General features: G+C 58.5%; 37 protein-coding genes and 4 pseudogenes. 15 read left to right on the top strand and 26 right to left on the bottom strand.

Features of this window, described 5'->3' with window-relative positions; all coding sequences use genetic code 11:
- Positions 1-231: calcium-binding protein (locus tag NO357_RS21270; RefSeq protein ID WP_306737771.1), on the bottom strand; the 231-nt coding region annotated here is incomplete at its 3' end.
- Between the two features lie 583 nt (positions 232-814).
- Between NO357_RS21270 and NO357_RS21265 the strand changes: the two genes are divergently transcribed.
- Positions 815-1,156: a hypothetical protein gene (locus tag NO357_RS21265; RefSeq protein ID WP_306737770.1), complete on the top strand. Its 342-nt coding sequence runs from the start codon at positions 815-817 to the stop codon at positions 1,154-1,156.
- A gap of 133 nt (positions 1,157-1,289) precedes the next feature.
- On the opposite strand, the pseudogene NO357_RS21260 reads toward NO357_RS21265, so the two are convergent.
- Positions 1,290-1,831, bottom strand: a pseudogene (locus NO357_RS21260) (IS5 family transposase); the annotation flags it as partial.
- Here NO357_RS21260 and NO357_RS21255 point away from each other — a divergent pair.
- The 3 genes from NO357_RS21255 to NO357_RS21245 all read left to right on the top strand — a co-directional run bounded on the left by NO357_RS21255 (position 1,773) and on the right by NO357_RS21245 (position 4,621).
- Positions 1,773-3,209 (top strand): DUF927 domain-containing protein, encoded by a 1,437-nt coding sequence (locus NO357_RS21255; protein WP_376744415.1) that lies wholly within the window; start codon positions 1,773-1,775, stop codon positions 3,207-3,209. The pseudogene NO357_RS21260 and the gene NO357_RS21255 sit on opposite strands and share 59 nt — an antisense overlap.
- Positions 3,210-3,661: 452 nt before the next feature.
- Positions 3,662-4,180, top strand: a complete 519-nt coding sequence (locus NO357_RS21250; RefSeq protein WP_306737769.1) for a hypothetical protein — start codon at positions 3,662-3,664, stop codon at positions 4,178-4,180.
- 93 nt (positions 4,181-4,273) lie between these two features.
- On the top strand, positions 4,274-4,621 hold the full coding sequence (locus NO357_RS21245; RefSeq protein ID WP_306737768.1) for a hypothetical protein: 348 nt from the start codon (positions 4,274-4,276) through the stop codon (positions 4,619-4,621).
- A 381-nt stretch (positions 4,622-5,002) separates the two neighbouring features.
- Here NO357_RS21245 and NO357_RS21240 read toward each other — a convergent pair whose 3' ends face one another.
- The 14 genes and pseudogenes from NO357_RS21240 to NO357_RS21175 form a co-directional block, all read right to left on the bottom strand.
- Complete coding sequence (locus NO357_RS21240; RefSeq protein ID WP_306737767.1) at positions 5,003-5,257, bottom strand: hypothetical protein; 255 nt, start codon at positions 5,255-5,257, stop codon at positions 5,003-5,005.
- A 113-nt stretch (positions 5,258-5,370) separates the two neighbouring features.
- A complete protein-coding gene (gene arsB / locus NO357_RS21235) occupies positions 5,371-6,390 on the bottom strand; it encodes an ACR3 family arsenite efflux transporter (RefSeq protein WP_306737766.1) in 1,020 nt (339 codons plus the stop codon).
- The gene (arsJ, locus tag NO357_RS21230) at positions 6,387-7,652 is read right to left on the bottom strand and encodes an organoarsenical effux MFS transporter ArsJ (RefSeq protein ID WP_306737765.1); all 1,266 of its coding nucleotides are present in this window, start codon (positions 7,650-7,652) and stop codon (positions 6,387-6,389) included. Before arsJ ends, arsB begins: the two co-directional genes overlap by 4 nt.
- The gene (locus NO357_RS21225; protein WP_306737764.1) at positions 7,649-8,647 is read right to left on the bottom strand and encodes an ArsJ-associated glyceraldehyde-3-phosphate dehydrogenase; all 999 of its coding nucleotides are present in this window, start codon (positions 8,645-8,647) and stop codon (positions 7,649-7,651) included. The genes arsJ and NO357_RS21225 overlap by 4 nt, the downstream gene beginning before the upstream one ends.
- Positions 8,644-9,495, bottom strand: a complete 852-nt coding sequence (locus tag NO357_RS21220) for an arsenate reductase/protein-tyrosine-phosphatase family protein (protein WP_306737763.1) — start codon at positions 9,493-9,495, stop codon at positions 8,644-8,646. The genes NO357_RS21225 and NO357_RS21220 overlap by 4 nt, the downstream gene beginning before the upstream one ends.
- 71 nt (positions 9,496-9,566) lie before the next feature.
- Positions 9,567-9,811 (bottom strand): annotated as a pseudogene (gene moaD / locus NO357_RS21215) (molybdopterin converting factor subunit 1).
- A gap of 47 nt (positions 9,812-9,858) precedes the next feature.
- On the bottom strand, positions 9,859-10,590 hold the full coding sequence (locus tag NO357_RS21210) for a sulfite exporter TauE/SafE family protein (protein ID WP_306737762.1): 732 nt from the start codon (positions 10,588-10,590) through the stop codon (positions 9,859-9,861).
- A 42-nt stretch (positions 10,591-10,632) separates the two neighbouring features.
- Positions 10,633-11,910 carry a molybdopterin molybdotransferase MoeA gene (locus NO357_RS21205; RefSeq protein ID WP_306737772.1) on the bottom strand — a complete coding sequence of 426 codons (1,278 nt, stop codon included), beginning with the start codon at positions 11,908-11,910 and terminating at the stop codon, positions 10,633-10,635.
- On the bottom strand, positions 11,910-12,497 hold the full coding sequence (locus NO357_RS21200; RefSeq protein WP_306737761.1) for a nitroreductase family protein: 588 nt from the start codon (positions 12,495-12,497) through the stop codon (positions 11,910-11,912). Before NO357_RS21200 ends, NO357_RS21205 begins: the two co-directional genes overlap by 1 nt.
- Positions 12,498-12,560: 63 nt before the next feature.
- On the bottom strand, positions 12,561-15,017 hold the full coding sequence (locus NO357_RS21195) for an arsenate reductase (azurin) large subunit (RefSeq protein WP_306737760.1): 2,457 nt from the start codon (positions 15,015-15,017) through the stop codon (positions 12,561-12,563).
- Positions 15,018-15,031: 14 nt separating this feature from the next.
- On the bottom strand, positions 15,032-15,556 hold the full coding sequence (locus NO357_RS21190; RefSeq protein WP_306737759.1) for an arsenate reductase (azurin) small subunit: 525 nt from the start codon (positions 15,554-15,556) through the stop codon (positions 15,032-15,034).
- 154 nt (positions 15,557-15,710) lie between these two features.
- Positions 15,711-16,952 carry a sigma-54-dependent transcriptional regulator gene (locus NO357_RS21185; RefSeq protein ID WP_306737758.1) on the bottom strand — a complete coding sequence of 414 codons (1,242 nt, stop codon included), beginning with the start codon at positions 16,950-16,952 and terminating at the stop codon, positions 15,711-15,713.
- Between the two features lies 1 nt (position 16,953).
- A complete protein-coding gene (locus NO357_RS21180) occupies positions 16,954-18,339 on the bottom strand; it encodes a sensor histidine kinase (RefSeq protein WP_306737757.1) in 1,386 nt (461 codons plus the stop codon).
- A 35-nt stretch (positions 18,340-18,374) separates the two neighbouring features.
- On the bottom strand, positions 18,375-19,253 hold the full coding sequence (locus NO357_RS21175; RefSeq protein WP_376744414.1) for a substrate-binding domain-containing protein: 879 nt from the start codon (positions 19,251-19,253) through the stop codon (positions 18,375-18,377).
- Between the two features lie 436 nt (positions 19,254-19,689).
- Between NO357_RS21175 and NO357_RS21170 the strand changes: the two genes are divergently transcribed.
- From NO357_RS21170 to NO357_RS21155, 4 genes are all read left to right on the top strand, one after another.
- Positions 19,690-20,712: a helix-turn-helix domain-containing protein gene (locus NO357_RS21170; RefSeq protein ID WP_306737755.1), complete on the top strand. Its 1,023-nt coding sequence runs from the start codon at positions 19,690-19,692 to the stop codon at positions 20,710-20,712.
- A 181-nt stretch (positions 20,713-20,893) separates the two neighbouring features.
- Complete coding sequence (locus NO357_RS21165) at positions 20,894-22,096, top strand: SH3 domain-containing protein (RefSeq protein WP_306737754.1); 1,203 nt, start codon at positions 20,894-20,896, stop codon at positions 22,094-22,096.
- An 86-nt stretch (positions 22,097-22,182) separates the two neighbouring features.
- Entirely contained in the window at positions 22,183-22,494 is a 312-nt protein-coding gene (locus tag NO357_RS21160; RefSeq protein ID WP_306737753.1) for a hypothetical protein, read from the top strand.
- A 214-nt stretch (positions 22,495-22,708) separates the two neighbouring features.
- Positions 22,709-25,048 carry a mechanosensitive ion channel family protein gene (locus tag NO357_RS21155; protein WP_306737752.1) on the top strand — a complete coding sequence of 780 codons (2,340 nt, stop codon included), beginning with the start codon at positions 22,709-22,711 and terminating at the stop codon, positions 25,046-25,048.
- A 484-nt stretch (positions 25,049-25,532) separates the two neighbouring features.
- On the opposite strand, the gene NO357_RS21150 is transcribed toward NO357_RS21155, so the two are convergent.
- Positions 25,533-26,246 (bottom strand): DUF5681 domain-containing protein, encoded by a 714-nt coding sequence (locus NO357_RS21150; protein WP_306737751.1) that lies wholly within the window; start codon positions 26,244-26,246, stop codon positions 25,533-25,535.
- Positions 26,246-27,544 carry a site-specific DNA-methyltransferase gene (locus NO357_RS21145; RefSeq protein WP_306737750.1) on the bottom strand — a complete coding sequence of 433 codons (1,299 nt, stop codon included), beginning with the start codon at positions 27,542-27,544 and terminating at the stop codon, positions 26,246-26,248. Before NO357_RS21145 ends, NO357_RS21150 begins: the two co-directional genes overlap by 1 nt.
- A gap of 915 nt (positions 27,545-28,459) precedes the next feature.
- Between NO357_RS21145 and NO357_RS21140 the strand changes: the two genes are divergently transcribed.
- The gene (locus NO357_RS21140) at positions 28,460-28,849 is read left to right on the top strand and encodes a hypothetical protein (protein ID WP_306737749.1); all 390 of its coding nucleotides are present in this window, start codon (positions 28,460-28,462) and stop codon (positions 28,847-28,849) included.
- A gap of 26 nt (positions 28,850-28,875) precedes the next feature.
- Here the strand turns inward: NO357_RS21140 and NO357_RS21135 are convergent, their stop codons facing one another.
- Genes NO357_RS21135 through NO357_RS21110 form a run of 6 tightly spaced genes read right to left on the bottom strand, consistent with a single transcriptional unit; the run spans position 28,876 to position 34,527 of the window.
- Positions 28,876-29,661, bottom strand: a complete 786-nt coding sequence (locus NO357_RS21135; protein WP_306737748.1) for an SDR family NAD(P)-dependent oxidoreductase — start codon at positions 29,659-29,661, stop codon at positions 28,876-28,878.
- A 38-nt stretch (positions 29,662-29,699) separates the two neighbouring features.
- The gene (locus NO357_RS21130; protein ID WP_306737747.1) at positions 29,700-30,497 is read right to left on the bottom strand and encodes an SDR family NAD(P)-dependent oxidoreductase; all 798 of its coding nucleotides are present in this window, start codon (positions 30,495-30,497) and stop codon (positions 29,700-29,702) included.
- Positions 30,494-31,312 carry an ABC transporter permease gene (locus tag NO357_RS21125; protein ID WP_306737746.1) on the bottom strand — a complete coding sequence of 273 codons (819 nt, stop codon included), beginning with the start codon at positions 31,310-31,312 and terminating at the stop codon, positions 30,494-30,496. The genes NO357_RS21130 and NO357_RS21125 overlap by 4 nt, the downstream gene beginning before the upstream one ends.
- Positions 31,313-31,319: 7 nt before the next feature.
- On the bottom strand, positions 31,320-32,171 hold the full coding sequence (locus NO357_RS21120; RefSeq protein WP_306737745.1) for an ABC transporter permease: 852 nt from the start codon (positions 32,169-32,171) through the stop codon (positions 31,320-31,322).
- Between the two features lie 25 nt (positions 32,172-32,196).
- Complete coding sequence (locus tag NO357_RS21115) at positions 32,197-33,357, bottom strand: ABC transporter substrate-binding protein (RefSeq protein WP_306737744.1); 1,161 nt, start codon at positions 33,355-33,357, stop codon at positions 32,197-32,199.
- Between the two features lie 39 nt (positions 33,358-33,396).
- Entirely contained in the window at positions 33,397-34,527 is a 1,131-nt protein-coding gene (locus NO357_RS21110; protein ID WP_306737743.1) for an ABC transporter ATP-binding protein, read from the bottom strand.
- A gap of 123 nt (positions 34,528-34,650) precedes the next feature.
- On the opposite strand from NO357_RS21110, the gene NO357_RS21105 reads away from it, so the two are divergent.
- The 4 genes and pseudogenes from NO357_RS21105 (at position 34,651) to NO357_RS21085 (ending at position 37,164) form a co-directional block, all read left to right on the top strand.
- The gene (locus NO357_RS21105) at positions 34,651-35,451 is read left to right on the top strand and encodes a helix-turn-helix transcriptional regulator (RefSeq protein ID WP_306737742.1); all 801 of its coding nucleotides are present in this window, start codon (positions 34,651-34,653) and stop codon (positions 35,449-35,451) included.
- Between the two features lie 12 nt (positions 35,452-35,463).
- The gene (locus NO357_RS21100; RefSeq protein WP_306737741.1) at positions 35,464-35,856 is read left to right on the top strand and encodes an ImmA/IrrE family metallo-endopeptidase; all 393 of its coding nucleotides are present in this window, start codon (positions 35,464-35,466) and stop codon (positions 35,854-35,856) included.
- A 150-nt stretch (positions 35,857-36,006) separates the two neighbouring features.
- Positions 36,007-36,269 (top strand): annotated as a pseudogene (locus NO357_RS21465) (transposase).
- A 70-nt stretch (positions 36,270-36,339) separates the two neighbouring features.
- Positions 36,340-37,164, top strand: a complete 825-nt coding sequence (locus tag NO357_RS21085; protein WP_306737738.1) for an IS3 family transposase — start codon at positions 36,340-36,342, stop codon at positions 37,162-37,164.
- A gap of 217 nt (positions 37,165-37,381) precedes the next feature.
- Here the strand turns inward: NO357_RS21085 and NO357_RS21080 are convergent.
- Both NO357_RS21080 and NO357_RS21075 read right to left on the bottom strand, forming a co-directional pair.
- Positions 37,382-37,573 (bottom strand): annotated as a pseudogene (locus NO357_RS21080) (integrase); the annotation flags it as partial.
- A 143-nt stretch (positions 37,574-37,716) separates the two neighbouring features.
- On the bottom strand, positions 37,717-38,625 hold the full coding sequence (locus NO357_RS21075; protein ID WP_306737737.1) for a LysR family transcriptional regulator: 909 nt from the start codon (positions 38,623-38,625) through the stop codon (positions 37,717-37,719).
- A gap of 105 nt (positions 38,626-38,730) precedes the next feature.
- Between NO357_RS21075 and NO357_RS21070 the strand changes: the two genes are divergently transcribed.
- Positions 38,731-39,921: a cytochrome P450 gene (locus NO357_RS21070; RefSeq protein ID WP_306737736.1), complete on the top strand. Its 1,191-nt coding sequence runs from the start codon at positions 38,731-38,733 to the stop codon at positions 39,919-39,921.
- 36 nt (positions 39,922-39,957) lie between these two features.
- Complete coding sequence (locus tag NO357_RS21065; RefSeq protein ID WP_306737735.1) at positions 39,958-40,995, top strand: TRAP transporter substrate-binding protein; 1,038 nt, start codon at positions 39,958-39,960, stop codon at positions 40,993-40,995.
- Positions 40,996-41,426 lie beyond the last annotated feature (431 nt).

Genomic DNA, 41,426 nt, shown 5'->3' with positions numbered 1-41,426 from the left:
CGAGAAGGTGTCATTGCCCGCGCCGCCCAGCTGGGAATCGTTGCCGGCTCCGCCGATTAGCGAGTCATTACCGTCACCACCAGACAACGTGTCGTTCCTGTCACCGCCGTCCAGAGTATCGTTGCCTACATCACCGGTAAGCGAGTCGTCGTCGCCGAGCCCACTGATCAGATCGTCATCGACGGTCCCGTCCAGGATGTCTTTGCCGCTGGTGCCGGTAATTGTCGCCATTTATCTTGACGCTCCGCGTTTCTGACACTTCCAAATAAGTCGAACTGGGAACACAACGAGAGCGGGCGCTCAAACCGACCAACATCAGACTACTAGAAGGAAAACATGCTCGCGGTTCTTGGACAGAATAAGTCAAAAGCTAGGTTTGTTCGTGATTTCGGACGCAACGTGCAACCATCGAGCAGCACATTTGGATTGACCGATTTGGTGGTTTTCCAATTTGATTTTCGGATTGTGACGCGCTTCGAAATTCAAAGTTTGGACACCCATTCTGGAAGACTATTGGCAGCTTTCCCCCACCGCGGAGCTGCAACAACAAGCCGAGGCCAGTTTTGGCTATCAAGGCTTTCTGCGAATTTTAGGGGACGGCGAGTTTGATGACCGAATTTTCCCGCGTTGCGGTCGTTCGCCGTGGGAAAAAGCTGCGTCGCCAAGTGAACGTCCGGTTCGGGGAAGCTGCGCTGCAGCGACCCGGGAGGCTGTGATCGGCAGGTAACTGCAGCGGAAGATGGCCCCTTTTCACGTTTTGACCAAATGCCGTAAGTTTGTGGGCAAAGAGCATAGACAAGGGTTAGCGGTTTCCATGAAAAGAAAAAATCCAGTGTTAGGGTTGGTCGCTGCGTTGCTCAGCGTTCAGCTCTTCGATATCATTATTCACGTCGCAACCGACCAAGTTGAACCAATCCGCATTGCTTCAAATGCTTTACTCGGCCTGTGGGCGATCGGTACCGTTTTTTCTTTGGTTCCCGCCAAGGCAGCCACCATCGCAATAACGCTCTATCTGATCCTGAATGGTTGGTTCGTTGCGCTGCACGGGGTGACAAACCAAGACCAAGGTGGCGCCGTCCGTGTAACCCTGTTTGTATTGGTTGGCTTGAGCACGGCTCTAGCGCTGTGGCTGAAGAACAAATCGCACGAGGATTAACGCGGAGCACAGCTACCGTAGCAACTTCCAAACTGTTTTTCCCCATAGTGTTTGGAAACGCAGTCAAAGACAGCATATTTTCACTTTGGTGCAGAACCCGTGGTTTTTGGCGACTTAAATCTAGGGTCAGGACTCATAACCAAAAGATGACGGTCGCAGCGATGCAGATCGCCGAAAGGAACAGATCGCCACATCGATCATAACGGGTGGCGATACGACGCCAGTCTTTCAACCGAGCGAACAGGTTCTCGATGCGATGCCGCTTTCGGTAGCGCGTGGCGTCGTGTTCGGCAGGGTTCCTTCTTCCTCGACGTGCGGGGATGCACGCATTGATCCCGCGTTCAGTCAACGCCTCCCGGAACCAGTCTGCGTCATATCCTTTATCGCCCAACAGTATCTTGGCAGGTGGCAGGCTGCCGAGCAAAGCCAACGCACCTTTGGCATCACTCATCTGCCCGGCTGAGAGGAAGAAAGTCAGAGGCCGCCCGCGTTCGTCGCAGACCGTGTGCAACTTGCTGTTCAGGCCGCCTTTGGTTCGACCGATAGCTCGTGTCCGAGTCCCCCTTTTGAGAGGCTTGTCGCTGTTCGGTACGCTTTCATATGGGTGCTGTCGATCATGATGGTTTCACCATCCGACCCCGGCTCTGCCAGTTCCCAGAAGATGCGCGCAAAGACACTAAGGCGTGAAGGGCGCGTCACCACGACCAAGCGGCTTGGTTGGGCTGACGAAAGCTGCCGTGCGTTCGTGTTTGGGACCGGCCGGGTAATCGGCGACGGAGGGTTCGTGTTTCAGTCGAGCCATGCTCCCGGCGCCGCAGCCGAGATGCGTGATGCTGGCACTCTCGAAGACTGGCGTAGCACCGTGGCAGCAGCTTGCGAGGGGAACCCATTGATGGTGCTGGCAGTGTCCCTGGCCTTTGCCGGTGCGTTGTTCGAGCCGATGCATACCGAAGGCGGCGGCATTCACCTTCGTGGGGCATCGTCACGCGGCAAGTCGACGGTTCTGCGCGTCGCTGTGTCTGTCTGGGGATCGCCCAAGTTCTTGCAGTCATGGCGGGCGACATCGAACGGTCTTGAAGGAGTCGCTGCGGCGTGCAACGGCAGTCTCATTGCGCTGGACGAAATGGGCGAGATCGATGCGCGTGAGGCAGGCAAGACCGCTTACATGCTCGCCAATGGCCAAGGAAAAGCGCGCGCTTCACGCACCGGCACGGCACGCCCAGCGGCACGGTGGAAGACCTCAATCTTGTCCAGTGGCGAAATCAGCTTGGCTGACAAGATGACCGAAGCGGGACAGACAAGTCGCGCCGGCCAAGAGGTGCGTCTCTTGGACATACTGGCGGATGGTCAGACTCACGGTGCATTCGATGATCTGAACCGGCATTCTGATCCCGCAGCCTTCGCTGATGAGATTCGTCTTAAAGCGGCAACCGCCTTCGGCACTGCTGGGCCGGCCTTCGTCGAGCACCTGCTGAGGAACATGAACGAAGCTACCCGTCAGGCTCGTGAGTTTATCGACAGTTTCAAGGCTATCGCGGCCGAAAAATTTGACCTGACGTCTGACGGTCAGACAAGCCGCGCCGTGGCCCGATTCGGACTGATCGCAGCGGCCGGCGAACTGGCGACCGCTTGGGGCATAACGGGCTGGCAACCCGAAGCAGCCATTAATGCGGCCCTTACCGGGCTTGAGCTATGGCTCAATGGGCGCGGTGGAGCCGGTCAGAAGGAGGCAAGAGACGCGGTCATCCGCCTCAGGGCATTTATTTCTGCCCATGGCTCGTCCAAATTCGAAAACTTGGACGGTGATGCCCCCCGCACCATCCTCAATCGGGCCGGCTGGACTAGAGGCGAGACCTACTACATCGCGACCGACGCGTGGCACGAAATCCACGCCGGGCACGATCCGGTCCGTTGCGCAAAGTACGTGCGCGATGAAGGTTTCCTAGAGTCCGGTGACGGTCGCAACCTAGCTCAAAGGGCGCCCACCGCGATTCCGGGTCGCCCGCGTGTCTACGTGATAAAGGGCCCAATCCTTGGTGCCGGCGATGACTAGACCAATCCGCACGATGTCGGACAAGTCGGACAAGTCGGACAGCGGTCCGACCAGTCTGACTACCCGAGAATCGAGTCGGACAGAAATTAGTCAACTAAATCAATACAGTCCGACTTGTCCGACCAGTCCGACACAGATTTCGGACGACGACGTTGCGCGCACGCCCGAAGCTATCGAGGCGATCTGGGACGCCGCTGAAGAACGTGCCCGCCGCATTGCGGCCGGCGTGCAAGAAGATACCACGCAGGATCAGACACAGGGTGCCAACCAATTTCCTCACGGGTTGGGTAAATACTGCGTCGTCACGTGAAGGTCCGGTTAGGGGAAGCTGCGCTGCAGCGACCGGGAAGGCCGTGAACGGCTGGTGTGGGCCGTCTGAACCGTGCGATTGCCTTCTTGCATGAGGGTCGCTTGGTTTCCAAACTGGGTACGGGCAAACTAGAGGACTGATCATGAGCGCTCGTTTATCGACAGCAATCAGGATTGGCGATGCCGCTAGGGCGATTTTGCGAAAGACAAAGAGCTTTCCAGACCAGCAATTTGAGGAGATTGAAGACTGGGCCGACCGCGAACATGTCGGTGTGGAGCCAATGCTGTTGGCGCTTTCGATGGAATTGGCGCTCAAAGCATGGTTCGTTTTCGACCACGACGATCCAAATGTAGTCAAGTCGCATGACCTGACAAAGCTGTTTGATGCCTTGCTGCCCGAAAGCCAGCAGAGGCTTGACGAGGAGTTCAAGCGATCAGTGAACCCACATCATCCCAGTGTCTTTTTCATCGACTACGGTATTCGTGACATTCTTTCACAGCACAAAGATGCATTTGTCGACTGGCGGTATCTCCACGAGGCAAAGAAGACGATGATGTTTGACCAGAGCACCTTTGAGGCGACGCTCGAAATGGTGCTCCGCGAATTCAGGAAGAGATATCGCATTGAACCGGTAAGCCCACTCTTCCGCCATCCCAAATAATGTCGGATTTGGGGATAGCATCGGTCGCAGAGACTGTTCACGGAGTTGCTGAATGCAACGGAACAGCAAAACAGGCGGCTCTCAGACGAGTGGGTGCAGACCGCGATTGCTTACAAGGTCGAATGGGACGAAGAACTGCAGCGCAGGAAAGAGCTGGGGATCACGCATTTGCCAGATCCGCTACCGCATCCCGACCAGGTCAGGATCGACTTCAAAACGGGAGAGGCACGTATCCAGGGCCCGATGACAAAGGAAGACGTTGCCGAGTTGGAGAAATGGCAGCAACAGCGCGCAATGTGGCAGGAGGAACTCGACGAGATCAACAAGGACCTGGAAACCGAGGAAGACGAAGGCATCCGAGAACTCCTTCTAGACGAAAAGGCCCACGCCAAGAAGATTCTCGCGCTGCTCGACCGGCTGCTGGAGGCAATCGGGTATTAACGCTTGAGCAGAGGCACATGTCCGCTTTGAAACCTGCTGCGACTTTGATCTTAAGTGCAGCATTCGACGGAAAGGGGCGGGAAGTGTGAATTCGCTGCGACTGCGAACCTGCGGGTTATATCGGAAAGACCGGACATTCAGCCTGCCGAAAAAACCGTACCCCTCTGCATTTCCGCAGATCAGGTCTGAAACCAAACGACACACCTGATACAGGGACGGGGTGGTCAGGTGTACACTGCCTTGCCACCCCAATTACCTTGGTTCGGCTTTGAATGGGGCGATTCTTGGTTTGTTATAAATGACTTGACGGAACGCTTCTTTTGTCAACTATCTCTCCTTCCATGCTGGAACCAGCTATTTGAATGAATTTTCAACTCGATCCTATTTTCCTTTTATCGCCGCCAGCAACAATAGCTTTCCAGTGGACAGCTTGTAGCAGCTGTCAAAGTCTTCGCATTTCAGACAATCGTCCCATTCTGCAGCACTGTGCTCAGCTCGCATCGTTGGCGGCGCTAGCCCCATACTCTCGGAGGCAAAACTAAAAACCTTACCCGTCTTTGGGTCTGAGTTTGAAGGTCCCGGCACTTCAGGGAACATTTTGCCGTAGCAAGGTTTGTGCGTAGCCATCTCGGTCATTTAGCCTCCTCACAGTTTTAGCGCACCATTGAATGCCCCTTCACATACGACATGTATGAAGGCCAGAACATTGCGGGATGTCCTGCTGTCCGGATTGTGGTGGATCGCTATCGTCACGCTGGGTCCTCGGGGAAACGCGCACGGGTGCGGTTTGCGAATGCGACCAGCGACAGCATCACCGGAACTTCGACCAGAACGCCGACAACGGTTGCCAGAGCCGCGCCCGAATGAAGACCGAAGAGGCTGATCGCGACCGCTACTGCCAGTTCGAAAAAGTTCGAGGTACCGATCAGCGCACAAGGCGCGGCGATGCGGTGGGGCACCCTGAGGAAAAAGGCCGCTGCATAGCCAACGGCGAAGATGCCGTAACTCTGGATCAGGATGGGAATGGCAATCAGGACGATTAAGGCAGGGTTTGCCATCACGCTCGGCCCCTGCAGGCCAAACAGAATCAGGACCGTCACGATCAGACCAACGACGGAGAACGGCTTGATTTTCCCCTGGAAAGCATGGATTGCGGCGACGTTGCCCAGCCCGCGGCGTGTCATCAGCCCTGCGACCAGGGGCAGTACGATGAACAGCACAACCGACAAAAGCAGGGTTTCCCACGGCACCTCGATATCGGTGACGCCCAAGAGGAACGCGACGATCGGCGCAAAGGCAAAAACCATGATCAGGTCATTCACCGAGACCTGCACCAGCGTGTAATTTGCATCGCCCCTTGTCAGGTGCGACCAGACAAACACCATGGCCGTGCAGGGTGCGGCGCCCAGCAGGATCAGCCCGGCGATGTATTGCGTGGCGTCTTCGGGTGCGATCATGTCGGAGAAGATGTACTCAAAGAACAGAACCCCCAGGAACGCCATGGTAAAGGGTTTGATCAACCAATTGACGACGAGGGTGATCAAGAGCCCACGTGGTTGGCGCGCCACATCCTTTAGCGATGCCGGATCGACTCCGACCATCATCGGGTAAACCATGGCCCAGATCAGCACCGCAATGACAAGATTGACCTTGGCAAATTCAGCCGACGCGACCAGCGCGAACAGCCCCGGCATGAGATTGCCCAGGACGATTCCCAGGACGATGGCGAGGAATATCCAGACCGAAAGATATCTTTCAAAAAGGCTCATGCGTTGTTTTCCGTTTCATTGTTTTTACTTAGCCGCCAAGTGGCTCCATAGCTTACCATCAGCATTGCCGCAGCCGTGGCGAGGCACAATGCAAGCCCACCCATCTGATAGCTGACGCCTGACAGCACTGTGCCGATCAACCGCCCGGTTGCATTGGCCATGTAGTAAAAGCCCACATCCATCGTGACGCGCCCTTCGTGGGTGAAGGCCAGGATCAGGTAGGAATGAAGCGACGAGGTGATGGCGAACAGGGCGCCGAATATCAGAAGACCGACCACGAGAACGCTGGTCAACCAGCCAGTAGGCTGTCCTGCCGTCAAGGCGGCAAAGGCGAGTGCGGCGGGAACCACGGCCAACAGGGCGACAAAGCGCTGCGCGGCGGCGATCGTGCCGTTCATCGACTGACTGGCGGAATTCAGGAGTTTCGGCGCCGAAGCCTGCACGGCGCCGTAGAGGATGATCCAGATCGCCATGAACCCGCCAACAAGGAAGAACGCGGTACGGGCGCCTTCCTCGCCGCCGCCCGACAGGACCGCATGGAAATAGATCGGAATGCCCACCACGAACCAGACATCGCGGGCGCCGAACAGGAAGACGCGGGCGAAGCTCAGCCAGTTGACATTGCGGTTCTTCGAGAAGACTTCGCGGAACCTGGCGTCCTTGCGCCCGCGTGGCAGGCCGGCGGGCATCCGCGCCATGACCGCAGCGAGGATCGCAGCCAGCACCGCGGCCATGCCCCAGACCGATGCTTTGAAGCCGAAGAACGCCAGCAGTGCCGCACCAAGCAGGAAGCCCAGCCCCTTGACCGCGTTTTTCGAGCCGGTCAGCACGGCAACCCAGCGGAACAGCCCATCACCTTCCTTGGGCGCAAGCAGTTTCACCGCCGATTTCGACGACATCTTGGCCAGGTCCTTGGCCACGCCAGATATCCCCTGCACCGCCATCACGTAGACGACCGATGCACCGACGGCCCAGCTCGGGTCGAGCTGCGCAAGCGCGATCAGTGCCCCGATCTGTAGGGCAAGACCGGCATAGAGCGTCGTGGTCAACCCGAAACGTGCCGCGATCCAGCCCGCCGACAGGTTGGTAATCATGCCAGCGACTTCGTAAACCACGAACAGATAAGCCAGCTGCACCGGGCTGAAGCCAAGTGTGTGGAAATGCAGCAGCACCAGCATCCTGAGCGCGCCGTCGGTCAGCATGAACGCCCAGTAGGCGGCGGTGACGGCGATATAGGCCGCCAACCCCTCGGGTTTGCTCACAGCGAATTGCCAACCATTAGGGCAACATCCACCAGGCGCTGCGCATAGCCCCATTCGTTGTCATACCAGGCATAGACCTTGAGCTGGGTACCGTTGATCACCATGGTGCTGATAGCATCGACGATTGTGCTGCGGTCGTCGTTGATGAAATCGCAGGAGACCAGCGGGCGTTCCTCGTAGCCTAGGATGCCTTTCAGCAACCCCTCTGCGGCGGCCTTGAAGGCGGCATTCACCTCATCGGCGGTTGTTTCGCGCTCCAATTCGAACACCATGTCGGTCAGCGAGGCGTTCAAGAGTGGCACCCGCACCGCGTGGCCGTTCAGCTTGCCGGTTAGTTCCGGGAATATCTGGGTGATTGCCTTGGCAGACCCAGTTGTGGTCGGAATGAGGCTGTTGAGTGCCGAGCGCGCGCGACGTAGGTCTTTCGCCGGCCGATCGACGATGGTCTGGGTATTGGTGACATCGTGGATCGTGGTCATCGAGCCATGCTTTATCCCGAATTTTTCGAGCACGACTTTGACCACTGGCGCCAGGCAGTTGGTGGTGCAACTGGCGGCGGTGACGATCCGGTGTTTGGCGGGATCGTAGATGTCGTGGTTGACACCATAGACGATGTTGGCCGCCTCGTCTTCCTTGACCGGGGCTGAGACGACGACCTTCTTCACACCCGCGTCGAAATAAGGGGCGAGCTTAGCCGAGGTCTTGAAGGCCCCCGTGCATTCGATCACCACATCGACGCCGTGCAGCGGCAACTCAGCCGGGCTGCGCGTGGTGAAGGCCGGAATGCGGGTCCCATTGATGGAGATGCTATCGGCCTCATGTGAGAAAGCGGCAGGCCAGCGGCCGTGCACAGTGTCGAATTCCAGAAGATGGGCGTACATTGCCGGATCGCCCACCGCGTCGTTGATGAAGGCAATTTCCGCACCGCGTTCCAGAAGCGGGCGTAAGGCGAGCTTGCCCATGCGGCCAAGGCCGTTGACAGCATAAACGGTCATTTCGGGTCTCCTTGTGTCGATATGTCATCCAGACGCGCCTGCAGGGTGGCGCGTTCGAGGTTTTCTGGGTGCAGCGCTGTGAACAGCGATATTCGGTTCTTGAGGATCCCGTAGGCTTGCTGAAATGCCAGCTGTCTTTCGGCATCGGTGCCCTTCGCTTTTACCGGGTTGGGTACACCCCAATGCGCCGTGATCGGCTGCCCAGCCCAAGCCGGGCACTCTTCGTTTGCCGCCTGATCGCAGACGGTGAATACGAAATCCATGATTGGCGCACCATCCGCCTGAAACTCGTCAACGCCCTTTGATCGCAAAGGCGAGATGTCATGACCCTTCGCGTGCAGCATTTCCATGGCGATCGGGTTCGGATGTGACGAAGGGTGCGTTCCCGCGGAATAGGCATTGAACCTTCCGCTACCGAGATCACGCAGAAGCGCTTCAGCAAAAAGAGAGCGGGCGGAATTGCCCGTGCAGACGAACAGAGCATTATATGTATGGGCCTCTGGCATTTTTCGGGCACCTGCATCGGCGTCATGTTCCGAAACCATATGTGAAACGCAGAGGCTTGGCCGGCCTCTGCAGCAGTCGTCGAAAAGATAGGAAACTAGATCGTCGGCACCGTCGATGTCTGCTTGGTAGAGCAGGTTGCGGCCGTCGCGACGTTGCTTCAGCAATCCGGCGCGAACGAGTGCCGAGAGATAGACCGACATGGTGTTCTTTTTCACGCCGAGAGCATCTGCGAGTTCGCCCGCGGGCACGAATTCCGGATATCGCCGGACAAGCAGGCGAAACAACGCCATTCTTCCAGCGTGGCCAAGAGCTGTGAGTCGGTCAATTTGTAAAGATTCCATAATTCACGAATATTGGAATAGTTGGCGACAGACAAGCCTAATTGTTAAGGCGAGGCCGTTCGCGGTATGGCCTAGCCGCCGGTCATTGGCGGAAAGAACGCAACCTCGCGTACGCCTTTCAGACGGGCGTCGAAAGATGTCAGTTCTTGATCCAGTGCGATCCGCAGCGCACTCAGATCAGAAAAGGCCAGCGAGTAGCGGTCTTCCCGGCTGCGAGCTCGTTTACCAGGTCGAGCACCGTCCCGCCATCGACCTCGACCGTCTCCCTCGGCAGCCCGATCCGTTCACGGACCCACGCGAAATACAAAACGTCAATCTCCATCCAGACCTCTCTTCTTCAAAGTCGCAACGTGCCTCCAGAGATCAAAGAAAAACGAATTTCAAGCCGGATATCAGAACCGCCACTGCGAGGAGCCAAATCAAGGGCTTCACAGGAAGAATACGCACGCCCAAACCCGTCCCGACGATCGAGCCAATGAGTACCATTCCCACCCAGGGAAGCGTCTGCGAGGGCAACGTCTTGAGCGCAACGAAGTTGCCCGCCAGTCCTGCCAGCGAATTGGCCAGGATGAATACGGCTGCAATACCAGCAGTTTGCCGCGCGCCAGCCCATCCGGTGATCAGGAAAAACGGGCTCAGAAGGACCCCGCCGCCAATGCCTGACAACCCGGACACAAAACCGATACCTGCCCCGGAAGCCATCCCGCCAAAACGAGGAATGCCTCGTGTTGCTGCCGAGTATGCAGCGCTTAAACGTGTTGTCTGCCAGATCAGATAAGCTGCCGCGAAGGTAAGGAGCGTTCCGAGGAGCGGACGATACAACTCGTCGGGCAAGACGATTCCACCACCGATAAAGGCCATGGGAACCGACGCGATAAAAATCGGGATAGCTGAACCCCAATCGATAAAGCCGCCTCTTGCGAACCGATAGCTGGCCAGTCCGGCGACAACCACGTTCAGGGAAAGTGCAACGGGCCGCACGATCTCTGGTGCGAGGCCAAACAGGGCCAGAATTGCGATATAGCCGGAAGCGCCGCCATGACCGACCGAGGAATAAAGCATCGCGATCACTGCCAGGATCGTACCGATCAGCAATATTGAATCAGGTCCCATCTTAGTCCAACCCGCACGATCGGCTCACAACCGAACGAAGTCCAATTGGTCACCGGACGCGATGCGCTCACTGTGCGCTGGGATCACCGCAAACCCATCCGATTTGCAGATCAGCGAGATCTTGGCTGAAAAGCTCTGGTCAAGCAGTTGAACCTGGGGCCTGCCGTCTGGCGAGAAGCCGACGATCTTTGCGGGTCTGAATTCCTGCCGCCCAGGCCGCCGGGTGAAGCTTTCCGACGCCACAACCTGTGAAACAGGTTGTTCGTGGTCGCCTTGCCCGGAAAGTTTCTCGGCGATACGGCTGCCGATGATCTTCCAGGTTGTGAATGCGGCAACCGGATTGCCCGGCAAGCCGACGAAAACGGCGCCGTTCAGCGTTCCAATCGACAGCGGTTTTCCGGGTTTCATGGCGATCTTCATCACCTCGATTTTGCCGCCGGCGCCGCGCAGCTGCTCTACCATGTGGTCTTCCTCGCCGACCGATACGCCTCCCGTGGTCACCACCATGTCGGCAGTTTCTGCTGCGCGTGTCAGCACGTCGCGCAACTTATCGGGATCATCTACAACTGCGCCCATGTCGGAAAGCTCGATCCAAGGTTGCCGCAAGGCTGCCATCAGGATGAACCGGTTGGAATTGTAGATTTGACCTGGCGCAAGGCTTTCTCCGGGCTGTCGGAGCTCGCTGCCGGTACAGAACAGTGCAATGCGGACCTTTCTGCGAACCCGAATCCGGGGTAATCCGACCGAAGCAATCGCGCCAATCTCCCGCGCGCCAACAAGGCTACCTTTCGGCAGCAGCAGTGAGCCTTTTGCGGCATCCTCGCCTTCTCGGCGGATGCAGCTGCCCGGGGTGACAGGGTCTTCGAGTTCGATGAAATCTCCGAGACGCCGGACATGTTCCTGCATGACAACAGCATCCCCGTCTTTGGGAATGCCGGCTCCGGTGAAGATGCGAAAGGCTTCACCCTCACCTACAATACCGGCTTCGCTCGCGTTCTCACCCGCCGCTACGCGCCCGGTTACCCGAAGGCGCCACGGTCCGGACCCGGACAAGTCCCCGCTGCGAAAGACGTAGCCGTCCATCGCCGAGTTGTCGAACGGCGGCAAGGGAAAGGGGGCTAACAGGTCTTCGGCCAGAACCCGACCGATCGCCACGTCCAGATCGACGACCTCGGTGCCATCAACTTCACTGGCAAGTGATAATCCACGCGAAATCGCATCATTCACTGGGACAAGCCCCCCGACGCCTGTGCGCTCATCGAAGCAACAGGGATCCTCGACACTGTTTGTTGTGCATTTCATCATTTCACCCCCCGTATTTCTTCCTTCGGCCAGTATGAAAGTTTCTCTTTGGCTCCTGGCCGCTCTGCAGTACCCGGTTGCTTGGAAATCGTTCCAATAGCCACAAAACCCAACAAGTGCTCTTCGGGCGCCAGCCCAAGCCCCCCGGTCAAGGCCCGGGTCGAAACCTTGTCCCCGCTGACTAACATCGATCCGAAGCCGAAAGATTTGGCGGCGAGCAGGATATTTTGAACCGCAGCGCCGACAGATACCCATTGCTCATGTGGTGGAACGTCCCGAATGTTGTCCCGGATCTCGGCGATGACCGCAATCAGGCAGGCGCCATTCGTCGCCTTCTCACGAGCCCGTTTGACATGATCGCTGTTCAGTTTGCCATGCGTTTCCCGTGCCGCAGCCTCGAACAGGTCGGCAAAGGCTTCTCTCGCTTCCGTCCGGATCAGGACGAACCGCCAGGGACGCAGCCGACGGTGATCCGGAGCCGCGCAAGCGGCTTCGATGATCGCATTCAGTTGCGCGGGGGTCGGACCCGGCTCAGACAACCGTCGCGGCGAAACCGATCGACGCTCGACTATTTCGGCTATTTGCATGGCGTCACCTAAGCAGGAAACGGGCGGCGCCAAGGCCGCCCGCTCCAGTGGTTTTCACAAGTATCAGGCCTTGTATTCCTTCGACTTGAAGGACACGGCCCGAGCCTGCGGCGGGGCATCCGCGAGTTTGCGGACATTGCCGAAGGTGAGCTTGTATTCCGGGAGGATCAGCTCACTGACGCCCGGGTTCACCACGTTGCCCTGGCTGCCCGCCGGTGAGCCAAACACCATCGCCACCTGGCCCCGCTTGGCGGTGTCAGTGGGATAGGCCATGCCCTGCGTCGCGCCGTTCTCGTTGGTGATCTCGATGAGGTCGCCGGCCGAGATGCCCAGATCGGCCATGTCGGCGGCGTTCATCTCGATGAACGGATAGGGGAAACGATCCTGAACGAAGTCGCTGTCCTGGTCCAGGAACTGGTTCTGCCAGAAGATGTTGGCGCGAACGTTGTTGACGAAGAAGTTGTGGTTCTCGGCTTCGCGCGCCTTGCCGGCGGCGGCATAGCCGCGCCATTGGGCCGCGCAGAACAGCGCCTTCTTGTCGTCCCGTCCATGCCGGTCGAAGTTGCCATCGGCATAAAGTCGCGGCGTGCCGACAAGTTGGCCGTTCTCGTAGCCCGCGACAGGCTCCTGCACCCCGTTGTTGCCCATGGCGCGCAGGCGCTCATAGGTCACTTCCGGGTTGCCGGCGTTGTAGCCGTCCATGAAGGCGTCTTCCTCGGTTTCCCAGTCATAGCCTTTGAACTGGTCGGCGTAGGCATCATTGCCCAGATCGCGGAGGGCAGCCTCCATGTGCTGGGCAACGCCGGCTGCGATCAGGCAGTCGGGTTTGGAGTTGCCGAAGGGATCCATGTAGCGCTCGGACAGGCGCATCCGCCGTTCGCCGTTCATCGAGGTGAGATTCATCTCGTTCGATTCACAGGCAGGCAGGAGAACATGCGCGTTCTGACCGATTTGCGAATGGATGATGTCGACATCCACCACGAAGATGCCACCGGCATTGACCGCCCCGACGATAGCATCGACCAGTTCTTCGCGGGTACCGCCAGCGGCGGCGTCCATTGCCTCCTTGACCATGTCAGACCGCTTCTTGAGCACCCGCTTGAACTGCGAGGCGTTGAGCGTCGTCTTGTAATGGTCGCAGGCCCAGACGTGGTAGACCTTACCGCCACCCTTGATCAAAAGCTGGTCGACATATTCGGCGGGCCGGCCCACATGGGCGTCGGACGGACGGTAGTAGCCTTCCTGGTGGCCACCCAGACGGCAGCAGCCACCGCCTTCCCGGCCGATATTACCGGTCGCCAGCGAGATGTTCACCAAGGCGCCGATCGTGCGGTAGTTGTCGTTGCCCCAGATGATGCCCTTTTCATAGGCGGTGACGCATTTGCGGCGCGCCCCGTCATCATGCGGCTTGGCGATCCATTCGGCGGCCTTGACGATATCGGCGGCGTCCACGCCACAGATTCCGGCCGCTTCTTCGATCGAGGTGCGGCAGGTCTGCATGGCATAGTTGAGGCTACCCAGACCGGCCGGCTGGCTAGATCCCTCGGCAACCGCTTCGCCACCCTGGAAGGTCGAGGCCGCGATGAAGTCATTGTCGGTCCAGCCATTGTCGACGATATAGGTGAGCAGCGCGTTGAACAGCGCCATGTCGGTGCCCGGCGTGATCGCCAGATGCAGGACGTTGTCCTTTCCGGCGACCTCTTCGGCGGCATTCACCGTGACCGTGCGGCGCGGGTCCACCATGATGAACTTGGCCCCGTTGCGCAGCCCCGGAACCATGTGATTGAGGAACAGGTTGGTCTGGGTTTCCAGCGAGTTGGCGCCGATCATGAAGATCGTATCGGTCACCTCGTAGTCGGAATAGCTGTAGTTCAGCTCACCCACACCCATGTCGCGCGACGAATGCACTTCCGAGTTGTACGCCGGACGGTTGTGGATACGGCAGTTCTTCACCTTCATGCTGTCGAAATACAGCTTGCCCGTGGCCCAGGTGTTTTCGTAGCCGCCGGCCGAACCACCGTGGTCGAACATCGACACGACGAGTTCATCCTCGCCGTATTCGTTGACGATCTTGGCTGTCACGCGCGCAACAAGATCAAGCGCATCGTTCCAGGTGGTGGGCTGCCATACCCCGTTTCGCCAAACGAGTGGGTCCGACAGACGCTGCTGCTGGGTGCCAGTCACACGGCTTGGGCGGTTCTCGGCCATGCGCGCGCCGCGGATCGAGGCAAGTCCCGAGTTCACCACGCATTCGTGGTCGGGCACAACGGCGAGATGCACGTCCTGTCCATTCTGCCGGACCATGTTGTACATGGACGGCGCCAGCCAGGTCCCATCAGCCGGCTGCTGCTCGCCGAGATTGATACCAAAGGCATTGTTTTCCAACGTGCCCTGCTTGTTGCGCGGCCAGGTGTAGGCCTTGTAGCCGCAGCCGACGATGCAATAGTGGCAGGTGACGTTTTGAACCTTTGCATCCGCGGGCGGAATGGGCAGGCGATCGATTTGTCTCTTATAGGCCATTTTCTTTCCTCCCCTCAGAGCACGTTGGACGGACGACCGAAGATCAGGTCGCTGCAGCCTTCGGCGTAGATGTCGCCCTTGGCATCGACGCGCAGGGTGAATTGCGGAAGGTTCTGGGTTGCGTGGCCCCAGATCTGCTGTCCGCCGACCTCGGCGTCGAAGCGAGAGAAGTGGCCGGGGCAGTTGAGGCTGCGATCCTCGGCACTGTAGGTCAGGTACCAACCCTTGTGCGGGCACAGAACCGAATAGGCGACGATATTGCCGTCCGGTCCGGCGCCACCTTCGACCGCCTCTCCGAGCTTCAGCAAGATGCCCGGGCTGTCGGCGTCAGGGTATTCGATATCCATCGGTTCGTTGACCGCAAGATCGGCAATGTTGGCCAGCCTGTTTGACGGGTAGTCAAGCTGCGCGTTGGCTGGCGAGGCCTGGGCCGGGGCGCTCGTCACGGTTGCGGCCGCAGCGCCTGCGACGGCAAAGGCACCGCCACGCATGAATTGCCGGCGGCCGACATCGACAAGCCGGTTGCATTTGTTGCTCATTTCAGAGTCCTCCCTTCAAATTCCTCTGGAAGGATAGCATTGAGCGGACGTTAGGCGATGGTCGATCCGGGCCGAAATACTTTGGTTAAATATATGATTTTTATGCGATATTTTTTCGTGTTCAGGTTTCCGAACACGTCTGCAGGGAATCCGTTCAGTCGGATTGGCCAGACAGTCCCAATTTCTGCATCTTGTCCCAAAGAGTGGTCCGCGACACATCGAGCAGCTTTGCCGCCTGTCCAATTTGTCCGTCGACACGCTCGAGCGCTTCGATGATCTGCCGGCGTTCCGCGGCCGCGCGGGCTTCGGCAAGCGTCATGATCCGGTCCTCGCCGGCGATGCGTTCGGGAAACAGGTCGGCAGGCTGAAGATGGTCACCAGAAGCTGTCTCGATCGCTCTTGCCAGACGCGATCGCACCTCGCGTCCGCCGCCCGGCCAGTCATGTGCCCGGATGGCCTGTTCCGCAAGCCGGCTGATACCGCTCAGCGGCGTCTTTCGTCGGGCATTGAATTGGTCAAATAGCCTTGACGCCAGCCAGACCGCATCGTCCGTACGATCCGCAAGCGGTGGCACGGGAATTTCCAGCATGTCGAGCCGGAAGTACAGGTCAGGTAGAAACCCTCCGCCCGCCATGATCTGTTCCATGTCGTGACCGCACGAGGCAATGATACGCCCGTCGAAACCATCGTCCAAGACGTGCAGTAATTTGAGCTGCTGTTCACCGGGAAGGCGGCTCAGCGCCTGCAGGAACAGCGTCCCATCGCCGACCGTCCTCACGGCGCCCTGCTCTCCGAACAAAGCCGCATCAAGGTTAGGGTCCCGGGCGATGTTCACAGTTACAAAGGGGGCGGCTCGCCGATCAGATTGATCGTGGATGCGTCTCGCAACCAGTGCCTTGCCGGTACCGGGACCACCGCGGATAAGGACAGGCCGGTCGGACGCTGCCGCCTGAAGCGCGAGTTCGTCCACCCGGAGTGCTGCAGAAGAAATGCCAATCGTTGGGTCTGCCTGATCATCGGATTGCGCATTCAGGAGCATAGAAAGCCGGTCGAGGAAAACCGGCATCTCGAACGGCTTGGTGACGTATTCTGCCGCGCCCGCCTGCATGAGGCGCACGGCCTGTTCGACCCCACCGTGTCCGGTAATGAAAAGAAATGGCGGTGGATTCACCGTTTGGCAGAGGGTGTTGAACAGGCTTTCGCCGTCACCGTCGGGCAAACGAATGTCGCAGATCACGGCGTTAACTGGAACGCGTGGCGTTCGCAGTGCTCCCAGCGCGGGACGAGCCTGTTTGAACCATTGCACTGAAGCGCCCTCCAGCTCGAGCCGCTGCAACAATGACGAGCCCATGATCTCGTCGTCCTCCACCAAAACGAGGCGAAACCCATTCAGCATCTCAGTTGTCGACCTCTTTCGCATACGGAAGCACTAATTCGATGGCGTTCGCACTGCTTGTTCTTTGCACTTCGATCTTGCCGTTCATATCGTGCACCAGGTCGTGAACGAGGCGCAAACCGACGCCGCCGCCGGGAGGCACTGGATCGGATGATAGTAAACGCTGCCGCGCGGCATCATCCAGCCCAGGGCCAGAATCGACAACCCGAAGTCGCAACCCTGTTTCCTCCTCGGTTGCCCGCAGAGAAACCTCGCCACCCTGACCTGCAGCTGAACATGCATTCAGCAGGAGATTCAGCAGAATCTGGCGAAGCTGCGCCGAAGGAAAACGGGCCAGCGTAACTTGATCGACTTCGATTTCCCAAACCAATTTTTGGGCTCTCCGTCGGATTTCGGGGCCGATCAAGAGCTGCAGGTCTTCGAAGTCATCTGGACCGGCGGGTGATCCCGCTCTGTCGATCCGGTTCTGTTCCAGAGTCACCCGTACGACGTCACGTAGGTGACGAAGGCCGCGTTCGAGAAGCTCGGTCGACTTTCGGACGACCTCGGGATTGTCGGCATAGGTCTGGATGGTGTCTGTTGCATTCAGCAAACCGCCGAGCGGATTATTGATTTCGTGAGCCAGGGAAGACGATAACCGACCCAGGCTTACGAACCGCTCTCGCTCCGCCAGCCGCCGCTCTGCCTCGGCCTTTTCTCTCACGGCATTCGCCATGGTGTTATAGGTTCGCGCCAGACGACCGAATTCGCTCTCCATTGAAAGCAGTTCACGGTCGGTGATCGGTTCGGGCGCTTCGGCTGAAACGCTCATTTTTTCAGCCAGGAGCGTGACGGGCGCCATCATCCGGCGCATGGCAAAGAACCCGACCAGTGCGAGACCGCCCGTGACGAGGGCATTCCACAGAACCAGCAGGCGCGCTACCCTCGCCCGTTCGGCAACAAGATCAGCGACATTCAACTCGGTGGCGATGCGCCCCACGCGCCGCCCTTGAAAAACAAGTGGCGCAGTGAGCCGAATAGTGGCCTGAGATCCGGAAAAATTGAGCCCTGCCAGCGCTTGCGCTTCTTGAGCGAGCGCATCGAACGGACTTCCTGTGGGCGCACGAAAGGGATCGCTTGCCGCCAGGACCTGACCCGAAGCATCAGATACAGCCGTAAAAGCGATGCGCCCCTTGCTCGAAGCCGAGGCGGCGCGTTCCAAGGTGTCGTAGACCTCCCACACGTCGTTGCGCAACACAAGCGGGCCCAGTGCCACCGACAGGGCTTCGACATGCGTGGTCGCGAGTTCACGAATACGCTCGGTCTGCACAAGTCCCAGTGTCCTGAGAACCTGTTGAGACGCCACGATTCCTAGAAGCACCATGAGGCCCGCGGCGACAAGCGCCACCCGCGCAGTCAGTGGTAGTCTTTTTAGCACAGGCCTCACCGCAGTGCTTCCAGTTCTCGCATCCGTGCGGCGATCCCGGCGTATAGATCCGGTTCTCCAAGAGCCATTCCATCGAGCTGCAGAAGATCCAGTGCCTGCTTGCCGGTGCGCTGTTCGACGAGCGTCAGCAACGCCTTTTGAAAGGCGCGTATGCGCGGCTCACTCATGCGTTCCTTTCGCGCACAGAAGGGTGGAAACCCGACCCACTCCGATTTTGCAATCACCTTGGTTCGGCGGGTCAAATCCGGTTCCTCTGTTGCCAGAACTTCCCAGACATAGCCATCCACACTGCCGGAGCGGACCAGCCCCGCTGCCACCGCCCGGACAACATTCCGGTGCCCGTAGGTGAAAATCGAACGACTGAAGAAATCGGTTGGTGTTTCACCAGCGCGGACCAAATCAGTCACCGTCATAAGGTAACCTGAGTTTGAATCCGGGTCGGAAAAGGCATGCGCGGCGCCTTTGAGGTCATCCAGAGTCGTCGCAGTGTCCGAGGCGCCGACGATCAGATAGGATTGATACAAAGGCTGGCCATGCCACACCGGAACCGCCAGCAGAGAAAACGCGTCCTGATGCTGAAGAAACGGGAAACCGCAAAGCCAAGCCGCGTCAACAGCGCCCTGCAGCAATAGCCCGGTGACTTCCTCATAGGTTCTTCTTTGTTCGAATTCGACAGTGAAACCGGATGCTTCGGACAAGGCCGTACCCAGAGTGTCGAGCAAGTTGGCATCGTTGTCGAGAAAGACAGGAGTAATACCAAGCTTGAATTGATCGCTCCCTAAGGAATAGCCTGGCCGTGCACAAACGGCCGCCCCCAAAAACCCCAGAAGACTGCGTCTCGAAAACCGTCGCAATTGCTGATCTCCCCTGCACATTCTTTAGGGATAGCATGCCAGCTTCCTGTATCCCCATCAGTTTTTGAAGCCGGTCCCCATTCAGCGAAAGTTTCAATGCCAGGCCCCGATCGGCAAATCTGGAAAAAGAGTAGGTTGATCGGGCGTGAACAGCCTGTTCAACTGTATGCAATCAGGACGGAGAAGCTTGAGGAATGAGGGAAGCGGTGGGGATGTATGACTCCCATACGTGTGCTTCGCAGTGTATTTCCACAAGGCATCTCTATTAGCCTCTTCGCTCCCTAGTACGAACGTGGATGGGGCGTGCCCACGTGAGAAACTTGAGGCGGAACTGGACAGCTGCCCTGCCAGGCTTATTTTTCTTGCAGGTTTTATCGCCAATAGTTTTGGTCAGCACTAGTTGACGAACATGCGCTGCGCCGACGTGTGTTGCTCAGGGGCTGACTAAGCAGGAGGTATGAAGAACATGCTGATACGCCTCGATCTTCGCGCGGCACCCTCGGACGTGCAGTACGATTATTGGCAGCAAGTGTCACCTTCATCCTACCGGGTCGGTCGTTTGCCTAACGGAAACGGGTTAGACGTAAAGTCTGAACTTTGGTTGCAAGATGACATAGTTGCTAGCCAATTTTCAGCCAACGCGCACCGCATCGACGCAGTGGCCGCAACACGTGGCCAGAGCAGAGCGCCCTATGTCAAAGTCCGGGTTTATGAAGCCGGTCACGCTGAAATCCAGGAGGTGTCGGGGCCCGAAAATTACCTTTTGCGTCCGGGCGATGTTCATTTCATAGATCAATCTCGCCCCTGGAGCGCCTGCTATGACAGGCACTGTCAAAAGACACTGATCATACCCCACGCAATTATCGGCTATCGCCCATCAGAGCACCCAATCGTGCGCACTTTCAAAGGCACAACTCCAGCGGGTCGCATTTTGAACTATTCGATCAAGGCGTATTACGCGTCGCTGGAGGAAGGCGAGCCCGACTATGCGAGTCTGCTCGCTGCACTTGAGGCTGCATTACATGGCGCTCTTGGAGAAAGTCGAAGAGCCGACGTAAGGGCGGCGACCATCACTGCCATGCGCCATTGCGTTCTGGAAACCCCATTATCACAAAAGGTGTCGGCGGAAACCGTGGCGAGGGACTTCGGCCTGTCGCGCGCAAGCGTTTTCCGGGCCTTCGCTTATGAAGGTGGGCTTGGGCGCTTTAGATGCAAGGTAAAATTGGACCGCGCCCAAGATGCCTTGGCTGGCCAGCCGCAACGGCGCGGGTATGTGAGCGAACTGGCCTGCGAGTTGGGCTTCAGTTCTACCGCGCATTTTAGTGACGCATTCCAACACCGCTTCGGTGTGCGACCCAGCGAGGCTTACAAGCTGACCTCCCGCACTTCTGTCCCGAGCTTGGCTTCGATTAACGATCCAAGTGATCTCGAAGATACCTTGCGATGGTCTCGCGAGGCCATCGCGCGAACGACGGGCTAAGACCGCGCACGATCAGTCCGCAAAACCGCACTGTGAGACTCTGATGTAACGACCGGGGCGCTAGAAACTGTTAACCACCACTATGCGTTAACATTTGCATGGTCGTCAGCAGCTTTATCGTGATGATTAACTGGTCGCTTCCCGTCCAAGTGTGAACACGACTTATACAGAAGCGTTGGCGTTGGAGCCGATCGACTGCAGTGCTCCAGAAAGAAAGGCGCAACTTGGGGTGATAAAAATGAAGCTAATTCAATTAATTGCATGCGCAGTCACTCTTGCGTGTGTGCAAATGGCGGCTGCTCAGCAGGCTAACGTCGAGAGAGTTCAATTTCCGGCCGGACAGAGCGGAACGACCGTAAGTGCGAGCCTGAAAGGCTATGAGTCGATCGAATACCTGCTCGGCGCACGTGCTGGGCAGCGCATGGTCGTGGAATTGTTCCCGTCGAATCCATCGACCTATTTCAACATTTTTGCTCCGGGAGATCGTCCCGGTGAAGGCGCTGCGATGTACATCGCAGCGACGAATGGCCTGCGGTTTGACGGCGCTCTGCCGAGCAATGGCGACTACCGGATACAGGTCTTCATCAATCGGAACGCGGCCCGCCGCAACGAGAGCACCAACTATACGCTGAATCTGAGCATCGGGGGCGCGGCACCGCGTCAAGATTACGCTGACGGCCTGTCCGGTGGCCCTGACTTTTGGGAGGTCTTCGGCGTGTCACAGAGCCTTAACGTCCGCGCGGCGCCCTCTACGAACGCCCAAGTGGTGATGGGCCTTTTGAACGGCACGGTCGTTCGCAATCTGGGATGTCGGCGGAGCGAAGGGCGCGTTTGGTGCCAGGTCAGCCAGGTTGGCGGTGGTGTGACCGGCTGGGCAGTAAGTCAGTATCTGCGCGAGGCTGCCGCGCCGTCGGCATCCACGCGCCCTGCCGCAAATTCAGCAGACGTGATGCGCGTTATCGGCGTGCCTTCTGGCGATGTTCTGAATGTTCGTAGCGGGCCGGGCACCGGGAACCCCATCGTGGGCGCGTTGGCCAATGGCAATCCCGTCCGCGTTATTGGCTGCCAACGATTCGGCAATACACGCTGGTGCGAAATAGAGATGATAACAGACATGCGCGAACGCGGCTGGGTTGCTGGCCGCTACCTGAGCGCGGCAGCAGCTTCTGCTCCGACCCCGACCCGGAACGTGTCGGCGGCCGAGCAGGCTTGTATGCGGGCTGTGATTGTCGAGACGAACAATCCAGATGTTGTTCTGCTCAGCTCCAGCTTCTCTCAGGCTGGCACCGAAGTCATGGTGGGGGTCGGTCCGCAGCGCGCGCCATGGCAGTGCATCGCCTACAGTGACGGCTCGACGACGCGTCCGATGTCCATGCGGAACTGAACAAGTTCTCCAAGACACGGCCCGCCGCGTGTTTATGCGTAGCGGTCCGTTAACTCTATCAATTCCTAAATAGAAGGAAGAGCTCTATGAACAAAGTAATCGTTGGACTCACCGGACTGGTTGTCGGTGCGGTCGGGGGTGCGGTCGTCGGGGGATCGCTTATCGGAGGTACGGCCGCTGGAATCGGAATTGGAACCGGACTCAGCGCTGGTATCTGCTCGACTGTGGAAGCAGCGCAGGCCGAGGGTCTCGTAACGGCCGAACAGGTCGATCAGCTTCTCATGCGGGCGGCGCAGGAACTGGCTGGCGCCGACGGGCTGCCCGAAGGCACTTCGGTCGTCGGTGGAGCTGCTGAATGTGCGGAGGTGATGGAAACGCTTAAGTCTGCCACAAATTGATCTTTATAGGATGTGCGTGCGGCCCGATCAGTTGAGCGCAGCACCGAAATTGGAAGCCGTGCGGCGGAGATTGTCAGTCGAAGAGATTGCAGTTTCCGCCGCACAGCGATACGGGCCTGCAGCCGAACAGCTCAACGCTTGAGGGGCTGGTTATTCGGGCTAGCTCAAGCTTAAGTCGGAAAAGTTACTGATCCACTTTCCAAAGAGGAAACGCATGCTCCGTTTATTCGCTGCTTTGTTCTTTGCAAAAGGGTCGATTAATCCGGGAAAGCCAGAGAAGACACTGCACCTTTCGCGCTGCTTGCTTCTGGCGTGCCTCTTTGCGGCGATGACCGTGAGTGCCGTCCTCGCACAGTCGTCCCCCGACTGGTCGGGTCGCTGGGACACGTTCTGGCGCGACGGGGCGGCGGTGGTCCAGTTGCAGCAGGAGGGCCGTTCGGTCCTCGGAACATACGAGCCCGGTGGTGGACGGATCGAGGGGCAGATCGAAGGTCAGGTCTTGCGCGGGCGTTGGTTCGAGGATGAGGTCAGCGGGCAATTGATTTTCGCAATCTCGGACGATGGCGAGAGTTTCACAGGACGCTTCGACACTGGAGAGTGGTGGAACGGGCGCCGATCAGACAGGGCAGGTGAGCGCCTGATTACTGGCGATGCATCCCCGCGGGAGACGCTCCAATCGATTGTCGCATCTGTGAGTGATTTCTTGATCGGCGGAGATGTGGACGCTCTGCGCTTTGCCCGGACTCTTCTCGAGTTCGAAGGAGGCGAAGCCCCGGCGAACACGCTGCGCCATCGCCAAGCGCTGCTTTGGGATATCATCGATCTGTCGACCTTCCGGGTTTACGACGCGCCACCGCGTCCCGAAGCTGAGACTGCCACGTTCACAATCGCGCTTGATGGCACCGAGGTGTCCTATGATTTGCAGTTCGTGCGAGCGAGTGGTGGCGGCTGGCGACTACTTGTAGAAGACGCAGAAACTCTTTCAGCCGCCCTTAGGCGCTATCTCAACTCAATTGGTGAACCCAATGTGGCAGCAGCCAAGGCCGCCATGGCGAATTCCCCGCGCGGCGTCATGCAACGGTTCCTATTCGGGATTCATGACTGGGACGGGGCGGGACGGGAAGCGATTTTGTCGACGCTGGACCTGTCCATGCTGCCTGACCACCTGCACAGCGCCGAAGGACCATTGTTGGCGGATTATCTGAAGAACGTCCTCGACCGCGCCGGCTTCATCTTTCTCCAGGAGCTTCCCAACAATCCAAACCGGACAACGCCCTATGTCCACTATGCACATCCTGTTGGGGACATTGTGATCGCGCGCATACCGACGGAGGAAGAAGAAGCGCCCGACCGATGGGTCTTCGACGCTGAAACACTGCGCAAATTGCCTGCGCTCTATTCAGCTATGCAGAACCTTCCAATGGCCGAAGGCATCCCACTGAGCCAACCGCTGACACAGTTTTTTTCGCTTCGGGAGCGTATCCGGGATATGTCTCCAGCCCTGTTGAACCGCGCTGTGATAATAGAAAACTGGCAATGGCTGGCGATCCTGCTGATGGTTGTGACTGCCGCCGTTTTGGTTGCACTTCTCGGTCTTCTGGCACCAAGAGAACGGACCGAAGCCGACGATGACGCAGCCGATGCACCTACGCTTCAAAGTAAAGGTTTGGTTCAGGCGGCAAGGCTGACGCTGGGCAGTCTGGTCCTTGTTTGGGGCTTCAGCATGATCGGGATTATTGAAACGCCGCTCGCCGCGCTGCACACGCTCGTTTCTGCAGCGGCGGTCATAGGTGCGACCTGGTTTGCAGTCCTCGCGACCAGCACTATAGGAGCCTTCTTCCAGCGCAGAGCCGCGTCCACCGTGAGCTATGCCGATGAGATCGTAACCGCAATGGCGATCGGCATCATAAAACTCGCCTTGCTGACGGCAGGTCTGCTTTTCCTCGCAGAAATCGTCGATCTTCCCTACGAAGGCGTTCTGGCGGGGTTGGGCGTTGGTGGCCTCGCACTGGCATTCGCCGCGCGCGAGACCGTATCGAACGTACTGGGCGGCATCCTGCTATTGACCGATCGTCCCTTCCGGCGCGGCGACCTGATCGAAACAAGCGGTCAACTCGCAACGGTCGAGACAGTTGGCATACGATCGACCCGGCTGCAGAGGCTCGACGACACTGTGATGATTATCCCGAACTCACAATTGAGCGATCAGGTCATTGTGAACTGGGGACTCCGTACTCGCCGCCGTATCGACCTTTCCATTGGTCTGACCTATGACACCCCGCGCCCGCTCTTAGAACAGTTCATTGAAGACTTGCGCAGCTTGATATTGCGGCAACCGAGCGCCGATGCCAAAGATTGCTATGTAGGGCTCAAGGATTTTGGTGAATCCGCAATAGAGATCGAGTGCCGCTTTTTCGTATTCGTCTCCAACTACGACGATCAGGTGGCAGTGCGCTCTGCCCTTGTCGCCGACATCGTCGATCTGGCCCGGCAGGTTGGAGTGGCCTTCGCCTTCCCGACCAGGACAATCCAAATTGTCAAAGAAGAGAATTAAGACCGACGAGAGTCACTGATCACTCCAGACGAGATGTAGTGTCTTTTGGTCCAAATCCGATCCGGACCGAGACGCTTCCGCATCTTGTCTTGCTCACAAACTAAACGGCTTATGGCTCAAGGCTTTGCGGCCCCTTAATGCCTCTCGTGGATTCACTTTGCGCCCGCAGCGAATGACGGCTCCCCGCCCATTGTGTTGAAAAACTCCGAATTCGCACAAACTTGAGTCAAGAAATGCCCCTGCAGGGGCGGTAGGATTTAGCAGCTGAGGGGGCGGCCAAAACCTGACGCTGGCCGCTAGAGGACAGCACAACGATTGTCAGTGGTGCCGCTGGCGGACTTCTTCGATTGAATGCCTGTTCGCGGAAGACCCGAGCTTAGCCGTTTTCCGAGTTTTCAACACAATCCGCCGTTTCCGTCGAATGCTGCACTTAGGATCAAGGTCGCAACAGGGCTCAAAGAGAACATGTGCCTCTGCTCAAGCGTTAATACCCGATTGCCTCGAGCAGCCGGTCGAGCAGCGCGAGCATCTTCTTGGCATGGGCCTTTTCGTCCAGAAGGAGTTCGCGGATGCCTTCGTCCCGTTCGGTTTCCAGGTCCTTGTTGATCTCGTCGAGCTCCTCCTGCCACATTGCACGTTGGTCCTGCCATTTCTCCAACTCGGCAACGTCTTCCTTGCACATCGGTCCCTGGATACGGGCCTCTCCCGTCTTGAAGTCGATCCTGACCTGGTCCGGGTGTGGCAGCGGATCCGGCAAATGCGTGATCCCGTGATCCTTCCTGCGCTGCAGTTCTTTGTCCCATTCGACCTTGTAGGCGATGGCAGTTTGCACCCACTCGTCCGAGAGCTGCCTGTTCTGGCTTTCCGTCGCGCTAAGCAGTTCAGCGAACAGACGCTGTGACCTGTGCTGCCCCTTGGCGGCATTGACGGCCATCGCACGCACGATCGCCTGCGCCATCGGAACTGTGACGTTCCGGTTGCCGTCGCGCACCGTGATGTCGCGATACGCCTCGTCCAGGATGATACCCTTCAGCCGTTCCTCGTTCAGCTTTGGCCGCTTGTTTTTCGCGCCGCGTGGCCGCCCCTTCGGATTGCCGGATTTGCCCGCCTTGAAACGGGTGTTTTCCGGTGGTTTCCCATAGCCGACCTCATAGTCAGCGTCCGCTCGGGGCATTGGAAGGTTGGCTTTCTTTTTCATCACTGCGCTGCCTCACTGACCAGGGCAGATGGCTGCCATCCGCAAAGCACCTGCTCCGCCTCGTCTTTGGCGTAGGTCTCCCAACGCGCCAGGATCCGGTCACAGTAGATCGGATCGAGCTCGCAGAGATATCCGCGGCGCCCGGTCTTTTCGGCAGCGATCAGCGTCGAGCCCGATCCACCGAAAACGTCGAGCACGATGTCGCCTCGACCCGAGACATCCCGGATCGCATCGGCAATCATCTGGACCGGCTTCACCGTCGGGTGCAGCATCAGTTCGTCCATACGGGCGGCATGGCGGCTGTTTGCACCACGGTATTCCCAGACATTCGTCCGATACCGCCCATGCTGGCCCAACTCGAAATTGTTCAGGTGCGGCGCGCTGCCCTTCTTGAACACGAAGATCAACTCGTGGCGCGAGCGATAGAAGGACCCCATGCCACCATTGTCCTTGGCCCAGACGATCAGGTTCTTCATCTCGTCGTAGACCCCCTGCCCCGCCGCCAGCATCTCCGACATATGCCGCCAGTCCATGCAGATGTAATGGATCGATCCGTCAACGCTGTAGTCCGCCAGGTTGCGGAAGGCCGTTGTCAGGAAGCGGGTGAACTCTGGCTGGCTCATCTCACCCGACGCCATGGCGAACTCTCGGTGCTGGATCTTGCCCGAGTTTCCGACATGGCCGTCGATCGGCACGTTGTATGGCGGGTCGCTGAACACCATCCGCGCCTCCCCGCCATCCATCAATGCCGAGATCGTCTCCGGATTGAGCGCGTCTCCGCAGATCAAGCGGTGCCGGCCAAGAAGCCAGATATCGCCAGGCTGAACCCGCGCAGACACTTCGATCGGAAGGAGGTCGTCTTCCGGATCTCCGGGTTCCTCCGGCGCGACCGTGTCCAGCAGGCCATCGATCTCCGGGATCGAGAACCCGGTTACTGACACGTCGAACTCCAGATCTGACGACATCAGCTCGCCCAGTTCTGCCGCCAGAAGATCGTCGTCCCATCCGGCATTGATTGCGAGCTTGTTGTCGGCCAGGACATAGGCCCGCTTTTCGTCTTCGGTCATGTGGTCCAGCCTCAGACATGGCACTTCGGTCATACCTAGAAGTCGCGCGCCTTCCACTCGGCCGTGGCCGGCCAGGATGGTCCGGCGCTCATCGATCAGCACCGGGTTGGTGAACCCGAAGGTCTCGATGCTGTCCGCAATCTGCCGAATCTGCTTTTTCGAATGAGTCCGGGCATTCCTTGCCCAGGGTTTGAGATCGCCGATCGCGATATGTTCAATCGGGCAAGTCATTTGCTTGCTCCTCTTTTTGGACGGTCTTCGAAAAGACCCGCTTTTTCGGTCGCCAAACTGGCGTTCTATGTCGGTTGAAAGTTGCCGTGGTCCTATTGGAACATGGACTTACCGGGTCCCACCGTAAGGGTGACGCGGCCTCGTCGGCAGCGACTTGTCCTGGCGGATTATCCGCGCCCGGATCCTGCTTGCCAGGGGCCGTCCTTAACGAAGGGCGCCTTTGGTCAGGTTGTCCGTGCGGAGCGACACTGCCTTACCTGCAGAATCGCCCAATCGGAACATATCAAGAACATTCAATTTGCGCAACATCAACAGTTCCGCCGTGGCTCTACTTCCAAAACACGACCACATCGATGGCCGACGCCAATTGCAGATGCGCCGACGCTCGGCGGCAACACGACGGTTCCCTGCAAGCCGAATTCAAATCCCTGTTTCCGTCCCGTTTTTCCCTGTTTGCAGGAATGAAATTCCCTGTTGTCAAAGAACAGGGAAATCGCCGCCAACCCACTGAGAAGAAGTCCATTTTCGCGCCTTGAAACTCGAGAAGCAACCCAATCCAAGCCAAAATTGGCGGATTTCCCTGTAAATTCCCTGTATTTTGGGTTCTTGGCCTAAGACCCAATAGCTTGAGACTGGCAGCACAGCCACCGCTCTCTGAGACAAGCTAGCAAGGGTTCCGGGTCACAGGGTTGGCCGGAAATGCCCCCGTTTATGCCCCTGTTTCGGGGACCCTAATCTTGGCCTCTCTGATCCTATCTCTTGGGGGGATATACCTACGACATAATAGGTATAAGTAATGGATAAGAAGAAAGAGAAGGAACCCAGCAAGCCCTCCCATAAGCCCCCTGGATGGACCCCTTGGTAGAGCCCTTAAGAGGACTATCTAGGAGGGGAGACGAAGGGCAGGACAGCACCATGGCAGTGATAGACAACCCGAGGCACTCCAGGCCGATCGACGTGCATCGGTGGTCAGAGCATCCCGAGGTGAAGGCCTTGGTGGATACGATCTGGGAGAGCTACCTGCCGCCACAGATTACCGAGCAGGGACCGGGGCCAAAGCCGAGGACGGCGTTCAGAAGGGCGGGGAGCCGTCATTCGCTGCGGGCGCAAAGTGAATCCACGAGAGGCATTAAAGCGGTCATTCGACCGACGGCAATCCCACCGAAAGCGTCAGATAATCGGTTTGAGCCCAATTTGATCGGTGCTGAAAATTGCCCAAGCTGGCACAAAGTACGCAACACTGCCGTTGCCAGACAGATTCGCTATTCCAGGAAGCAATTCGAAAAGGCCACACAGGAGAGCTGAATGCCAATGACATTCACAGTGTTCATCTACCCTTTCGCATACCATCCGTTGTCGACGTAAAGCGCGGTGCCATTTACGAAGCTTGCTTCGTCCGAGGCCAGGAACAGGACAGCGTTGGCAACTTCTTCGGGGCGGCAGATACGCCCCTGAGTGGCCGCCATGCCCTCTTCTTCCCATTGTTGTCCGGCCGCATCGAGTTCGGCAATTTCGCGCAAGCCGTGGGCGGTTTCGACGAAGCCAGGGCACACCGCGTTGCAGCGGATTCCGGCGTCGCGGTATTCCACAGAGATCGTGCGCATGAGCTGAAGGACGGCGCCCTTCGACATGCAATAGACGGCCTCCAGCGCATAGCCAAGTTCCGAGGCGATCGAGCCCGTGATGACGATCGAGCCACCGTCATTGTCGCTCATGTGTTTCACGGCGCGTTGCGTGACCAGAAAGGCGGATTTGACGTTGATGTCCATCAGACGGTCATATTCCGCCTCTGGCGTCTCGTGCAGTGGCGCGACGATGATCGTACCGGCATGGTTGAAAAGCACGTTGTAGGGGCCAAAGGTGTCGATCGCGGCGGCAAAGGCAGTATCAATTTCTGCCGCTTTGGTCACATCGCAATGGAAAAAGGCCGCATCGCCTCCCATTTCTGTGATCATAGACACCGTCTCGGCGCCCAGATCGTCCTGGATGTCGAATATGCTGACCTTGGCGCCTTCGCGGGCGAAAGTCAGCGCGGTTTCGCGGCCCATACCGGCCGCGCCACCGGTGATGACCGCGATCTTGCCGGCCAGGCGGCCATTCGGATTGATGTCGGGCATCGATAGGTCTCCCTGTTCCTGTTCCGACGCTGCCTGCGTCAGATGCATTCGCCGCCGTCGATCACCAGCGCATGACCGGTGACGAAAGACGACATGTCCGAGGCGAGGAACACGATGGCATCGGCAATTTCCTCGACCGTCGCCCAGCGCCCCATCGGAATGTTGCTGGCAATGTATTCTTCCAATGCGGCGCGTCCGCCCATCTGGGTCTCGAACCCGGCATTGAAGGGCGTGTCGACGAAACCAGGGCACAGCGCGTTGAAACGGATGTTTTCCCCTGCGTAATCCGCCGCCATCTGCCGCACCATGGCGACGGCGGCATGTTTTGACGTGGCATAGGCGATCATTTCGCGGTCGTATTGCACACCCGAATTCGATGCCGTGACGATGATCGAGCCGCCACCCTGCGCCCGCATCTGGCCGACGACGGCTTTCGAGGCGACGAAATGTGCCCGCACGTTCAGGGCCCATGAGGCATCCATGCCGTCCGCCGACACAGCTTCGAGCGGCCCTTCGATCTGAAGCCCGGCATGGGAATGCAGAACGTCCAGACGGCCATGATCGGCGATGGCCTTCGCCAGCGCCGCTTCCAGCGCCGCGTCATCGGTGACGTCGAGCTGCATTGCCGTAGCGGAAAGCCCTTCGTCGCGTATCGCCCCTTCTGTGGCCTCGGCCAGAGTTGCATCCCGGTCGGTCACGACCACATGTGCGCCGCAGCGGGCCATCGCCAGCGTTCCGGCTCGTGCGATACCGGACCCGGCCCCGGTGACAAAGGCAACGCGATCAGCAAGCGGGCGGGCGAACCCGCGACCGGCGGCAGGGAAGTCGAGTGTCATCGGGATTTTTTCTCCCCTCGTCTGAGAAGGATCTGCGCCGTGACCAGCAGCACCAGGGACACGCCCAGCACCATTGTGCCGATGGCGTTGATCTCGGGCGTAACGCCGCGACGGATCGAGGAAAAGACATAGATCGGCAAGGTGGTCTCGGACCCGGCGACGAAGAAAGCGATGATGAAATCATCGAAGCTGAAGGTGAAGCTCAGCAGGAACCCGGCAACGATGGCAGGGAAGATCAGCGGCAGCGTGACCTGCCGGAAGGTCGCCATCGGCGTGGCGTAAAGATCGGCGCTGGCCTCGGTCAGCGACCGGTCCATGCCGGACAGCCGTGCCCGGACGATGATGATGCAAAGCGCCATCAGGAACATCGTGTGGGCGGCAATGAGCGATAGCATGCCCATCTGGAGCTTTGGCGGCTCAAAGCCGCCGGGCCAAATCGCGGCGATCATCGGGTTGAGTTGGTCGAACAGGGTGACGAGGCCGATCAGCGTGGCAATGCCGATGACGATGCCGGGGATCATCACGGCGACATAGATCAAACCGTCGAAAATCGTTCGTACCGGCCCCTTGATGCCATGCAGCGCCACCGCCGCCATTGCGCCGAACACGCTGGCGAAGGTGGCGGAGACGAGCGCGACGATCAGGCTGGTTTCCAGCGCATCCATGACGAACGGATTATTCAGCGCCTTGCCGTACCATTTAATCGAGAAGCCCTGAAGCTGACTGGCATGGCGGCCGGCGTTGAAGCTGAAAAGCGCGATCACCCCGATCGGGATGTAGAGGAACAGATAGACCAGCGTGGCGTAAACTCTCATCGCGGCCTCACATCAGAGCGACATCGTCACGGGTGCCCCCCACCCGCGAGATGAACCGCATGTAGATTGTCACCGTGATCAGCATCACCACGACCAGTGTCACGGCGACGGCAGACCCGAAGGCCCAGTTGCGCGATTGCAGGAACAGATCGACCAGCGCGTTACCGACGAAGAACACCTTGCCGCCGCCCAGAAGCGCCGGGATTAGGTATTCGCCCATCAGCAGGATGAAGACCAGCATGCAGCCGGTGGCGATGCCCGGGATCGACAGCGGTAGCGTGACCTGCAGGAAAGTGCGCCACGGCCGGGCGCCGAGGTCGGAAGAGGCCTCGAGAAGACGCTTGTCGAGCCGGTCGAGGCTGACGAAGATCGGAAAGACCATCAGCGGCAGGTAACCATAGACGATGCCCACCAGCACCGAAAACGGCGTGTTGATCAGGCGCACGCCCTCTATCCCGATCCAGTCAAGCAGCGCGGGGATGCCGCGCCCGCCCAGCAGGAAGATCCAGGCGTAGCTGCGGATCAGGATCGAGGTCCAGAACGGCACGATGACCAGAACCAAAAGCGTCATCTTCCATTTTGCGCTTACTTTCACGGCCAGGAAATAGGCCAGCGGATAGGCGATCAACAGCGCCGCCAGAGTGCCGGTCGGGGCCAGGATCATGGTATTGCGAAATGCCGCCCAGCGGGCCGGCAGGTTGGCGTATTGCTCAAGGGTGAGAGCGGGAACATAGCCGCCGGCCGGCCCCCGCTCTCCGAAGCTGAAGATGAAAACGACACTCAGCGGCACGATCAGCATCAGCAGGAACCATGCGCCTGCCGGGGCCAGCAACAGAAGGTTTCTCGTCCGCTGTGTCATGTCGTCTTCACCTGTTTGGCCTGCCTCAGGCCGACTTGAAACGCGCCATCAGCTCGGCGCGGTTCGGGTCGGTCAGGGTGACGGCGGCACCGAATTCCAGCGGCGACAGCAGCTCTTGCGCCGGATAGAGGATCGGGTCGTTCAGCAGGCTTTCCGGCAAGAGCGCGTTGGTATGCGCATCGGCCGAAGGATAGCCATGCGCCAGCACTTCCTTGGCGTTGACCTTGGGGTCGAGCAGGAAGTTGATCAGCGCATAGGCCGCGGCACGGTGCGGCGCGCCCTTGGGCACAGCATAGTAGTCCGACCAGATCTCTCCGCCTTCCTTACCGAGCACATAGATGATCGCGGGAATGTCGGCGTTCAGCTGCTTGCCGTCGCCGGTCCAGGCCATCGACATCCAGGCGTCACCGTTGCGCATCGACGGCTGGTAGTCCGACGAGATCGCGAACAGGTGCGGCTTGCACTCGATCAGCAGTTTCTCGGCATCGGCCAGCTCGGCCGGATCGACCGAGTTGAAGGAATAGTCGAAATATTTCAGCGCGTTGCCAATGGTGGTCAGCTGGTAGTCATGCACCATGGTGCGGCCCGAGAACGTGTCGCGGGTAATGTCAAAGAAACCTTTCCAGCTGTCCAGCGTCTTGCCGCCCGTATGGTCGGTGTTGACCACGAAGCCGGTGGTGCCCCAGTCCTTGGGTACGGCATAGAGCTTGCCGTCGACAGAACCGGCCTCGGCGAAGCGCGGGTCATAGGCATTGGGGTCGTAATTCGGCAGAAGCGCGGTATCGAGCGGCTCGATCAGGTCTTCGCCGACATAGGTGGTGATGGTGTAGTTCGTCGGCACGAACACGTCCCAGCCGGTGGCGCCAGCTTGTAGCTTTGCCAGCATTTCCTCGTTCGAGCCGAACACGTTGACCTGGACATGGGCGCCGGTCGCTTCGGTGAAGGCGTCGAAATTTTCGGGATCGTGGTAGTTCGGCCAGGTGGCCAGAACCACGCGGTCGCCAATTTCACCGGCAGCGAAGGCCGGACGCGGCCGCAGACCCGGAACGGCAGCACCGAGCACCGCCGAAGCCGCACCAAGGCCGGTGACGTTCAGGAAGTGGCGGCGGGTTACCGATCCCTTCCTGTAGCGTTGCAGCTCTTCCATGAACTGCTTTTTCGAGATGTGGTCAGGTTGTTTGGTCATGTCAGATCCCCTATCGAATGGTGGCTGGTCATTCGTTGACTAGTTGCGATCCAGGACAAGTGCCGCGCCGGCATCCCAGGATGCCTGCAACACGTCGCCTGTATTGAACGGCCCTTCGTTCAATTCCGATTGCCTTGGCGCCAGCACGAGGAATTCGCCAAGGGTTTCATGTATTACGAGGTATTCGGTGTGTTCCCCGAGAAAGATGCGGTTGTGCACCGTGACGGGCAACTGGCCTTCACCGCCGCCCGTGCGCGTCAAATGAACCTGTTCCGGGCGAACGCTGATGCTGACTGCCTGTCCGGCTGACACTTTGTCGATCGGCCGCCCGGACAGTGTCAGACCTGCGTCGAGCGTGACTTCGGCGAGGTCGCCGGAAACGGACGTAACCCGACCATCGAAGAAATTCGACGTGCCGACGAAATCCGCCACGTAGCGATTCATAGGCCGGTCGTAGAGATCCTGCGGACTGCCCACCTGCACAATCCGGCCATCGCGCATGATGCAGATCCGGTCGCTCATCGAAAGCGCTTCTTCCTGGTCGTGGGTCACCAAGATGAAAGTGATCCCGAGCGAGCGCTGGATGTTTTGCAGCTCGATCTGCATTTCCTTGCGCAATTTGCGGTCGAGTGCGGCCAACGGTTCGTCGAGAAGCAGCATCTTGGGTTCGTTGATGATCGCCCGGGCCAGGGCCACGCGCTGCTGCTGGCCGCCGGACATTTCCCAGATGCGCCGGTTCTCGAACCCGGGCAGTCGCACAAGCTCCAATGCCTTGCTCACCTTTTCGGCAATCTCGGACCTGGGCAGACGCGGACGCACCTGCTTCAGCCCGTAGCCGATGTTCTGGGCCACGGTCAGATGCGGAAACAGGGCGTAATGCTGAAACACCATGTTCACCGGGCGGCGGTGCGCTTCGAGCCGATTGACGATCTCTCCGTCGAGCAGAACATCGCCTTCGGTCGGCACTTCGAAACCCGCAAGCATGCGCAACGCGGTCGTCTTGCCGCAACCCGAAGGGCCGAGAAAGGACAGGAACTCGCCTTCACGGATCTGCAGATCGAGATGATCGGCGGCCAGAACATCGCCGAACCGTTTCGTCACCCTGCGCAGCTCTGCAACGATGTTCCGATCCCGCTTCTCGTCGGTAGTTGCATATGCCGACTTGCTCATTCTTTTCTTGAATTCCTTGATTGATCGGGTATCCCCTAATTGCCCAAAACCGTAAGAAAAGTTCGAAAAGATGTATATACCCCGTTTGTGATACTCGTTTCGGGATAGAGCGATTTGACGAAGATGAAAGACTGGCTGGAACCCACGGGTGAACTGATAAGCGCCATCGGCGACGAGAGCTTTCCGAGGGCTCTTGCCAACGCCCTGAAAAAGATCGCGGTTTTCGACTACACGGTGGTCTTCGGCTATCTCGGAACGACGCGCCCACTGGACCTTTTCGACACGTTCCCGAAGAAGAAGCGCAAGGTGTTCGTCGAGGACTACCAGGAAGGCCCCTATCTTCTCGATCCGTTCTTTTTAGCGGCGACGACGTCGATTCCCCCCGGGCTGCATCGCCTGAAGGAGATCGCGCCAGACCGTTTCTATCAGGGCGAATATTTCCGTAATTACTATGTCCAGACCGGGCTGGCCGAGGAAATCGGTTTCCTGGTCGGCCTGCCGGGCGACACCATGGTGGTGATTTCCCTGATGCGGGCAAGCAAACCCTTCTCGGCCAAAGACATACGCGAATTGCGCCTGTATTGGCCGATCGTGTGCGCGGCGGCACAGCAGCATTGGTCGGATTTGTCGACACAGATCGAGGGCAATGCGACGGACCGTCAGACCGACGGCATGGAACGAAGCATCGAACGCGCGTTCCAGGCATTCGGTGGCGGCATTCTCACGCCGCGTGAACGCGAAGTCGCGGAATACACGTTGAAAGGCTATTCCGCGGACGCCATCGGCAAAATCCTCGGCATCGCTTCGGGGACCGTGCGAATCCACCGCAAGAACATTTATGCAAAACTGAGAATCGGTTCTCAGGGCGAGCTTTTTTCCAAGTTTATCGTCACGCTGTCGGGAAGAACTGACACAAACGCGTGAGCATTTACCCGTATGACGGAACGTGCCCAGTTGGATGCCAGCTATAGAAAAGATCAGGATCGTGCTGGACGGCCTGAAGGCCGACGGGAGTTAAAACAAGAGGCACAGGCCAATCAGTTCGCCATCAGTCTGTTGGCCCCGTTTCAGCACGTGGACGGTCTACTCTCCAGCGATCTGGATCTGCGCGATGCGCAACGACTGAGAGACCAACTCGACATCAGTCTCGAAGCAAGCCTGCGACGCATGATTGATCGGAGGGACGAAGACCTTGCTGCGGTGTGGTCGAAAGACGGCCGTGTGTTCGCCATTTGCGATCGCGTCGAGGATATCTGGCGCGAGCAGTGCGAGGTCTGTCTGACGTCAGACAACCAAGGGAATTTTGGCACAAGCATCTGTTTTCTTTGATACTCTGAGAAGCTATAACGCCACTATCGGTGACCGTTCTGTAACTTTCCCTGTATTTTCCCTGTTATCAGGGAAATCCTGGTGACCTGCTCCCCGAAACTTCCCTCGTTCTGATGTAGAGTTTGCTCAACCTTTCGAAGGAGCAAGTAGATGCGAAAGAGCCGTTTTACCGAAGCGCAAATCATCGGGATGATCAAAGAGCAGGAAGCCGGGATGCGGACGGCGGAAGTCTGCCGCAAACACGGCCTCAGCCAGGCACGTTCTACAGATACAAATCGAAGTATGGCGGCATGGAAGTGTCTGACGTTTCCAAACTGAAGTCGCTGGAGGATGAGAATGCCAAGCTCAAGCGGCTCCTAGCAGACGCGATGCTCGACAAAGTGGTTCTGAAGGACTTGCTGGGAAAGAGCTGACGACGCCGACAGAGCGGCGGGATGCTGCCCTTCGGGCGATGCGGGATCATGATATCTCGCAACGTCGAGCGTGCAGGCTCGTTGGTGTCAATCCCAAAACCGTTCGGCGCGAACGCCGCCGGACAATCTTGAGATACGCAGGGAGATGAAAGCCATCGCGCAGAAGCGCCGCCGGTTTGGCTATCGCCGGATCGGGGTGATGCTAGAGCACAAGGGAATGACCATGAACCACAAGAAGCTCTATCGGCTCTACACAGAGGGGAAGCTGGGCGTCAGGCGACGACGGGGCCGCAAACGGGCGCGTGGGTCTCGAACACCGATGCCAGAAGCCACACGGCCCAATCAGAGGTGGTCCTTGGACTTCCTGTCCGACACGTTCGGAACCTCGCGCCGGTTCCGCATCCTGGCGGTGAACGATGATTGCTGTCGCGAGAACCTTTGCCTGATGGCGGATACCAGCATCTCGGGTGCCCGCGTGGCGCGGGAACTGGACGCGCTGGTTCGTCTGTATGGCAGACCGGCCAGTATTGTCAGCGACAACGGGACGGAGTTCACCAGTCGGGCAATCCTGAAACGGGCCAACGAGAACGATGTTGACCGGCACTACATCGATCCGGGCAAGCCGCAGCAGAACGCCTTCATCGAAAGCTTCAACGGCAGCCTGCGGGATGAGCTCTTGAACGAGGAGATGTTCGACAGCCTGGAAGACGCGCGGCGTAAACTGGCGCTCTGGCGTTACGACTACAACAACGTCAGGCCGCACTCATCGCTCGGAAACCAAACACCCGCCGAAGCGCGCCGGACGCTTGAGCAAAATGGAGGCTCCGCGCCCGACGCGCTTGCCCAAACCGAATCCGAGGAATCTGAAAACCAGACCCGTAGACTCTCGTTATGAATGAGGGACCATCGGGGGTCAGGTCACGCGTTGCGCAGTTGTCGCGTGAATTCGGGTGCTTGGCACCTAGAGTGTTCAGCGGAGACTCGATCCGATGCATACTTTAGGCTGATTTCAGGCCCCAGGCTCTGTTTGCGATTCCGACGGTACGGATTTGGGTAAGTGCGTATCAGAGCGCGGCGAACTGTTCGCTCTGTTCTGACCGGATTGCGGGGAAGTCACATCCACGAAGCTTGCTGTCGATGGCAAGGTTGAAAAGCGTTAAGTTCCGATCGTTCTCGGCGATCTCAAGCCGCACGCGAATGGCCCAGACTTGTTTCGGCCTCAGGTGGCGCTTTTGCCCGACGACGCGACCGTTGTTCCAAGCAGGGCGGCAACTGCGAATGGCGGGTAAGTTTGCATTGGTCATGATGATTTCTCCCATCCGCACTGTCCACCACATCACCAACCCGACGTTGGCAATTCAAAATAGCATGCTCAGGTGCAGTCGCGGAGAATGTCGGGAGTGAGCCCTTTGTCGCCATTCGTTTGTTTGTTGTAGCCCGCTTAGAGCTAGTCCTCCTGCACTAGGATACGGCCCGCCGCGCCCGCGATCCGTCCACGCAACCAAACATGTGCGGCAGAAACATGGGTGCGTCGCGTCCATTGAAGGTCGATCGAAATTTCGGCCCGCACCGGACACTCGGTCACTGCAACCGAGCCTCCAAACACCGCGGCCGTGCGACGCGGCACTGTGGCGATCAGGTCGGTCCCGGTCAGAATATCGGGCAAGTTCGCTGGACTGGGCACTTCCATGGACGTGTTGGGAACAAGCCCCAGTCTTTCAAGCTCTACAAGGAATTGGGATCGGAAAGTCCCGCCGTAATTGACAACGATCTGAGGTGCCGCCACGTATTCTTCAAGGCTCAGTGGTGCACTGGACAGTTTGTTGGCCGGGTCCATGATGCAGACATAATCATCCGTGAACAGCGTCCGCCGGTAATACCCCGCCTCTTCGATCCGAATTGGCCCGATAAGCATATCGCTTTCGCCGCGTTTGAGCTGCTCTCGCCCCCTCACTTGGCTTGGAATGATGTTCAACCGAATGCCGGGCGCCTCGCGGCGCAGCATGCGCGTCAGTTCAGGCAGGATCGTGACGCGTTCGTAAAAATTGCACGAAATGCCGACCGTAAGCTCGGCCGAACCCGGATCAAACAGGCGCGGCGCGGCAAGAGCCTCGAACTCATCCACCATGCGGCCTGCTGTTTCAACAATCTCAACACAACGCTCAGTGGCGAAAATACCTCCACCCTGTCGAACGAATAGCGGATCGCCAAACGCCTCGCGCAGGCGCCCGATCGTATAGCTTACACTGGGCTGCCCGATCCCCAAGCTTTCTGCGGCCCGTGAAAACGAGCCGAGGTCATGGACCATTCGAAGGCAGCGCAGTGCCGCGAAGTCGAGAGCGAAGGGATCGGTCAAGGGAATCCTCATCAATATTTTCAATGAGGCATATCAAACCCATCAGATAGACCAATGTCAATTCAACGACTAGTTTCAGAGAACTGTCTTGCGTTGGAGAAAACAATGACGATCGCTGCATTGGACGAGGTTCCCGTCGACGACACGATCCAAATCCCACAGCTGCAATCCGACCCCTACGCGATCTACCGTCGTTTGCGGGCCGAGGCGCCGGTGGTGCGCATACCGTCGATCAAGCGGATCATGCTGACCAAGGCCGCTGACACCAAGCATGTGAAGGAGAACTGGGAACTGTTTTCGTCTGACGATCCGTTGACGCCGATGAAACGCGCGTTTCTAGCGCACACGCTGATGCGAAAGGATGGCGAGGAACACATGCGCGAGCGAAACGCGATGGCGCCGGCGTTCAATCCAAAGGTCATCATGGGCTGTTGGCAGCCGATTTATACTAAGGTGGCCGAAGACTATATTGGCCGCCTTCCGCGCGGTGAAACCATTGATCTGTTCACCGACCTTGCCGCGCCCTATGCTGCGCGTTGCCTTACCCATCTTCTGGGTATTCCGGAGGCCAGCGATGCCGACATGATCCGCTGGTCGCAAACCCTGATCGACGGGGCGGGAAATTTCGGCGGCGTGCCCGAGCTTTTCGAAGCCTCAGACAAGGCCAATGTCGAAATGGATGCCCTGTTCGACAAATGCGTTGAGCGGGTGATGGCAAATCCGGACCAAAGCGCCCTGTCGGCAATGGTCAACGCCGAAGACCCGATCCCGAAATCACAGATCTACGCCAATGTGAAGATCGCCATTGGTGGCGGTATCAACGAACCACGCGATGCCTTGCTGACCATTCTTTACGGGCTTTTCACCAATCCAGAACAGTTGGAGGCCTGCATTAAGGACCAGATGTGGCTGGCGGCTTTCGAAGAGGGTGTCCGCTGGGTCGCACCGATCCAGGCAAGCTCGCGCCTGGTCAAAGAAGATACCGAAATCCGCGGACACGCGATTGCAAAGGGCGAGGTGGTGATGACCGTTCAGGCCTCTGCCTGCCGCGATGAAGAGCTTTATGACGACCCCGAAAATTTCAATATCTTCCGCCCCAAGACGCCGCATCAAGCTTTCGGTAACGGGCCGCATTTCTGCCAGGGCACCCATGTCGCCCGGCGCATGCTGGGCCAGATCGTCCTGCCGATGCTGTTCGACCGGTTCCAGAACATGACACTGGCCGATCCGGACGCGGTGAAATTCTGGGGCTTCGGCTTCCGAGGGCCCTTGAGCCTGCCGGTGACCTTGAACTGACAAGACACGAATAATCTGCGAACAGGGAGAAACCACATGAAACGACGCAGCCTTATCCGAACCGCAGCCGCGGCAGCACTCGCCCTTGGCGTCAGCGCGCCCATGGCCGCTGCCCAGGACGTCACGCTCCGCCTGCACCAATTCCTGCCGCCGCCCGCGACCGTGCCAAAGCACATCCTCAAACCCTGGGCCACTCGTGTCGAAGAGGCCGCTAGCGGCAAGCTGAAGATCGAGCACTACGACGCGATGGCCCTTGGCGGCAAACCGCCCCACTTGATGGACCAGGCCATCGACGGTGTCGCGGACATCGTGATGACGGTGGTGGGCTACACGCCTGGGCGCTTCCCGAAGACGGAAGTGTTCGAACTACCCTTTATGATGACCGATCCGGTCGCCACCTCGAAAGCGTTCCAGGAACTTGTCGAAACCGACCTCCAGAACGGGGAATACAAGGATGTGAAGGTGCTGGGGGCTTGGGTCCACGGGCCCGGCGTAATCCATACCGCCCAAGGTGTCAGCAAGCTTGAAGATATGTCCGGCCTGAAACTGCGCGGCCCGACCCGCGTGATCAACGACATGCTGAAAGAGCTTGGGGCCACGCCGGTCGGCATGCCTCTGCCCGCCATCCCCGAGGCGCTGTCGAAAGGGGTGGTTTCGGGCACGGTGATCCCGTGGGAGGTGACACCCGCCATCAAACTATCGGAACTGGTCAAGAATCACACCGAATTCACCGGTGACGAGGCGCTCTATACCGCGACAATCATCATGGTGATGAACAAGGCCAAATATGACAGCCTGCCCGGTAACATTCGTGCCGCGATCGACGCCGAGTCGGGCCTCAAACTGGCCGAATTCGCCGCACAGGTGATGTATAACCATGACAAGCCCGGCCGAGACATTGCCGAAAATGCTGGCAACAAGATCGTGCAGCTATCCACGGAAGAAGTTGCACGTTTCAAGGCCGCATCGCAACCGGTCATCGCTCGCTGGGTGGCCGAGATGGAGGGCAAAGGTATCGATGGCAATGCCTTGATCGAACAAGCCAAAGCATTGATTGAAAAACACGGCGGCTGAGACTCGCCGATAGAGAAAAAGCACACCACCCGAATTCGCGTGTGGTGTGCTTGAAGGTAACCATTGGTTCTGATCCGCGAATTCACACTTCGTCCCGCACTCCAGTTGTTGCCGATTTGAATCTTTCTGCATCACGCGTGAATGGAAGCCTTGCCTGCCGCACTGCAAATCAAAATTTGACGGCGGTGCAGCGATGAAATTTCTTCGTGCGCACGCAGCGGAAATTTGGCTAGCCCGAATGGGCTCGGCGCGGTTAGCTGACGACTTCAGTCAGGTTGGCCGACCATGCAATCGCCAAAGCGGTTGCTATGCGGGACGGAGCGACCGTCTGCCGCGATCTGGAAGAACCTCTGCATTCAGAACGGCCGCTTACTTGTCAGAAGATGAAGTCGTTGGCGTCGAGATCGGCGAGGTTGACGTTCTCGAGCACG

The sequence above is a fragment of the Marimonas arenosa genome, assembly GCF_030848945.1.
GTDB lineage: Bacteria > Pseudomonadota > Alphaproteobacteria > Rhodobacterales > Rhodobacteraceae > Marimonas > Marimonas arenosa.
This window is presented reverse-complemented; position numbering and strand designations above follow the sequence as displayed.

What these genes read in the sequence shown, in the direction of transcription:
- NO357_RS21265 (WP_306737770.1), top strand. Translation starts at nt 815, where the DNA reads ATGAAAAGAAAAAATCCAGTGTTAGGGTTGGTCGCTGCGTTGCTCAGC.
- NO357_RS21255 (WP_376744415.1), top strand. Translation starts at nt 1,773, where the DNA reads ATGATGGTTTCACCATCCGACCCCGGCTCTGCCAGTTCCCAGAAGATG.
- NO357_RS21250 (WP_306737769.1), top strand. Translation starts at nt 3,662, where the DNA reads ATGAGCGCTCGTTTATCGACAGCAATCAGGATTGGCGATGCCGCTAGG.
- NO357_RS21240 (WP_306737767.1), bottom strand. Translation starts at nt 5,257, where the DNA reads ATGACCGAGATGGCTACGCACAAACCTTGCTACGGCAAAATGTTCCCT.
- arsB (WP_306737766.1), bottom strand. Translation starts at nt 6,390, where the DNA reads ATGAGCCTTTTTGAAAGATATCTTTCGGTCTGGATATTCCTCGCCATC.
- NO357_RS21225 (WP_306737764.1), bottom strand. Translation starts at nt 8,647, where the DNA reads ATGACCGTTTATGCTGTCAACGGCCTTGGCCGCATGGGCAAGCTCGCC.
- NO357_RS21220 (WP_306737763.1), bottom strand. Translation starts at nt 9,495, where the DNA reads ATGGAATCTTTACAAATTGACCGACTCACAGCTCTTGGCCACGCTGGA.
- NO357_RS21205 (WP_306737772.1), bottom strand. Translation starts at nt 11,910, where the DNA reads ATGAAATGCACAACAAACAGTGTCGAGGATCCCTGTTGCTTCGATGAG.
- NO357_RS21200 (WP_306737761.1), bottom strand. Translation starts at nt 12,497, where the DNA reads ATGCAAATAGCCGAAATAGTCGAGCGTCGATCGGTTTCGCCGCGACGG.
- NO357_RS21195 (WP_306737760.1), bottom strand. Translation starts at nt 15,017, where the DNA reads ATGGCCTATAAGAGACAAATCGATCGCCTGCCCATTCCGCCCGCGGAT.
- NO357_RS21190 (WP_306737759.1), bottom strand. Translation starts at nt 15,556, where the DNA reads ATGAGCAACAAATGCAACCGGCTTGTCGATGTCGGCCGCCGGCAATTC.
- NO357_RS21185 (WP_306737758.1), bottom strand. Translation starts at nt 16,952, where the DNA reads ATGCTGAATGGGTTTCGCCTCGTTTTGGTGGAGGACGACGAGATCATG.
- NO357_RS21175 (WP_376744414.1), bottom strand. Translation starts at nt 19,253, where the DNA reads ATGTGCAGGGGAGATCAGCAATTGCGACGGTTTTCGAGACGCAGTCTT.
- NO357_RS21170 (WP_306737755.1), top strand. Translation starts at nt 19,690, where the DNA reads ATGAAGAACATGCTGATACGCCTCGATCTTCGCGCGGCACCCTCGGAC.
- NO357_RS21160 (WP_306737753.1), top strand. Translation starts at nt 22,183, where the DNA reads ATGAACAAAGTAATCGTTGGACTCACCGGACTGGTTGTCGGTGCGGTC.
- NO357_RS21155 (WP_306737752.1), top strand. Translation starts at nt 22,709, where the DNA reads ATGCTCCGTTTATTCGCTGCTTTGTTCTTTGCAAAAGGGTCGATTAAT.
- NO357_RS21150 (WP_306737751.1), bottom strand. Translation starts at nt 26,246, where the DNA reads ATGAAAAAGAAAGCCAACCTTCCAATGCCCCGAGCGGACGCTGACTAT.
- NO357_RS21145 (WP_306737750.1), bottom strand. Translation starts at nt 27,544, where the DNA reads ATGACTTGCCCGATTGAACATATCGCGATCGGCGATCTCAAACCCTGG.
- NO357_RS21140 (WP_306737749.1), top strand. Translation starts at nt 28,460, where the DNA reads ATGGCAGTGATAGACAACCCGAGGCACTCCAGGCCGATCGACGTGCAT.
- NO357_RS21135 (WP_306737748.1), bottom strand. Translation starts at nt 29,661, where the DNA reads ATGCCCGACATCAATCCGAATGGCCGCCTGGCCGGCAAGATCGCGGTC.
- NO357_RS21130 (WP_306737747.1), bottom strand. Translation starts at nt 30,497, where the DNA reads ATGACACTCGACTTCCCTGCCGCCGGTCGCGGGTTCGCCCGCCCGCTT.
- NO357_RS21125 (WP_306737746.1), bottom strand. Translation starts at nt 31,312, where the DNA reads ATGAGAGTTTACGCCACGCTGGTCTATCTGTTCCTCTACATCCCGATC.
- NO357_RS21120 (WP_306737745.1), bottom strand. Translation starts at nt 32,171, where the DNA reads ATGACACAGCGGACGAGAAACCTTCTGTTGCTGGCCCCGGCAGGCGCA.
- NO357_RS21115 (WP_306737744.1), bottom strand. Translation starts at nt 33,357, where the DNA reads ATGACCAAACAACCTGACCACATCTCGAAAAAGCAGTTCATGGAAGAG.
- NO357_RS21110 (WP_306737743.1), bottom strand. Translation starts at nt 34,527, where the DNA reads ATGAGCAAGTCGGCATATGCAACTACCGACGAGAAGCGGGATCGGAAC.
- NO357_RS21105 (WP_306737742.1), top strand. Translation starts at nt 34,651, where the DNA reads ATGAAAGACTGGCTGGAACCCACGGGTGAACTGATAAGCGCCATCGGC.
- NO357_RS21100 (WP_306737741.1), top strand. Translation starts at nt 35,464, where the DNA reads ATGACGGAACGTGCCCAGTTGGATGCCAGCTATAGAAAAGATCAGGAT.
- NO357_RS21070 (WP_306737736.1), top strand. Translation starts at nt 38,731, where the DNA reads ATGACGATCGCTGCATTGGACGAGGTTCCCGTCGACGACACGATCCAA.
- NO357_RS21065 (WP_306737735.1), top strand. Translation starts at nt 39,958, where the DNA reads ATGAAACGACGCAGCCTTATCCGAACCGCAGCCGCGGCAGCACTCGCC.